The organism is Candidatus Nitrospira salsa (genome assembly GCF_965152625.1).
Window position 1 is genome coordinate 459,156 of the sequence record NZ_CBCUCO010000002.1, and the last position, 57,671, is coordinate 516,826.

The following is a 57,671-nucleotide window of genomic DNA, read 5'->3' on the forward strand; positions in this document are numbered from 1 at the left end:
GCCAGTAGCTTATCAGATCAACGTGCCTTAAAAATGGCAAGACACTCGGCTTTGCGTGGGCGTAAAGGACAACTGCAGGAGCAAATTTCTCAACTCGAAGAACAGATCGAGGGGTTTAAAGTTCAACGAAATGCCAAATCTGAAAATATCCAATTAATTGATGAGCGATTGATTGTGCTTGAACCTCTTCTTCCTGAAGGCTTAGTCACGGCTTCTGACGTTACCGCTCTCAAGCGTGATCGTGCCGAACTATCCGGAGATCGAGGCGAACTTATTGCGCAAATTGCTCAGGCTCATGAGACGGTGAGTGAACGGCGGCTTCAAATTCTTCAACTGGAAGAAGAGTCTCGTTCGAAAATCTTGGAAGATTTACAGAATGTGCGTGCTAGAATTTCTCAGCTGCAAGAGGAAAAAGTTGCGGCGCTTGACAAACTTCAGCGTGTAGAAATACGTGCGCCACGAACCGGATATATTCATCAGATGCAGGTGCATACAGTCGGGGGAGTTGTGAGTGCAGGGGAGACGTTGATGCTCATTGTTCCTCGTGAAGATAACTTAATCGTTGAGGCAAAATTGAAGACGACCGATGTTGATCAAGTGATCGGGGGACAGACAGCTCTCGTCCGGTTTCCTGGTTTTCATCAACGGACCACTCCGGAATTATACGCAAAGATATCAAACATTTCTGCTGATTTGACTCATGATGAATTCACTGGCACTAGTTTCTATCATGCGCGATTGATTATTCAAGAAGAAGAGTTAATGAAACTAAATGGGAAGACGTTGCTGCCTGGTATGCCCGTCGAAGCTTTTATTCAAACCAATGAACGCACGGTTCTCTCCTATCTCGTGAAGCCATTGGAAGATCATTTGGTTTACGCCTTCAAGGAATGACGTGAGTGGCGTGGGTGACTGTGCTGATTGTCTCAATGGTGTCGTGGTGGTTTGTTTGTCATCAACCTGAGTTCCTGCCCCCCCTACTGTCTATCCTCCCCGTGTCGTTTTAAGAAATCTTTTCAGTTGCCGACAAAGAGAGAGTGAAGCGATCTCGACGCATGCCCTTGAAAGGGTTCTACCTCATTGTCTTTGGCATGGTGATGAGTGCAAGTCAACTGTGTTGGGCGACATCGCATGAGCGGCAGGTGTCAGACCAACTTCCCATCTTACGACTGAGTTTGCATGACGCGATGGCGGTCGCCGTCGAGCAAAACCCTACGGTGCGATTATCAAAAGAACGGACGACGGAAGCACAGAGTGTGGCTGATACTCGACTCGGCGAACTCCTTCCAAACCTTTCAGGGCGTATGAGTGGTGCGCGCCGGAGACTCTTTTTCGGTTCGTTTGGACGGGATCCAGTGGTGGCTGACCCTGATCGACTCTATGAAACTCGAGCCGTGCTGACACAAAATGTGTTTAGTCTAAGCCTCATTCAAAAGTGGCGAGCCGCGAAAATTGGTGTTCAAGTGGCGGGAATGGATGCGGACGTGACCAAACGCGATACGATGGCGACAGTCGGACTTGTCTATTTAGAAACACTTCGGGCTCAAGAAGCCGTACAGGCGCGGGAAGCCGACGTGGCCCTCAGTCGAGAACTTCTTCGTTTAACCTCCAAGCGGCGAGCAGCTGGTATGGCGACGAGTTTAGATGTGAATCGGGCGCATGTACGATTTAAGGATGCCAGACAACGTTGGTTGGTCGCACAAAATGAACGTGATCGCGCCACGCTTAATTTAATTCGCGCGATTGGTCTTTCATTTGATGTCGATCTCGTCTTGACTGATCGTCTCCGTATAGCCTCGGTTCCTGAGCAATCTATAGACCAGGCGTTAATAATTGCCGAAAACAATCGTGTCGAACTCAAGGCGCAAAAACAAAAGGAACGACTTGCGGCTCTCACGTTGAGCACCGTGCAAAGCGAACGGGTTCCATCGCTTCAAGCGTCGGGAGATGTCGGGTTGATCGGAAACAAACTCAACAATATGCTCACGAACAATAATGTGCAACTCATGATGACCATTCCTATTTTTGATGGAGGACAACGGGAAGGTCGGGTTTCTGAAAATCGGAGCCGCATCCGTCAAGAAATTATTCGGACACAGGACATTCGTTATCAAATCTCACTGGAGGTTCGTGACGCCATTCTTTCTTTGCGGTCCGCCAAGCAACAAGTGCAAGAAGCGGAAGAAGGCTTGACGTTGGCTCTGACGGAAGTCAAATTGGCGCGTAAACGATTTGCCGTCGGTGTCGCCACGAATATTGAAGTCACCGATGCACAGACCTTCGTCGCAAAGGCTCGCGATAATAGAATTGAAAGCTTGTTTAATTTCAATGCCGCCCGAATAAACCTCGCTCGCGCTCAAGGACGTTTACAAGATATTCGTTAGATCCTTCGCTCAATAAAAATATTTTCCCAGTGTAACGATTTTTCTGCAGTTATGTGTTGGGTAATGCGGGAATTGGGTTGACCTGAGAATTTTTCTCTATCCTGATGGTCAAAAGTGTAATTTTCATTGAATATGGTCTGTGCCCTACTCTGCAGAGATGTTATGCTAGAATCGCTAGGATTCATCAAATGAATTAATCACTTACTAAAGAGGAACGTATGACTATGACTCGCGTGAGTTTAGGAATCTGTTTGGGTGTATTGTTATTTGTGGGAACCGGTCTAGGAGCGGAGCAAGATGAAGTGGGGAAGTTCGTCAAGGCTCGAATTGAAATTGGCGAAATGATGACGAGCTATTTTTCAGGTGGGCAAAGTTATGGAGGAGGGGAGCGGCCGTCTCCTGAAAAGATGAAGGAAATCGGTGCGGATATTAATGAGAAACTCAGTACACTCTTGGCTACGCATGACCTGACGGTGGAAGACTATCGTCAACGCAGTCCAGAGATCTTTGCAGATGAGGTGGCCGTACAGGAGTATCTCAGTGCAAACCCAGACTTGAAAAAGCGGTATGAGGCGCTCCCATTTGACCGCATGGGGCGCGGTGGCAGCGGACGGGGATACTGACACTGAACCGTTGACTCAAGCGGTCTTCAAAAAAAATGATTGGGACTGAAGGAGAGAAATTATCATGACTCCGTTCGTTGATCGGATGATGCGCGCCGCGAAGCTTGACGTGCATCTTTATGAAGAAGTTGAAGCCGACAAGAGGGCTATGGGCCAAGCCATGGGTGTCGTGGTCCTCTCCAGCTTGGCTGGTGGTATTGGGTTTATGCAGCAAGGTGGTCTGATGGGGCTTGCGGTTGGTACGCTTGGATCATTATTTGGATGGTATGTCTGGGCGTTTTTAACATATATCATTGGGACAAAACTGTTACCCGAACCTCAAACTCAGGCTGATCATGGCCAATTGTTACGGACGGTCGGCTTTTCAAGCGCCCCTGGCTGTATTCGCGTGCTGGCGATTCTACCAGGCGTGGGTACGCTGGTGAATTTCATTGCGAGCGGATGGATGTTGGTGGCAATGGTTATTGCTGTTCGTCAGGCCTTGGATTATCAGAGCACCTATCGCGCGATTGGCGTATGTGTGATTGGATGGATTGTGCAGGCTGTGGTCGTTGGCATGCTGCTTGTGTTGATTGGTGATGGTTCTGAACCCGTGCTGGAAAATTAACGTGGATTTTTACACGAATGGAGTTTCGAGGCTGGTTCGACCCAATGTGCCTTGACGGTAATCATTGAGGAGAATTCTCGAGGCTTTTTCTCTATCTAATTCGCCTCCCTTTCCTTTCCGCAAGCACCCGCGTTTGAGGGCGATGGCGTCAAGCACGTCTGCAGCCTCTAGTTCTTTTGTGGCAAACCCGTAGCGAGTGGTGAGTAACGCTGGATAGCGTGCAAGAAGAATCGTTGCGAGGAACTCGGCAATCTCTTCGTCGACGACAACCTTCGCGCTAATCGCGTAGATAGTGGCAAGCAGCAGTCCCACATTCGGGTCTTCGATTTTCGGCCATAGCAGTCCTGGCGAGTCAATGATCGTCATGCTTTGATTGAGCGCATGACGTTGTTGAACTTTGGTCACAGCTGGCTGATCGCCGACCTTTGCGAGCCGGCGTTTGAGTAGCATGTTCATCAGAGTAGATTTCCCCACATTGGGAATTCCTGTAATGAACATGCGTAGGGGTTTTGTTGGGCTGTTGCGATGTGGAGCAAGCGGCTGACACAATTTTGGGACCTTGGCCGCCTGACCTGAGTGCGTGCAAGAAATGGCAACCGTCGCAACTCCTGGCTCTTGGCTAAACTGCTCCAGCCAGGATTGTGTGACAGTTGGGTCAGCAAGATCAGCTTTGTTCAGTACCTTTAAGCATGGACGTTGGCAAGTCAGTCGTAATTCGGTGATGATTGGATTGCTGCTGGCTTCTGGCATGCGTGCATCCAGAACTTCGACGACAACATCGCTTGCTGCCATGGTCTTCGCTGTTTCTCGACGTGCGACGGTCATGTGACCTGGATACCATTGTATAGACATGGTGACGTATTAAAAATACAAAAAGTGCGATTAATATCGGGGCATTAGTGAACCATACTATGAACCGGAGCTTGTTTGCTATATCGTCGCAGCATGCTGTAGTCTGACGAGCCTGTGATCGATGAGCGTCAGCTTTGCATGTCTTTACGAGATACATGCCCTTTCCAGCTTCCACGCCAACTATTGGCGTCCAAGTCTTTTGGCTGATAAGTGAGCAAGTCTGGGGGACACGACCATTATAAAGGAGAGAGAGATGCCAAAGGCAAAACGAGAAAAGAACTGTTATGTGTGTGGAGATGCGGGGTTTGTGCGGATGAGTTTTATGGTCTGCGCCCTGTGCTCTCGTCATTTTTGCAGTCGTCATGGTGAACCAAAGATGGACGAATGTACCCTATGCCTTGACGGTGCAGAAGAAGTGTAAGAATCGAAAGATGTGATGAATACTGACTGGTTGTTTGATGGAGCATAAGTTTGCATTCTGATCTAATCGGCTGTGGGCGAGTCTGTTTCAATATTCGTCCAGATGAATTTGGGGGCAGCACTACCCCCCCCTGCAGCGTAACGGGAGGCGTGATATGGATCTGCATGGAAAGCTTAGGCAGCAAATGAGGTGGTTTCGGCTTGGAGTGCTGCTCACGAGTTCTACGATCTGGTTTGGATGTGCTTCGACCGAAATCCCTGTTGCCTGTGATCAGCCGCGCTCATCATTATCAGGTCTTCCCGATCGGGGTCTCTCTGCTCATCGTGGAGGTGTGCTGGGTTGTCCAGAGAACACTCTCGGAGCGTTTCAACGGGCTATTTGCCTTGGTGTTCACCAAATTGAACTGGATGTTCGGGCGACAGCAGATGCTGAACTTGTTGTGGCTCATGACGATCGTGTGTCGGCTCAAGATGGTCGGACCTTGAAAATATCTCAGTCTACGCTTACGGATGTCCAAGCCCTACGTCTTGCGCCATGTACGGGAGAGAAGGTATGTCAACAACGTATCCCAATGCTTGAAGATGTTCTTGCCATCATGCCCAAAAATATCTGGATTAATCTTGATATCAAGAAAAATAATCCTCTCATTGCCAGACTTGTTGCAGAGACGGTCGCTCAGGCAGACCGCTTTGAACAAGTGATATTTGGAGTGCGTGATGAGGCGGCGCCTGCTGTGCGTCGTGTCGAAAAAGTTGTGGGGAAAAATGGCTGGATTAACAATATGAGTCGGAAAATTCTCCGTAGTCAGTATGTTGATACCACCCTTGCCTCGTGTGATGAGTTTATTCAGTTGACGTCGTTTAGAGGCAAACCGAGTCGTGAGATTATTGACCGTTTAAAGCAAGCAGACGTCCGTGTGAATTACTCATGGATTGATGAAGAGGAAGAAGAAGCGCTCGGCCAAAAGCTGGGGGGTTTGTTTGACCGTGGAGTCAATTTTGTTTTAGTTGATCATGCGGAACCGGCCATGAACGCCGCACAGGCCCTGGGCATTTCTCCAGTTGTCCCCAAATGGAAAGGCCGTCCGCCCTTTTCCTGCTCTGATCCTCTGCCGTCGTGTGCAGGAGACCCCTAAGTTCCTGAGAAATGCGTTTAGCAATGCCTAGGAAGGAGGTCCGACCGGGGAGGGCTCTTCGGCTGAGGCTTCTGGAACAACTTCTTCTTTGATGATCTGGACGCTTTTGATGGATTTTTCGTCGGCATCGCGTACGATCAGGTGGCAGTTATTGGTGAAGACGCGTTCGCCAATGCCTGGAATATGACCGAGTTCATCTAAGATTAACCCGCTAATAGTGTTTTGTTCTTCATCCAGCTCAACCTTCAGAAACTCATTAATTTTTCGTACTTCGGTTCGGCCGTCCACTAAAATCTGATTTTTGCCGGTACGTTTAATCAGTTCTTCGGTCAGGTCACCTTCATCGAGTATTTCACCCACGACTTCTTCAAGTAAGTCTTCAGCGGTCACAAGCCCCAGGACGCCGCCAAATTCATTAACGACAATGGCAATGTGCCGTTTTTCCTGTTGGAATTGTTTGAGGAGGTCATCAGCGGGTTTACTTGCTGGAATAAAGAGTGCTGGCTTTGCAATATCTTTAATCAGACTCGTCGTCTGATTTTGTGCGAGATCCTTCAATGCATGACTTCGATATAAAATGCCTGTGATATTATCGAGGTCGTCGTCATAGACAGGAATACGAGAAAATTTTGACTTAAAAAGTTCTTCTCGCGCTTCTTCTAATGTTTCATTGCCGTCGAGACCAAACATATAGATGCGTGGCGTCATAACATCTTCAGCCGTGAGATCCGTAAACTCGAAGACGTTTTTGATCATCTTCACTTCTTCAGTTTCCAGCACCCCAGCTTTATCTCCCGCATCGAGCATTATTTTGAGTTCTTCTTCAGTCGCAAAATGGAGCGTGAGCGAGCGTCCTCCCGTCATTTTCATGATGAAGGGTTCTAGAAGAAATAGGGCTGGAGCAAAGGCTTTTTCGAACCAATAAACTGGATAGGCCATGATTTGCACGGCGGTTTCCGCATGCTTTTGACAGAGTGACTTTGGAACAATTTCCCCGAAGATTAAGACAAATAAAATCAATATCCCAGTGGCAATAGCCACGGCCTCTATGCCAAATAATCGCTGGGCAATTAATGTCGTAAGGGTGGTGGCTGAAATATTGACCAGATTGTTACCAATGAGAATTGTTGATAGAAGGCGTTGAGGGTTTGAGCGTAAACGAAGGGCTAATTTGGCCGATTTTTTCCCATTCTCGGCGAGAGTATGTAGACGTGTCTCAGTTATCGAGAAAAAGGCAATCTCAGCTCCGGAGAAAAATGCAGAAAGCCCAAGGCAGACTAAAACCGCAAGGATATCCATAATCTCATCAAGGACGAATCAATAAGGCAGACGGGTGCTGGGTGGATATACCCACCGTTCTGGAAAATTTTGTGATATGGGGAATAGTAGCCAGGAAAAGTGATGTGGAATTAATAAGAATGCTCAGTCCATTCGACAGAGCATAAAATCTAGGGCCATCGTCATCCATCGATAAATATTACGCTACCATAGGATTAAGGTTGCAGGCAATAAACAAAAATGTAAGTCTTTAGCCTCATATTTGTTGTAAAGCGTATTCCAGGTTATCAGAAAAATCAAGAGCTTTTTTAGGTAGTCAAAGACCTGTATCTGACGGAATCTGATGGGAAATCTATAATTAATGTTGTACTTTAATTTTTACATACTTCTTAATCGAGTTGTGCCCGATCTTCGAATCGATAGGATTGACGATTCAGCACCGGAAAAACTGAAAAAATAGGTGTACTGTGAGGAATCACCGCACTAGGTGCTCCAGGCGGCAACTGCAAATGTAGGTTGACAAAATTAAAGCTCAAGCCTTCCTGCCATGGCTGGGAAAATGATTCAGCATACGTCTCGACCTTGTCTGAGGCGTAACTTCTTGTCATCAAACCAGCTCCACCCTGAAACCCATATTCGTGGAGATCTGGTGCGCCTTGTATCAATAATGACACGACGGACGCATCAAACCAGACTTTGAAGTTGCATGCGATTTGTATAAACGGGCCAAGACTGCCGGTATGTTCGAGTACTGAGACAGGATAAGCAAACTCTGGAGGAATGTTTGGATCTTCTGATCTCGCATGAGATTGAAATTCTGGATCATTCACGCGTGAAACTGAAACGAACAGAAGGTGTGGATCGTGTAAGTCAATATCCAGAACTTGTCCATCATGATAACTGCACAGTTTTCCCATCTCATAACGTAAGGGAAATGAATATCCCGTTTTGGCATAGAAGATTCGGACTCCTGCTTCTAAGGGATCGCTTGGGTCACGGCTGATTTTAAGGTCGAAGGGCAACATCATGTGAAACGCATTTGACCGAACAGACATAAATGGCGCACAAGCCCCTGGAAACTCTGTCTGAACAGCTTGGTTGTCCGGCTCAAACTTTTTCGGTGCCCCTCCAAAATGTTGAGCGGTTTTGGCTTCTTTGGAAAGACGATATTTTTGTTGATAATAAGATGAAGCTCGTTTCTGAGCGATATCAAGAAAATACTGAGGAGCATCGGTTTCTACAATGAGACGCTGGCGTTGGCCTTGGGCCTTCGGCGTTTTCATGGCTTCAGTATAAATATTCAAGTCAGCTTGAGTTTTTTGAATGTCGTGTTCCAACTCCATGGCTAACCCAGGATCGTTATATCGTGTTTGCGGAAGAAGTCTGCTGGCTCGCTGAAGCATCTCCACCTTGAGAGGGTAGCGTTTGGGTTCAGCGGCTAACACCTGAGCCGTGGCCATGATCAGATTGAATTGTTCTTCAGGTTCCAGCCGAAGTTCTGACAAATCTTGCTCTTTAATAAATGTGAGCGCAAGTGGTCCAAAGGCCTCTTCTCGTCGAAGATTAAGCGTCAATAAATAATGTAAATACGATCTCGCTTCGTCTTGAGTCATTGTGGCAACCTTTCTCAAATGACATCATCTAACAATTAGAACGTGTACGATTCAATAATCTTGATACGTATCTCAGTCTGTAAAATTTTGAGTCCTTGTGATACGATACAAATATGTCGGTCATCTTGTATCTTCTGTGAGTCGCATTATGGCAGAACCCGCTGGAAGACCCCAAGTCATCATGAAGTTTACATGTATATTTTTTGTTATCGCCTCACTCCATGTGTATGGAGATTTGTATCCCGTCCATGCCGCTGAAAATCCTCCAACGGCCCCGAAGCAAGGTCTCTCGGATGCCCTTGGTCACAATCTTGCCGCGGCCATGAAAGACAAACAGGAATTTGAACGATACATACGAAAGCAATTGCAACTTTTAGAAGGGAAAGTGCAAACGTTGCGAGAAAAAAGTACGGATTTTCAAGAATTGACGAAGTCGCAATTGAATGAAAAGTTGGAAACACTCAAAGATAAAAAAGTTGATCTCCTTTCAAAGGTTGAGAAGTTACGCAATAGCGGTGAGCATACATGGCAAGATGTCCGCGAAAGTATTCTCAGGACCCTGAAGGATCTCAATCAATCTCTTCCTCAGTCACCACCTTCGAAATAAAAGCACATTACCCACGCTTCCAAGTTCGTTTTCATTCCTGGTCTTATAAGACGTGGGTCATTCGTTGAATATCAAGCCATTTTTGCATCTGTGAAAAATAGACTGATCATCCTTGTCGTGCTCTACATCTTTGACTATCAAACATAGTACACTCTCTCGTATGTCACCCGACGTTTTTCAGTTTCAAGCACAACGTGTTCTGGAATGGGACAAACTTCTGCTCGCTCTGGCATCGCACGCTCAATCTACAGTGGGAGCTGAATATTGCGAACGGTTACCCCTCGAAACATCCCTCGACACTGCCATCATTCGGCAACAAGAGACGACAGAGATGCGCCTCATTCTGGAAAGTTCGACGCCTTTTCCCATCTTAGCCTTTGAAAATATACAAGAAATCTTTGAGCGAGCGTCTAAGGGTGCCCAGCTTGAAGGTCTTGAACTGTTTCATATTTCCGTCATGTTAGGTTTGTGCCAGGAAGTTGTCGAAACGCTTGATGTTTTTGAGGAATCATGCCCCATCATTCACGCCCTGGTCCAAGAGCTTGAGCCTCTTGTGTGGGTCTATAACGCGATTGTTCAATGTGTGGATCATGAAGGACATATCCGAGAGACGGCGAGTCCTGAATTGCATCAGCTCTTGCAGAACCTTCATCAGTATCGACAACGGATACGACAACGTCTTGAGCGCTTACTGTCTTCTCATGAACATGAAGAGTTACTTCAGGGGAAGTATTTTGCTGAACGTGAAAATCGATATGTCATTCCTGTAAAAGCCGAGATGCAACATCAGATTCCCGGCATTGTTCATGATATTTCCGGTAGTGGTGCGACGGTCTTTTTAGAGCCGCGTGAGTTCATTGATCTCAATAATTCCATCAAAATTGCCGATCTTCAGGTTAAGCAAGAGATCGCGCGTATCCTGCAAGATCTTTCTGGCATGGTGGCGACTCATGTCTCCTCTCTTTCACACAACTTTGAAATTTTGCAACGCCTGGATAGCCTGGGTGCCAAAGCCCGTCTGAGCATCAAGATGAGCGCAAATCCGGTGACATTGAATGTTCGACAACATATCGCCTTAAAGCAGGCCCGTCATCCGTTGCTTATCCTCAATAAAGAGCGTGTCGTCCCCAATGATATTCATCTGACAGACGATAACAACATCTATATTATTTCCGGTCCTAATACGGGAGGAAAAACTGTCACCCTCAAACTTCTTGGTCTGTATGCGTTGATGGTTCGTACTGGACTTCATCTTCCATGTCTCGATAGTTCTGAGATGGGAATCTTTCAACGAGTGTATGCAGATATTGGAGATGCACAGGATTTACAGCGGGATTTATCGAGCTTTTCAGCACATATTACCAACATGATCGCCCTCTTGAAGGAAACCCAACCATCTTCGCAGGGTGAAATGCCAGCCTCACTCGTGCTACTTGATGAAATTGGGAATGCCACAGATCCACTTGAAGGAGCAGCAATTGCCGAAGCCCTTCTCTGCTGTCTCCATGAACGAGGATTGAGAGTCGTCGTCACGACTCATTATCATTCCTTAAAGACACTTCCGTTACGAAAAGTCGGCTTTGTCAATGCGAGTCACGAATTTGACCTGAAGACATTCGCACCCACGTATCGACTTCTTGAAGGTTTGCCAGGCGGGTCTTCGGCAATTGAAATTGCCGGACAGCTAGGATTGGATTCTCGCATTTTGGCCCATGCGTCAGAGTTGGTACAGGGCCAAGAGCAAGATCTTGAGGGGGTGTTTCAACAGTTGCAAGACACAAAACTGAGATTGGATCAAGAACTGACTCAGGCCACAACTTTACGAGTCGAAGCTGAAAAATACCATCAAGAAATGCGTGACACCAAAGATCGGTTACGTCAGTCTGAGCGACAAGAACGTCAAAAGATTCGAAAAAACCTTCAGACAGAATTCTCCCAAGTCAAACGAAAGATTAATGAGGTAATTGAAAACTTCAAAAAAGATCAAACCTTAACCACTGCAAGATCCACTCATCAGAGCATCAGTACCCTCCAACGAGAAAGCCAAATGTTACTCACGGCGGAGGAATCCATTCCTCTTCATCTTGTTGCTGTCGGGGATGTCGTTGAAATCAAAAATCTTGGGACAACCGGGATTCTCTTAGAGCGTGCTGAGGAGAAGTCACGAGTGAAGGTTCGTGTGGGAGGGAAAGTGATTTCTGTCGATGCCAGTCTCTTGCACGGTGTCGATCATTCACACACATCACCTCAACAGCCAACCTCACTGAAGTCAGTACGAGGACCACATCGGCAAGCGGAGAGTCTTCCTCAAGCCTCCCCCCAGCAACGTACTGCTCATATCGTCACGCCTTCTTTTAAGGTGGACCTCCGAGGCAAGGCCGTTGATGAAGCGGTAGAAGCAACGGAATCGGCCTTCGATCAAGCCATGATACAGGGGATTTCTTCTGTTCTTGTTGTCCATGGACATGGAACCGGAAAATTGAAAGCTTCGTTGAGAGACTATTTTGCTGAGTCAGCATATGTCGCGACATTTCGAACGGGTGATCGTGCAGAGGGGGGAGACGGGGTGACGGTCGTTGAATTACGGTAGTCCGACTCCTATGGCCTTTGAGATGTACGAGAATCATTCCCTTGGGCAATGTGAAGGTTGCGTGCGAACCCTTCATGTTTTGCGCGCCGAATAGGACTTCCTTGAAACCTCTCATTGAACTCATCTTTTGTGATGGCCTGCAAGGACGAAAGATTAGGGCTGATGGTGACTGAGGAAGGAAGAAATGCTGATTCGTTGGTCTCCACTTGATTGTGGTTAAAGGGGCAGATATCTAAGCAATCATCACATCCAAAGATTCGATTGCCGATTTGTTTTTTGAGTTTCGCCGGAAGTTGATCTTCGTTTCCACGATATTCAATGGTGAGATACGAAATACATGTTTCCGCATTGACAACATATGGTTCAACAATGGCTCCAGTCGGGCAGGCATTGATACAAAGCATGCAGGAACCACATAAGTCAGTTCCTGGAGAATCCGCTTCTAAATTCAGGGTAGTCAGTATTTCTCCAAGAAGCAGCCAAGATCCATATTCAGATGAGACGAGGTTTGAATGCTTGCCTATCCATCCGAGGCCCGCTTCTTGTGCCCATGCTTTTTCCATAATCGGCCCGGTATCCACATACCATTTTGTTTGTGCCGCAGGGGCAAGGGTCTGAATGAACGCTTCAAGTTGTTTCAGCCGTTTCTTGAACACATTATGATAATCTTTTCCCCAGGCATATCGTGCGATTCGACCATTACCCTCGCATTCATCGGCTTGAACGTCGGTATAGTAATTGAGACCGACTGAGATAATGGATCGACATCCTGGCAACACCATACTGGGGTGACTTCGACGTTCAGGCAAATGGCCCATCCATTCCATTGAAGCCTGAAAACCGTATTCAAGCCAATTAATAAGACGATCATAGAGCTGTGAGGTGACAGAAGAGTGATGCTTTTCAATCGGTGAAGGATGTTGATCTGTTGATGGAAGGGACTGTGAAACTTGAACAATGCCGACTGCATCAAACCCTAACCGAGACGCCTCTTGTTTGATGGATTCCGTCAGGGACATCAAGGCACTTTCATTGCACCGAAAAGTAAAAAGTTCATCGGTCCATTATTGCATTGTTGGAGGAGGATGTGTACTGCCACAATTCAACATTACGCTAAAGCGTGCAGAGCATTGATCGCTCGTGCAGGTATCACAAGTTCCCACAATCGTCGTTTCCCAATCTGTTTTTTGTTCATCGAACCGGCAATTGATTGTGCCCCCTTTTGAGATGTCAGCCCAGGATTGGTCGAATCCTGGACGTTTCGCAACGGTGCAACTTGAAGGAATCGGAACCTGACAACGACTACTGGCTTGGTCTTTGAGCATGCCAATATTACAATTGGTTTCCGTTCGTGTTTGCCCGGATGCCTCGCGTAATGAGCTTGCCTGGAATATGAGGAAACCCATACTGATACACACGATAATTAGTAACGCTCTCGGTCTTATAAAGATCACTTGATAATCCTTCTTCTAGTGAATCATGTCTTCGTGAATTTGTTCATACATTGGCGTTTTACACACACTATTATTACTGAAATCCAATGGGTTAGTGAGGAGAAGGTGAAAGATTCACTTGTGTTCGCTTTGGTTGGATCGTCACGTCTTCAAATTGTTCTTGCACATGAGCTTCCCAGTTCTTTTGCGCTTCGTCATCCGTCCCATGGTTAGTGTCGAGGTCATATTGGACATTAATCCGCTGTGCGACAGATTTCACAAGCTCTAACATCTTTTGAGGATTGTCTTCTGGTTGTAAAGATTGATTGGCTTGCCGGACCAATAAGCAGCTGATTAAAAAGTGTAACTGTTCGTGTGCAAGCAATCGTTCTGATGCGATCCATTCGGCCGGATTTGACGGATCTGCCGACTTCGGTTTGACCCAAGAATATTGTTGATCAAATTTTGCGATGAGATGCGGTGGCGTATCATTTAAAAGAAATCGAATCGCTGTTTGAGCAGAGGGAGTCGCAGAGGGAGGATCTTTTCTAGAGAAATCATCCCAAGTTGGGAGACGGTCGGGTATGCAAGCTGGTGATATGAATTGAGTTTCGGTAACCCATCGCAAATTTGAGGTGCATCCGGCAAGGCTGAAACTGAGCACGCCGATACCCATCAGAAACCATTTGAAGGCTATTTGCTTAATACGATCATGGTGCAAATTATACCGTGAGTATGACACGATAACGCAATGGTAACTCGGTCGTGGAAGTTTGAGCATGGTGTAGTCACTGAGGAGCCGATGGGGAATTTTATATTCCGTAGATACCAGTCGTAAAGCCTGAATATGAGTTTCTTGTAAGGAGGAAAGTGTCGAATGACATTGTCAATTCTAGCTCACGTAGGTTTCTAGGTCATAGCGTCTTTCAGGGGTTAGAAGCCGGTTCCAAGACGGAAGAGGAAAATGTGGAAATTTTCTTTGAGATGATAAAATCTCTCAAAGGCATATCCCACGGTGCCATAAAATGGAAATGGCACCCTCGTTCGAGTAAAGATGAAATCGCCTTTTAATTGCAGACCCATGCGATAGTTGGCAAATTCTCTCAACCCTTCGATTGAGGAATCGTGACGGATGGGGACTTCAAGATTGAGCAAAGCTGGTTGGATGGCCTTTCTTCTATCAGGGAGCCACTGAACTTGTGGATTTTCCACGAGCCGATAGACTACAGTGAGCTGGTTTCTCCATTGGGTATGGTCTTGAGAGGAGTCGAATTTCACATCACTCTCATAGTAAGAACTGCGGAAGGTCAGGTCAAATGGATTGAGGGCCGGTGAGAATTCGATGCGTCGGAGTGTCAGCCCGCCGAAAAACTCCTGCCTTTTTACTTCGTTCCCAGAAGCAATAAGCGTAATTTCTTCTATAAATCCACCAAACGTTTCTCCTTCATAAATGTAACGCCCGAAGAGAATGTCCGGGACGTCGAATGCATAGGCGGCTTGCGTGACAATCGCACGTTGGTTGTCATTGTCAGGGAACGTTTGACTGGGATCGACGTCCTGGAACACAAAGTATCCGTTGAGCGTCAGTCTATTTGGCCCAAAAAGGCGTGACTGATAGACCATGCTTCCTTTATACGAATTGATATCATCCCAATTGAAGCCCGGATCCCAATTTTGATGTGTGAATTGAAATTCACCAACGATTTTCCCTTCCCCGATGAGGCGTGATAAACCGGCAATGGCGTCATATCGTTGTACGTCTTCTTTTCGTGCATGAAAGGTCAATGCTGGCGTGGTGCGACGTGACCATTGTGCCGCGGCCTTGACAAACAGATCAAATCCATAGGGGAGTTGAAAGTCGTCGGAAATACCCGCTCCAATTTCATGGCCGACATCGTTGACGAAATGTGTTGGATCGTTGAAATCAGGAATCTTTGAGTCATTAAACCGAAGGTAGCGATACGTGAGGTCAAATGCGCGGAGTTGTCCAGGCTGAAATCGCAAGCGATTGGAAGTCACCAACCCCAATTTTTGGCGGGCGAGAGCATCGAGTTCACCGTTGGAAAGCATTCTACGCAGAACACTTTGCGCAAAGAGCGCTTCACCATTTAAGTCTCGACTATCGACCCATTGATAATCAAATGCAACTGTATCGTTCCGAGCTTCGGTGATGGTACTGAAGAAGACAGAAGGGTCGTTGCCACCGAAAGATAAACCTATTCCGTTGGCTTGGTTAAGGTAAAAGAGAGACTTTTTTAAATCATCGCTGGTTTTTGCATCGTTTCTTGCCCCCCATCGTTCCTGTGCTTTTAGGTTGGCAATTTTTTCTTGAGCTCGGCGATAGTGCTCTCTGGCATCCATGGCCAATCCTCCATGACGGACGCCACGTAACCACTGCAAATATTCTCCATAGATGAGTTCGAGAGCAGGTTCTTCCGGGTGTAGTTGAATGGCCTGTTCATAGTATGATGTTGCTCGAGGATCTCCAGTTCTCTTCATCAGTTCGGCGATGATACAGAGTCGATAAGGGTACTCGGGAGAATCTTCTGCCGGTGGGGTAACGAGACGGCTTTCGATTTCGGCTTGGTATTCGGTAGCAGGAATTTTTCCTGCAAACCACCCACACGCATAGGGGTCAATGCGCTCTGCAGCTAAGGCAAGGGTTGGGGACGAGCAGAGTAGACAGAGTATGGTGAGTAAGCTGTTCGTTTTCCAGATCGAAAGGCTCGGTTTCTTGCTCGACCAAATCGACTTGTCGAATTCAAGGTGCATCAGGTTGTTAGCCAAAATGTTCTCCTCCTTCACTTAAATCGGTCCTCACATTCGTCGATGTCATGAAAGTATGAGAAATAGTAAGAGAGAGTGTGCCAAGTACTCGATGAAGAATGATAGTTTTTTAACAAAGTTAGGAAAATGGTGGAACAGCTTTTCAATTTCCTAACAGAACACTGTGGAGTCGGAGATCTTTCAGTTGAAGATATTGGGCACAAACGTCAGATAACTTGTCATAACTTGCATTTTCAGCGCAAAACGACCGAGTTTACCTCACGGTAATCGAAATAATCAAATTGACAATAAGTCTGTATCGTCGCATCGGGCTTGTCAGATTTTTCTCGGTGGCGAGAAGGTTATCTCCAGTCAGGTTCTGAGTAATCGCCGGCCACACCAATGGCAGTTTTATGTCGTAATGTACTGTTCTTGCAAGGTTTTTTGACAAGCTTGCGCGGTTGTAATCCTATTGTTTTGCCCCGTATACTATTTTAAGCATTTTGAACACTTTTAATAGGAATTGCGCATATTCGACATGTGAGGTGCAGACGGTGGAACAAGGAATTTTTTGTGTGCAGACGAGTCTCTTTTCATCTCGTGGTGTGGGTCTTCATTCTGACGGTTGTCGGCACAAACAGTTGTGCGCCGAGTGAGAAGTTGCAAGGTCAAGGATCGGACAATGTTACAAGCCAGCAGTATGGATGGTGGGTTGGACATTTCGGGAAAGAGGCTGCGGTGGATATTGGTTTTCGAGGGGAAGGGACTAATATAGAAGTGGTAAGAAGCTATATCTCAAATGCGCGTATTGACAGTCCAATTGGCATGCGGTGGACGCACAATTATTTGATGCATATACGAAATGCTTCTGATAACCAATTAAAGCTTTTTGACGCCAATGGTTCATCGACGCTATTTACCCTTGCAGAACGAGGCACTTTTATTTCAAAAGAAGAAACGCCTCGTGTCATAAAGCAAAACGGTGATGGGACTCACACGCTCCATGATGAAACCGGAGTGATATATGGATTTAATCAAAAAGGCCGTTTAGTTCACATTCAGGGACATCAATATGGAAATGCTCTATCGGTTGCGTATGGGGCTGACGGATATTTGGAGTCTATCAGTGACGCGGAGGGAAAAGTTATCACGTTTTATTATGATCCCGAAACTCATCGCCTGACATCCATCAGGGATGGGCAAGGCCGTTCTGCCACATATAAACATGACGACATCGGTAATTTAATCTCAGTAAGCAATGCTGAGGGTATTATCAGTGCGTATAGTTATGATCGACAAAGTCATCTTGTTGGGGTCACTTTTCCGTAATATGACAAAACTGACAAGACCGTATTTTCCTTTGTGAATAAAGAAGGCAAGCCTTGCGCTTGGCTCAGATTTAAGGAGATCTTGTTCAGGGTGCTAAAAAGTCAGAAGGTCTACGATGAAAATTTTTCAAATGACAGTTTCGGTTTTGATAATCTTTGTATTGTTTTGCGGTCATTTTGTTTTAGCGCAAGATCGCCTGTCGCCTGCAAGTGTGAGGGATGATCTTCAAGAGGATGGTTTTCCATGTGCGCTAAGTGGTGGCTGTGAAGAAGATATTATCAGTGCAGATCCGACGTTTATTCAGAATCCGACCGAAGGTCGTGCGGTTCGAACGTCCAGCCCCCTCTCTCAAGAGGTGAATGGGTTGGTTGGCGAAATCCTAATTCCAGGTCATGCTGCACTCGTTCGAGCCAATGTTCCGATTTTTGGTCGAGCCTATGGCGAAAACTTTAAAGAGTATCGTGTGGAGTATGGTCAAGGCGAAGACCCGACGGATTGGACCGTTATTGAAACGTCAACAATCCCTCAAACACAACATATTTCTCCCAAGCAACTCTATTTGTCGGCTGATCTCTCTATCGAGGGCAATCTTGCCACCTGGGATACAGGGCTTAAGAATTATGTCTATCTTCCTACACACCCCAAAGATCACCCGATTAATTTTAAAGGGACGTATACCGTTCGATTGGTGGTGTCATCGTTGGACGGCCAGACAGTTGAAGATCGAGTCTTACTTCACGTGGCAAATGTCATTCCTAATGCCTGGGGTGGACGCGTGGTAAGTCCAGACGAACATGTGAAGTTGTTTGTGCCAGAGCAGGCCATGACTGCACCCTTTAGGCTAATTCTCATACAATCTGCAGTTCATGCCCCTAGCACGACGGCAGAAGACAGGCAGCCCATTGGGAAGGTTTATGAGGTCAAAGAACCGAGTGAGCGGTTTACAAAGGATGTGATCTTGGAGATGAAGATTCCAAAAGTCCGCAAGAGTGGCGGTATGACCCGAATGGCTATTTACGGGTACGACAACACCATGAACGAGTGGATTCACCTTCCAACCTTTCAGAGAGCGAGTGGTGGTGGAAGACTGCAGACCCGTGTGAAGAAGTTGCATGCTTTCTATGTTGTTATGTTGACTAATCGCGTGGGAGAGGGGGCACATACCATTCTTGTTGAGTCATCAGGCTCCCCCCTCCTCAAAGTGAACAACGTACAAAACCCTGGACATTATCTTGTCAAAGAGAATTTCGAAAACGGTATGGGTCAATGGTCGAATCGCGATGGTGAGGTTGGAGCCACGGTCAGTCTCGATGAGTCATCAACTTTTGATGGCACTCAAGCTCTCAAAATTGTGAATAATAATTTCGGAGGAAACTTTGCAGTCAATGTGAGCACAACACCATTTGATGTTCGTGAATTCCCGGTTATTGAGTTTGATTATCGAATGGAGCCAGAGGTGAAAACCAACTTCTTCGCTAAAGTCTCCGGGCGCTGGTATATGGTGGGGCTAACTGATGATCCAATGGAACTTAAACGCAAGCGAGTAAATATCGCCGATATTGGGAGTGTTCACGGAATTTTGGCTGATGATAAATGGCATACAGCTCAATTGAATTTGTATGACATGTTACGAACAAAAACGGGAAATGTCATTGTCGAAGAATTGATCATGGCTGATTGGGATGTGCCTGGCTATATGAAACTTCAATTTGGTCACAATCCTTCAGGAGCTACTTACTACATAGATAATTTTATGATTAGTCGAGAGCTTGAAACGGGGTTGCGTACGAGTGATGCGACGATTGTCGTCGACACGTTTAATCAGAAAAAAGAACGAAACCACCTTGGAGGTCCATTCTCAGGATTTCAAAGTTCTTCTGGAGACGATGGCGGTAATATTCGAATAGACTTTGATCCCGATGATGCATCCGGTCGTGGACATTCATTAGCCCTTTCCTATGATGTTTCGAGACCGAAATCTTTCAGTGGGTATGTGACTACATTCCCCAACCTTGATCTCCGAGGTTTTCATGCATTGAGTTTTTCGACAAAGAGTCTTGAAAAGAGTCAAGATCTATTTATCGGGCTCCGTGATTCCCTCGGGAATGAACAAAAAATACTTTTGAGCACTTATCTATCCCGGACTCTCAAGACGCACTGGGAAACCGTGATGATCCCATTAACGATATTTGGTTCTGAGCTACATTTGAAAAAAATCGAACATTTGAGTTTTTCATTTGCTCATGACAGACAATCGGAAGGAAAAATCCTCCTGGATGACATACAGTTTCATCGTCATGTTCAGACTTTCCATGTTGATAATTTTGAGGAATGGCATGGGAAAAACCTGTTGGGCGGCCAACATCGAACCTTTGCAAAAGGTGTTGCCGCAGTGAACGGTTCGTATACCCGGGGGTCTCCCAATGGTTTATATCGACTTTCGTATGGTGGCAACATCGGAACAATCAATGCCTATGCCAGCGATCTCTTGACGTATGCAGGTTGGGAAACTCACCTCGGCGGCATCGACTGTTCGCGTTGTACTCAGGTCACGTTTCGCATACGAGGTGGGCAGGGAGGTGAGAAGCCTAATATCTATCTTGATGATGGCAACTTTCGATGGAGTGTCGATCTTGAACACTATCAAGAGGTTACCACTGAATGGCAATGGGTAACGATCCCTCTTAAGGATTTCGCGGATTATGGCGTTGATTTAACCCACCTTGAAGAATTCCAAGTCGTGTTCGAGTGGGAACAAATGTCCAGCACGTTGTACTTAGATGACGTGTGGTTTGGAGAAAAAACAAAAACGAAGTCGTAATTTGCTTTCGATGTTTTGATGAAATGTTCATGTTGGTTGTTTTTTTGAGCCACGCTTTTGGCGTTTAGCTAGGTAACTAATAATGAATGGGTACGATGACTGAAAAATGTGCATGCTAAAGCGTTGAGTCGCAAGGACTGCCTGAAGCTATCTGCCAGAGATACTTTCAATACTCACTCTTTTCTCGTTTTATGTACCTATACAATATGTTTTTCGAATGCTGCTCTTGATATGAATTGGAAAATAACTATGCACCAGTTATGGTCTCAATTCAGCATAAAGTTCCTCTGGAGGATTCTTGGATTTGTCTCATTATGTTTTATTCTTTTATTTGGGAGTGAAGTCATCGCTTCTTCCAATGAAGAGAAAATCATTCAAGCTTTTCGACCTCCAGGCATTGCCTATCAACCTCGCGGCTTCTTTCCAGGATCAGAATTCGGAAAAGCGGCCGTTCCCCAAATTACGCAGGAGCTTAAACAGCTCCATGAATTGGGGTTTCAAAGCCTCGTGACCTATGGAGCACGTGGTGCAATGGGCTCGATTCCCAAGATTGCGAGAGCACAAGGTTTTTCAGGCATGGTGATTATGGGGATTTGGGATATCTATTCAAATGAAGAGTGGCGTAATGCCGTGGCCCAGCGAGAATTCGTGGATGGATATTGTTTAGGAAATGAAGGTCTCTTGTTCCTGCGCTATACCGTTGGAGAACTAGAAGAAAAAATGTCAGAGCTACGGCAGGAGACAGGAAAACCAGTTACTACGGGGGAACCCATTGATAGCTATCTTGAGGGACCGTACCGGGAATGGTTGTGGAAACATTCCGACTGGATTTTTCCGAATACCCACCCTTTTTGGGGAGGGAAAACTCATTTTCAAGAAGCTGTTCACTGGGTGTTAGCACGCGTTGATTATCTAGAGGCCACAACGGGAAGAAAGATCATTCTCAAAGAAACGGGGCTCCCGACTTTAACTTCTCACCCGGAAGGTGAAGATATGCAGAAAGCATTTTTTAGTGAATTAAATTCTACGGGGATCAAATTTGTGTACTTTGAAGCGTTTGATCAACCATGGAAACATGAATTGGAACAGCAACCTGAAGCCGAAGGGCATTGGGGTTTGTATGATGCTCAGGGACAACCCAAAAAAGCCATCGAGTCCGTCGCTCGCCGAGAATATCGATGAAAATGAAAGCATTCAAAATGGGAGGAGTGATCGGTCTTCTAATGTTCTCCTTCACTTCTTTTGCCATGGCCACCATGGGAGGTATGTCCAATATTGGACCGATTTTCACACAAGGGGATTCATCGACAGCCACTCGTGAATTCCTTGAGTTAGAAAAATCAGGAAGACTCTGGATTGCACGACCATCTAAGTTCGGGGTGGTCGCGATGGTTACACTATATGCCCCAGGTCTCGAAGAAGGGCATATCATTCTTCGTGAACTCACGACATCAGAAGGACACATGACATTACTCCTGACTGCGCCTGATATGGTCAGGATTCATGTCCAACGTGTCACAGTCTATACGAGGGGATTGTCCGAAACTGTCACTTTATTGGAACAGGTCAATGGGAAATGGCAAAAACGTCTTCCACAGTCCTTGATGATCGATGCGGTGATTGACGGGAGTCTGTCACCTCAATCACTTAGGGTGTTTTCGGTCGAAACCTTGGGGTTTTACTGGTTACTTGAACCGGCTTCCATTGCGTCGCCGGCGATGTCTACATCAGTTAAAACCTCTGCCCAAACGCTCATTGGCGGACAAATCACGTGGGGCTTCATGCCATCAATGTTTGGCATTATGTTGCTTATTTTTTTCGGGACGTTATCACGCTACATCCACAAAATATCAAAACTCAGAGAGTTCTAGTATGGTTTGGTCGGCAACCTTTCTTTTTACCGTACAAGTAGCGTGTCTGTTGGTGTTTTTTATTTTTGCCTTTTTTAATTATTTGTATGCGTTCGCCAGCTTACGTCAGCCCTCTATCCCTCGGGTTTCCCATAGTGGCGACGAAGTGGCTGTCGTCGTAGTGGCTTATAATGAACAGTTTGTTCTCGAGCGGACGTTGAAAGGGTGCGAGCAATTAACATATCCGAATCGATTCACCGTCCTGGCTGATGATTCGACTGATCCAAAAATTATCGATCAGATACGTCAATTTGCGATTGCACGTGGCTGTACGCGGTTCGTCAATCACTCTTTCTCTCAAGTGGTTTCTATTCCTTCCGGTGAAAGCCGACATGAACCGATTGAAATATGGGAATCCAAAGACTTTGTCCTGTTCCATCGGCCTTCGAAGGATGGCTTCAAAGCCGGGAGCCTTCGAAAACTCCAAGATTATCTTTCACACCGTGGCACAAAGTACATGTACTTATTGGATGCCGACTGGAAACCTCAATCCGATGCGTTGGAAAGAACCCTTGAAGTCTTGGAAGCGAAAGATGACATTGCATTCGTTCAATCCAAGAGGGCGGCATTTCCATATGGCATGAATCTTTTTCAGAAATATGTGGCGCTGTCTGAAGAGAGCTGTTACTACATAGATTTTGAAGGACGTCAAGTCCTGGGTCATCCGGCGTTATTTTCCGGATGTTGTACGATGTTTCGTTTATCTGCTGTGGAGCACGTTGGTGGATTCACGCCTGGACATTTGACGGAAGACATTGATTTGACGAACCGTTTTTGGCTAGCTGGACTCAAGGGCGTGTACTTGGACAGTGTTGTCAATTACGGAGAAGTCCCTTTTACCCTCGATCATTTTCGACGACAACAAGAACGCTGGTGCACAGGCACGGCAAGGGTGTTTCGAGAATATTTTTGGGATATTATCTGGTCCAAAAGGCTTTCCGTAATCGAAAAAATCTCCGCTCTCCGCCAGAATGCGTATTACACAACTCCGATATTAACAGGGGCGGCTATTCTTCTCGGCATGCTCACGGTGTGGTGGCTCGCAGTAGGGTGGAATTCCTATGAAGTCGAGTATTATCTCTACCTGTTAAACTCGGTGCAAATTCCGTTTACGGTTGCCATCTGCATTTGTCTACTCTCGAACCTGATTCAGCCGTTTGTGATGATTGTCTTTAAAAAACGATCATATCGAGACCTTTTTCATTTTCCCATGATGCTGTGGTATGGCTGGAGCGTGATGCTGACCTATATCGTGGCAAACCTAAAAGGACTGTTCTTGATAAAATTAGACTGGTTTCGAACCCCTAAATATCTTCGCCATCGAGTCGGTCCGCTTACAAGTAGTCCACTTCCAGTGAGGGCTGTCAATCTCTTTGTTTGCGCGACATTTATTGCCTTTTACTGTATGGAAGGGCTGGTGTTTGGCTGGTTTGACCCATGGGGGCTATTGTTGGTGCCAGCCTTTCTCATTGCCTCCATAAAATGAACACGTTGAGTGAAACGAGAGAGCGTACTTGAACAATATATCTTTGGGGATTGATGAAAATATGAGATTCACGAAGGTGTTTCCAGCTCATATATTTTCGAATCATGTCATTCGATAAACATGAGGTATTAATAAGGTTGCCTTGGATGATCCAAAGAACGAAGTTGCGTTTGCATTATTTTGGGATAGTTGTCGCGATTATTGTGTTGTCGTGTCTGATACCTGAGGGTCTGTTAGCTCAATCACGAATGCAAGTTGATATTATTGAGCCTTCAAGCGATGGACAGGAAGTTGGGATACGAACCAACATCAAAGGCACGGCTATTATGCCAGAGGATAATTTTCTTTGGATTTTAGTCCATCGAATTAGAGACTTTGAAGATCTTTGGTGGCCACAGGGTGAAGTGATGGTCAACGCCAAAAGTTCAACATGGATCAAGAATGTACGTTTTGGGGAAGAACGGGATATTGGATATCAATTTGAAATTGCCGTGATTACAGTCGCAAAGACTGAGCATGAATTATTGAACAGGTTTATATTTTTGGTAAAACAAACTGGTCAATCCAATCCGATCAAGATGCCTTCGACCACCTCGCCACCGAAATACAGAATTGTTAAAAAAGTCAGACATTGAAGATCCTTGGTACTGTCCTACAAGAATATGTTGCCTTAATTGCTAGGAACTCTGAAGGGCGGATTGCGGATGCGTTGCTCCCTCTAGATAGGCAATTGCCTCATCCACAAAGCCGAAGCCAAACTCCGGGATTAGATTCTCTACATTCTCAATGATAATCAGATTGTAGCTTGAGAAGAGCTCCTCCAAACTTATCTCGGCTTTGGATTCGATTATCTCTCCAGTATACGAACGCAACGTCTGGAAGTAGTCATAAATCAACACCTCATGACACATACCATATTGCTTCAACGCATAGGCTAATTGATAGGAGAAACTGTCTCCAATGATCAACACACGTGGCCGTTGATCCAGCTCTACATCAGGCGGCTTCACCAATGGGTACATCTCATTTGTGAGCATGGCGTTTGTCGTATAGATGTTCATTAACTTTGCCAGATCCGTATCTTCTCGTTCTGGAGGTCGTGTTTCAAATCCCGTAATCTCAGGTAAGGGTAATGGTTTCTGAAGTATCGGATTTATTAGTTTCCGAAGATCTTTCAAGACCAAAAATGCAGCATAATCATTCCAATGCATCCCACTTTTTGGAAAAAACGGATGCTCTGTTTCTTTCTTGAGTCGTTGAAGTATTGCATGTCCGTCACTGACCAAGACGTTCTTTGCCTTGAATAACGGTACGACTCGTTGGTAATCAGTAAAAACTGATTCTTTCACATTCATGCGCTTCTTTTGATCGGTCGGATCCATGTATTCAGGATAAATTTGCGGTTTGCTCGGGGCGATCACCAGTGCTACAGGAATATTTCGCTTCTCCATCATTAGTTGCTGTAGTTTGGCGAGTTTATAGACGGCCTTCTCCAACTCCTCGTCGGTCCGCCAACCAGGCCATTGATAGGCTCTGACCGAGGCCCCCTCATAGAGCCAATGTTCTTTTCCCACCAATACCTTAGTTCCTTCCTTCGTATACCCGCTTTGTCCAAACATACTATAATGAATTTGATTGGCTACCCTCACCATTACCGAACGAAATCCGATATGCGTGTTCACCCAGACTTCATATTTTTTTTGATATTCGCCTGATAACCAGTGCTGCCAAGTGAGACTGGTCGTTGGTGCGTGTGGCACCGCGACGCCCTCCAATGGATGATCTGTCACATAGGGTCGGTACGTTTGCACGAACACTGCCATCAATATAACCCCAATAGCCGCAATCCAAATGATTCGAATATGGTCTTTTCTGTGTGCTGCCTTGATCATCAGAATTTGAAATAGATAAATGGATGATACCCCATCTTGGCGATGTCGATAATAGCCAGAAATAATAAGGTTGTCGCCACTGCCCCTTTGTAATAGGGTGCCCATGCGCTGCTTTTCTTCCACTGTCGCCATTTCATGAGCCACCGATTTTCGTCTGGCAGAAGAGTGAAAACTGCCGCCAACATCATGATGACCATGGTTCGAGTATCGATGATTTCCGACAAGAAATAGCCTAATTGACGTTCCGCATTGACCGGAAACTCATAGACTTGCCCCCAGCTTCCAAAATCAAAGAGACAACCGATATATAGCAGCGAGAGGTCCAGAGTTTCCATACGGAAGAACACCCAACCAAGTGTGATGAAAAAAAACGTCACCACTTGCCAAATCCAGTTGGGAACCTTGTCCCATTTCCACGGTTGGAAGATTTTTTCCAGCGTGAGAAAGAACCCATGAAACGCTCCCCAAATAATAAAATTCCAACTTGCTCCATGCCAAAATCCCGACAACAAAAACACGATCCATAAATTTCTAAATTGGTAAAACGGTTTCACTCGATTTCCACCCAATGGAATATATAAATACTCCTTCATCCAGTTCGAGAGGGAGATATGCCAGCGACGCCAAAACTCTGTAAAGCTCCGACTCACATAGGGACGATTGAAATTCTCGAGAAAATCGAACCCCATCATTTTTCCCAAGCCAATGGCCATGTCTGAATAGCCTGAAAAATCAAAATAGATCTGCATGCTATAGGCAAAAAGACCGATCCAGGCATAATGCATTGGCAGGTGATGCAACCAGTAGGCGAATATGGTATCGGCAAGTTGTCCCATCGTATCTGCAATTAAGACTTTTTTCCCAAGACCAATACTAAACCGATACAGACCTTCCGCGAATTTTCGGCTTGAATGGACGCGTTTGACCAATTGATCTGCCACATCATGGTAACGAATAATCGGACCGGCGATGAGCTGCGGGAACAAGGCGACATACAGTGCAAATGACACAAAATTTTTCGCTGGGTATACAGCGCCTCGATAGACGTCGATCATGTAGCTCAACTTTTGAAACGTGAAAAATGAGACGCCAATCGGTAACATAATCTCTTCCCAGGACAATGGTTCACGTCCCAACCATCCCTGTGTCAAATTCAGTTGCTCCATAAAGAAATTTGAGTACTTCGCATACAGCAATGTGCCAATATTGACTACAAGCGATGCCGTCAGCACGCATTTCCGTTTGAATTGTTCTTCCTCCCTATGCCGAACCAGATACAGACTCAATAGATAGTCGATTAGCGAAGACCCCAACAACACCACGGCAAAAATCGGCTCCCCCCACGCGTAAAATAGGTAACTTCCCATCAGTGCCACAAAGTTTTTTGCTGGTCGAGGCGTCAGGTAATAGCCCAGCAGAAACACCGGTAAGAAGATAAATACGAATATCGAAGAACTAAAGATCATAGGATTGTTGTTCGGTCACGAAAAAGACCAACCTTAAGGCTTGCTTTCGACACAGATAATGATATTGAAGATCGTTCCCAGAGTGAGAGGGCACGCGAAATACTGCTTTTCTTCAACATATACGTACAACGCGTATGCGTGGGTCTGTGCACTGAGGGGAAGAGTAATTGTGTTTCTTTCTCGTGATGAAATTTCACATGGAGATTCTATGTCTCGGACTCGAGCATAACGATAGCATTAAATTCATACATGTCTGAAACGCGAGCAAAGCAAAGCGTCAATGACCGGAAAACTGGTATTCGTATCCATCAGTAGTCGAGGTTTAGGATCCGATTATGGTGATCCACGATTTTGAGCCTACTTGACCGAACTCGTTTGGGCTATGAAGCCGAACAGCTCTGGTTTCTTGCGTAGGCTGGGGGATAACTGGGGTCATGTTTTCTCAATTTCACCTTCTTTCCAGTGCCAAATCCTGTTGTACCGATAACTTGACTGGCCCTCCTAGGCCCATTGTCATCACCCAGTGAATCGGAATTGCCGAAGGCAAAGTGATCCTTAAAAGGATACCAGAAAAAGCAGGAGGGATGAGCAAGTCTAAAATGGACCTGAGCGAGAAATGCTCATTCCGGTTCAGGTATGCATCCTGACAGTGTTCCCATCACACTTATTCAAACCGTTTGTCTGCTTACTGTCAGAATCATGGTCATCGAATATTGCGTTTGTGAATTTACTCACTCTTACATAGTTATTCATGTCAAATTCATTAGTTTGATACCGCCTCTTGCTTATTGTTCTGTATGCTGAGAACGATCAGTTGAATTTTTGTTCGATCAATTCTCATGTTATCGAATTAAGGGAATAGCAGGCGTATATTCGTCTGTCCACAAGGAAAGGCATCTAAGAGGGGGCAGCTACGTAAGTCTGTTTCATTTTTCGTCGAAATTTTCCGAAACAGTTGACAGACATTCTGACTGTTTATCGGGGAAGGAGGCGAGGCATGAACCGAAGGCTGCGAGCGGTCATATTGGCCATCTTTATCATTTCGAGTACGTTCCCGTGCTTGATCAACTCGGCAATGGCCACTCAAACGTCTTTCAAAGAAGGGTCCTCATTTTTTTCATATTTGACAGATACGAAAAGGCCTCCACTGCTCATTGATTATTCGCCATCTGACTTCGATCCACGTCGTGGAGAAAATTTTCATTTGCCTTCGCCAACGTCGATTGAGAAAGATTTGCGGGCACTTCGGCAAGTATTTGATGGATTGATCGTATACAGTTTCCATCCAGATGTGACGCCAGTAATCCTTGAAAAGGCTAAGCAATTGCAGTTTCGGGCTGTGGTGTTGGGAATCTGGAGTGCGCGTTCAAGAACCGAAATTCAGGGGGTTATTCGGCTCATTCATGAATATGCCGATACGATAGCGCTTGCCGTGTGTCTCGGCAATGAAGGCCTGCATTTTCATCGCTATACGACGAATGACCTGATTAAAGCGAATGAATTTATTAGAACTTCCCTAGACCCTGGCCTAGAGATCCCAATCACGACGAGTGAACCGATGCGTGGTTATCGAAATCCTGCTCTGTCTACTTTCGGAGATTTCTTAGCGCCCAACATCCACCCGGTATGGGAAAAACCGGCATTGCCTCCCAAAGATGCGGTATTCTGGACACGTACTCAAGCCATTTCTTTAATGGAGAAAGCTCAAAAGCCTGTACTCGTAAAAGAAACGGGATTTCCTCATTCAGGGGAGAGACATTTTACGCCAGAAGCCCAGCAAAAGTTTTGGGACATGTATCTGAATGAAAAGCGGTTGTTGTATTCGAAAGCGAGCCCTCATGCCTGGGTTTCCTTTGCCACATCTTTTGAAGCTTTTTCATTGCCCTGGAAAGCTGAGGAGAGTGGTGAGCCAGTCGAGGCTGGATGGGGGTTGATGAACAGGGATCGCATTCCGTTTCCGGCCTTCTATACATGGAGTCGTGCACGGTCATCGATTCGAGATGAGAGAGAACTTTCGTATCAGAGAGTTGATGTGAAACAATAAAAAAGGTCCGGGAAAACTTCCCGGACCTTTTTTTAGCATTCAAGCAACTGAATTGGTGGTTATTACATCATTCCGCCCATACCACCCATGCCGCCCATACCACCCATGCCGTGGTCATGGCCGCCGCCCATTGGTGCGTCACCTTTTGGCTCAGGGAGATCTGTGACCATGACTTCGGTCGTAAGCATCAAGCCTGCGACACTGGCAGCATTTTGTAGCGCACAACGTGAAACCTTTGTTGGATCAATCACGCCGGCTTCTACCATGTCTACATAATCACCTGAGGCGGCATTAAATCCGCGTGTCGTGGTTTCGCCTTTGACTTTCTCGACAATCATGGAACCTTCTTCACCGGCGTTGATGGCGATCTGCCGAAGCGGCTCTTCTAATGCCCGCCTCACAATGTTGACGCCAACTTGTTGATCATGAGTAGAAAGCTTCAGTGAATCGAGAGATGAGATGCAACGAAGAAGAGCAACACCCCCTCCAGGAACAATGCCTTCTTCGACTGCGGCTTTGGTGGCGTGAAGCGCATCTTCCACGCGTGCTTTCTTTTCTTTCATTTCAGTTTCAGTGGCGGCTCCAACATTGATGACGGCGACACCGCCAACCATCTTCGCCAGGCGCTCTTGAAGCTTTTCCTTGTCATAGTCAGACGTGGTTTCTTGAACTTGTGTTTTAATCTGCTTGACTCGCGCTTCGATGCGTTTCGGATCACCAGCACCCTCGACGATGGTCGTGTTGTCTTTGTCAATCGTGACTCGTTTGGCACGACCAAGATCCGTGAGTTTCACATTCTCAAGCTTCAATCCCACTTCTTCAGAAATGACCTGTCCGCCAGTCAATGTGGCAATATCTTCCAGCATGGCCTTTCGACGATCACCAAATCCTGGGGCCTTCACGGCCGAAACATTCAACGTACCGCGAAGCTTATTGACCACCAATGTTGCTAAAGCTTCCCCATCAACATCTTCCGCAATGATGACTAAGGGTTTGCCCATTTTAGCGACCTGCTCAAGAATGGGAAGCAAGTCTTTCATGGCACTGACTTTTTTCTCATTGATCAGCAAGAAGGCGTCTTCCAATGAGGCTTCCATACGTTCGGCATTGGTCACGAAGTAGGGAGAAATGTACCCGCGATCAAATTGCATGCCCTCGACGACATCAAGTGCAGTGGTCATGGACTTGGCTTCTTCGACCGTGATGACACCGTCTTTCCCAACCTTGTCCATGGCTTCGGCAATAAGGTCACCAATCGTATGGTCATTGTTAGCGGAAATAGAACCGATCTGTGCTATTTCTTTTTTGTTTTGACACGGCTTGCTGATTTTGCTCAGCTCACCGATGACCACTTCAACAGCTTGATCGATTCCGCGCTTCAGGTCCATTGGATTCGCACCGGCGGTGATATTTTTCACCCCTTCACGGAAAATAGCTTGAGCGAGAACCGTAGCCGTTGTGGTTCCATCACCAGCCACATCGCTTGTTTTGCTTGCCACTTCTTTTACAAGTTGAGCACCCATATTTTCATAGGGGTTTTGTAATTCAATTTCTTTTGCCACGGTCACACCGTCTTTTGTGATCGTGGGCGCGCCAAACTTTTTATCGAGAATGGCGTTTCGTCCTTTGGGTCCGAGAGTGGCTTTCACGGCATTGGCTAATTGATTGACGCCGCTAAGAATCGACGCCCGTGCTTGCTCACTGTACTGGAGCTGCTTTGACATATGGTCCTCCTTACCTCATCATGTATGCGTGGTTCGCATACATGCCTGGTGTCTTAAAGTTACAAATTAAATAGATTTTAATGATTAGTTGGTTTCAAACACGCCCAAAATGTCTTCCTCTTTTAAGATGAGGCAGTCATCATTTTCAATTTTGATTTTGGTTCCAGAGTACTTGTCAAATAATACTTGGTCACCAACTTTAATATTCTCGACGTCAGGGCCAGCAGCTTCAATCGTCCCACGTTGAGGTTTTTCACGGGCAGAATCAGGGACATAAATCCCTCCAGCCGTACGCTCTAATTCTTCGGTGTATGTGACAAATACACGGTCGCCCAGAGGCCGAAACCCCTTCGCACTGCTTCCAGATTTTTCTTCTTTCTTCTCTTTCGTTGATGCTGCCATGTGGAAACTCCTCCTTTGTTTAAGCACAAAATTGCAATGTATTTTGACTAAATATAGGCTCTTGCGAGCACACCGATTATTTTAGCCACATCAATAGGACTTAGATAAGACCATTCTGGGGGAAGTCAAGAGGTTCGGTGAAGATATTTTTTGTCAGTATGCACAGAGATCGTGGAACACGATCTTTCCAGCATGAGGACAAGCTAACGCTACAGCTGTATTTGGTCGAAGTCTTTGAGCTTTTCCTTCATAAATGCTCGTAAACGTTTAATTATTTTAGCTTCTACTTGCCGAGACCGCTCCTTGGTAATTGAATACTTTTGCCCCAACTCTTCAAGTGTCAGAGGATTTTCAGAGAGAAGTCGATTCCTGAGAATATCCTCTTCTCGTTCACTCAACGTTTTGGCAAACTCTCCCAATTTTTTTCGGAAGAGAACGCGTAACTGATTATCTCCCACTTGCTCGTCGATATCCGGCTGTGAGGAGGGAAATAAATCGTAAAAGGTTCCTTCGCTGTCATCTGTCAATGGTTGATCCAGCGAGAGTTCCCAGCTTCCTAAGCGCTGGTCCATCTCAATGACATCACGTTCCCGCACCTGTAAGCGATCGGCTATCAATTTGGGGTCAGGCACAAATCCTTGTTGCTCAAGTTTAGCTTTTTCTTTCTTGAGATTGAAAAAGAGTTTTCGCTGTTCCTGTGTTGTCCCAATTTTGACGAGGCGGAAGTTATTTAAGAGGTATCTCAGGACGTAGGCGCGAACCCACCAGGCGGCATACGCATAAAATCTGACATTTTTCGTGGGGTCAAATTTCTTCATGGCTTGCAGTAGGCCAACATTGCCTTCTTGGATGAGGTCCATCTTATCCATCCCGACATTGCCATATTCAGTGGCGATGGCCACCGATATGCGTAAATTGGCTAAGATGAGCTTCACGGCAGCATCTTCTTTGCCCTTGACCTGATACTCATGAAAAAGGCGTAATTCTTCCTCTTTCGTTAAGAATGGATAACGTCGGACTTCTGCCAGATATCGGTCGAGTGTCGTCGTTGGGACGAGCGCTGTTGATACGGTTTCCCAGGAAGCGTGTGTCGTCTCGTCAATAAACGGATCTTCTGAGGTCTGGTGTTCGGCATCTTCATCTGGCGAGAGAATTTCGACATTTTCAACTTCAACATCCACCGGCCAGTCAGCTTCATCAGATGACTTTGGCTTTGTATCTTGCATGTCAAGGTCGTCAAAATTCATGGTCGATGATGGTGTTTCTCAAATTATTTAAAGGGTGTCTATCGTAGAAATTTCGTTGTGTCTAGCTGTACTTACGCAATGCGTCTTTCTAGGACCTTGAATGGTAATGAATTTCCAAAGAACCTCACAAGAATTATTCAAACGCTACCAGGCAGCATGTCATGACGTAAATCCCCTTTCAATTATAACTGATGAAAATTGAAATGCTGAGAAAGCCTCAACTATAGTTCGTTTGTCACGAAGGCGTATTTTACGATTCAGTTTGCGACATTGCGATTTCGTTCATATCGTTACATATACCATCAAAATTCAATGAATTTTTTATGATTCGACAGAGTATTTATGCGTTGAAAAGTGGGTATTGGCCTTCTTTGGTTGGCGCATGGCTTCATTTCGAAGTCAGTTTTATGGTTTGGGTGTTAATGGGGGCACTGGGAATTGCCATTTCTGAAGAGTTTGCTCTCTCTGCGACACAAAAAGGCTTTCTTGTGGCGACTCCTCTACTCGGAGGAGGGCTGCTCCGTATCGTCATTGGCCCCATGGTTGATCGCTACGGACCGAAATTCATTGGTCTGCTAGTCTTGGCCTTTGAGTGTATTGCACTCATTTTCGTCTGGCTTTTGGCCTCGAATTACCTAGAGTTACTCTGCATTGGTCTACTTTTAGGCTTTGCCGGAGCAAGTTTTGCCGTGGCCTTGCCTCTTGCGAGTCAGGCGTACCCGCCAGCTCATCAAGGGCTGGCCATGGGTGTGGCAGCGGTTGGAAACAGCGGAGTCCTCTTGGCCACATTACTGGCTCCACGCTTGGCTTATGTCGTTGGGTGGCGAAACACCTTCGGGTTCATGGTCATTCCGGTGGTTGTGACGGCGATCATCTTTTGGTTGACGGTTGCCTCGTCAGCGCAACCCCGGGTACAGAAGGACTCGATTTCTATTAGAAGATTATTGCACAATGCATTAAATCAAAAATTAATGTATTGGTTGTGTTTTTTGTATGGAGTCACATTTGGCGGTTTTATTGGTCTCGCAAGTTTTCTCCCGATATTTTTTCATGATCAATATCATATGGACATGATCGCGGCAGGAACCATGACGGCGTTCTGCGGGTTGGCGGGTAGTGTGGCACGGCCAATTGGCGGTCACATGGCTGATCGGTTTGGAGGTACCGCATTACTTCAAGGCATATTACCGGCTGTGGCTGTGCTCTGTCTTGGTTTGGGACAATTCCTTTCTCCCACTTGGGGATTTTTCATGGCCATTAGTGCCCTTTTGCTTCTTGGTTTTGGAAATGGCGTGGTTTTCCAGGTAGCGGCAACTCAATTCAGGCATATTATGGGTACGGCATCTGGCCTGATTGGAGCTGCTGGAGCCTTGGGAGGTTTTCTCCTGCCATCTTGGTTTGGCATACTGAAGGATCTGACCGGTTCATTTTCCGCAGGGTTTTGGGTATTGGCTTGCCTGGCGGGGCTTGCCGGGCTGAGTGTTCTGGTTGTCCATCGCTCAGGTCGTTACTCAATCGAAGAGTCTGGTTAAGACATGCGTTTATGCTAGAATGCAAAAACAATTCTCCAGACCCGTGTATCATACTCATTTTTCGTATAGCCATATTATGACAACAGATCCATTTAATACCGTTGAGGAAGCGCTAGATGATATCAAGGCAGGAAAGTGCGTCATTTTGGTCGATGATGAAGATCGTGAAAATGAAGGTGATCTGGTTATGGCCGCGGAAAAGGTCACCGCAGATGACATTAATTTCATGGCAAAATATGGAAGGGGCTTGATTTGCCTTGCGTTGACCCCGGAACGAGTCGATGAACTCAAACTTCCACCGCAGGCGATTGAAAATACAGCTCCGTTTGGTACGGCCTTTACCGTTTCGATTGATGCAGGCCGAGACATTACGACGGGTATCTCTGCGGCAGATCGTGCCATGACCATTCAAATGGCGGTGAATCAAGACTGTCAGCCATCTGACTTTGCAAGGCCTGGCCATATTTTCCCACTTAAAGCCCATCAAGGGGGCGTGCTCAAGCGGGCGGGGCAAACCGAGGGATCAGTGGACTTAGCCAAGCTCGCAGGGTTGTATCCGGCCGGAGTCATTTGTGAAATTATGAATGATGACGGAACGATGGCTCGTGTGCCGGAACTTATGGCTTTTGCCAAGCATCATCAACTCAAAATTATTACGATTAAAGACCTGATCCAGCATCGACTTCATCGTGAGACCTTTGTGAGGTCTGTGGAAAGTGCCAACATGCCGACGATATTCGGTCAATTTCGAGCGGTAGTATTTGAAAACGAACTTGATAGCGGAACGCATATCGCTCTGACTAAGGGGACGATTGATGAGTCCCCAACGCTTGTTCGGGTTCATTCGGGATGTTTGACATCTGATGTTTTTGGGTCTTTGCGGTGTGACTGTCGCGACCAATTACATCACGCTATGGAGATGATTGAGCAAGAGGGGAAAGGCGTACTCCTGTACTTGAATCAAGAAGGCCGGGGGATTGGACTGATGAATAAGATTCGAGCGTATCATCTTCAAGATGAAGGAAGTGATACCGTTGAGGCCAATCTTAAGTTAGGGTTTAAAGCTGATCTTCGTGATTACGGAATTGGTGCACAGATTTTGGTCAGTCTTGGATTACGAAAAATCAAACTGATTACGAATAATCCCAGGAAAATTGTGGGCATAGACGGTTATGGATTAACTGTTGTTGAACGAATTCCTATTGAAATGACCCCTCAGGAATCCAACGTGCACTATCTCCGGACTAAAAAGGCCAAGCTTGGCCATATTTTGAATAACGTCTAGCTCATCAAATGCCTTCAATCTTCGACGTATTCCTCAATTCTAAAGACACGAGTTCTGTATTGTTCGGACAGTTTTGTCAATCATTCCGCGCCGCGATTGCACGATGGAAGCACTAGAAGGCGAGCTTCGAGCCAAAGATTACCGTTTTGGCATTGTCGTCAGCAAATTTAATGAATTTGTGACTAGCCGCTTGTTGTCGAGTACCATCGAGACGCTGAAGCAGTACGGGGCGGTGGAAGATGATCTACGAGTTGTTCGTGTCCCGGGAGCATTTGAAATTCCCATCATTGCCCGACAATTGGCTGTCTCCAAACACTATCATGCCGTAATTTGTTTGGGTGCGGTGATTCAAGGCGACACCCCACATTTTGATTATATCTGCACAGAAACAGCACGTGGCATTGCTCAAATCAGTCTTGACACACAGGTGCCAGTCATTTTTGGGGTTCTCACCGTGAACACGGTAGAGCAGGCGTTGGAACGTTCAGGTTCATCGGAGCGAAACCGGGGTGCAGAGGCTGCGCGTTCTGCTATCGAGATGGCCTCATTAATGGCGCACCCTATCTTGCAGCCGACGTCCCATGGTCCTTTGTCGAGTAACCCAGGAGAGAAGATTGACCCGTTGGAATGTTGGTAGCGATTCATTCGCCAATATAATTCTTGACGATTGAGATGTACGCACTGTGCCTTATTTCTCGATTTCGACACTGAATCTTTCCATAATATTTGCAGTCAGTTACCCAGGACCGTGAATCTTGAGATGAATAAAGATAGGTAATATTGGAAACCTGAAAAGGGTGTCATCTGTCTGATTTTTGTCGTGATATGAGCCAAAAGACCAATTGATCGTCTTCTTCAACTTCGTTAAAGTTGGAGTCTCTCGCTCACAAATTTATTTTCTCTGATGAATCCTTCAACACTTTTAACTGTGTCGACTGCGAAAAAAACAACTCATCATCGTTCTCGTCGAGCTGCGCGGCAACTTGCCCTGCAATTTTTATTTCAGAATGAGTTTCAAGAAAGCTCGTCCCATTCTTTAGGTAAATTCTGGGAGGATCATGAGGCAACCCCCGAGGTGCAACTTTTCGCCACACAGGTCGTTGAGGGGGTCTTTGCTCATCAGAAGGAACTCGATAAGCTGATCAACGACTATGCTGTGGAGTGGTCGCTGAGTCGAATGCCGGTTGTTGATCGAAATATTTTACGGTGTGCCCTTTTCGAGCTGTTCTGGCTTCCAGAGGTTCCCGCAAAAGTGACAATCAATGAAGCTCTTGAATTGGCCAAACGATTTGCAGACGAGGAAAGTAAGCGCTTTCTGAACGGCATCTTAGATCAAATAATCCAAAATGACCCTCAGCTAGCGGAGAAGCGGCTTGAGATCATTTCACAACGAGAATCCCAGACTTCTCAGCCTAAATCTGATCCTTCCGTGGACGTAGGATCGTGGAACACCTAACGCAATGATCGATCGATATTCACGCCCCGAAATGGCTGAAATGTGGAGTCAAACTCGTAAATATGAGTCGTGGCTTCGTGTTGAATTAGCCGTCTGTGAAGTGATGGAACAGCAGGGGGCCGTGCCACGAGGAGTGGCAGCTCGTGTTCGTCGTAAAGTAAAAATTGATCCAGCACGGATCGAAGCGATTGAGCAAGTCGTAAAGCACGATGTCATAGCCTTTCTCGAAGCTGTAACAGAGCAAGCAGGAAAAGAAGCTCGACATCTTCATGCCGGCCTGACTTCTTCTGACGTTCTTGATACCTCACTGGCTTTACAAATGTGTGGAGCGACTGATTTGATATTGGAGGATATTGCGAATCTCTTGGAAACGATTCAGACGCGTGCGTTCGAACATCAAGACACCATGATGGTGGGGCGGTCTCACGGCATTCATGGCGAACCAATATCGTTTGGTTGGAAATTAGCGATTTGGTACCAAGAATTCCTTCGGCAACAAGAACGAATACGTATCGTACGAAATGATATTGCGGTGGGGAAACTCTCTGGAGCAATGGGGACTTTTGCGCACCTGCCTCCTTCGGTCGAAAAGGCCGTCTGTGCAAAGCTGAATCTGAAGGCTGCACCCATCTCCAGTCAAATCGTTCAACGTGACCGCCATGCCGCCTATCTGTCTGCTTTGGCATTACTCGCCGCCAGCGTTGAAAAAGTTGCTACGGAAATTCGTCATCTTCAACGAACCGAGGTTCTGGAAGCTGAGGAATATTTTGAGTCTGGTCAGAAAGGCTCGTCGGCGATGCCGCATAAACGTAATCCGGTCGGCTCAGAAAACCTTTGCGGACTCGCAAGAGTGATCCGTGGTCATAGTCTTGCCGCTATGGAAAATGTGGCACTCTGGCATGAGCGAGATATCAGTCACTCTTCTGTCGAACGTATTATTGTTCCAGACAGTACCATTTTGATTGATTACATGTTAGTTCGGCTTACCAAAATTCTGAAACATCTTCAAATCTATCCAAAACGTATGTTGAGCAATTTAAACATGACTGGTGGTCTCGTCTATTCCCAGCGACTGTTGTTGGCGCTGGTCAACAAGGGAGCAACCCGAACAGAATCGTATGAGACGATTCAGCGGCATGCGATGACCTCTTGGGAAAAACAGGGAGACTTTCACGCACTGATTCAACGCGATCCTTTTGTTGCGAAACATCTTTCACGAAAAGAGATTGATGCGTGCTTTGAGCCAAGATCGTATGTTCGACATCAAAAACAAATCTTTGCACGAGTCTTTGGCCACAAAGCCACCAGTACACAATCCCGTCGATCAGTGACGACCCCATCTGCAAGGCATCGGACGACCACAACACGATCACGCTTAAAAAAAGGGTAAAGACCATGGAATCTGGAACGCTGCTCTACGAAGGAAAAGCCAAGAAAGTTTTTGCCACACCAGACCCGAATCAAGTTGTTCAGTACTTTAAGGATGATGCAACGGCATTCAATGCTGAAAAACGTGGCACCATTTTCAATAAAGGCATCGTCAATAATAAGATCTCAGTTCGATTGTTTCGATTGCTCGAAGACGCTGGAATCACGACGCATTTCATTGAACAGCTGAGCGACCGAGAAATGCGCACTCAACATTTAAAAATTATTCAGATTGAAGTCGTGGTACGAAATCGTGCTACGGGAAGTCTCGTCAAGCGGTTAGGGTTTGAGGAGGGAATGGTGCTTGATCCTCCTCTCGTTGAATTTTTCTATAAGAATGATCCTCTTGGCGATCCGTTAATTACTGAAGATCATATTCGGTTATTGCAATTAGCCACTGACATGCAAGTGGCGCAATTACGCCAGTCGGCACTACGAATAAACGAAATCCTTACACCATTTTTTAAAGACAAGGGAATGATGCTGGTGGACTTTAAGCTTGAATTTGGAGACTCGAATGGTCAATTAATCCTGGCTGACGAGATTTCTCCAGATACCTGTCGGTTTTGGGATATTCAAACAGGGGAACGAATGGATAAAGATCGATTTCGTAAAGATCTCGGTCGAATCGAAGAAACCTATCAAGAGGTCTTGAAACGTGTGTGTGCCTAAACACGAGGGTGGCAAAGGATGAAAGCCAAAATTTATGTGACACTCAAGTCCGGCATTCATGATCCACAGGGTCATGCCGTTCAGCAATCACTCGAAACATTAGGATTTCACTCCGTGGATACCGTTCGCATGGGCAAGTTACTCGAAATCGACCTCAAGGAATCTGATCAAAGAAAAGCTGAAGTTGCCGTGAAATCGATGTGTGAAAAACTGTTGTCAAATCCGGTTATCGAAGAATATCGCTTTGAACTCTCACAGGCATAATGATGGGTTCACGATCACGTCCATTCCTCATATCGAAGTCTATATATCTTCCGACTGCAACGTCATCATGAAGAGCGGGTTGTTGAATTGAACGTCGGTATCATCACCTTTCCCGGCTCGAATTGTGATCGGGATTGTTATCATGTTGTCAGTGAGGTCTTGGGATATCAAGCGAATTTAATCTGGCATCGAGAGACCTCTCTTTCGAAAGTCGATGTGGTCATTCTTCCGGGAGGCTTTTCTTACGGTGACTATCTGCGTACCGGCGCGATCGCTCGATTTTCACCAATCATGGAATCAATTAACCAGTTCGCGAGCAAGGGGGGCATCGTCCTTGGGATTTGTAACGGGTTTCAAATCTTACTTGAAGCCGGACTGCTTCCCGGCGCTATGCTTCGAAACACCCATCTGTCTTTTATTTGCCAGGATATCTATATCAAAGTAGAAAATGCTGAAACGACATTCACTAACGAGTATGCCTCCGAGCAAGTGTTGAAAATCCCGATTGCCCATGCGGAGGGGAATTACTATGCTGATCCCCTGACGCTTTCGGCATTACATGACCATGCCCAAATTGTCTTTCGTTATTGTGATGCACAAGGCAATGTCTCCGCTGAGGCCAACCCGAATGGATCACTTGAGAACATTGCGGGAATCCGAAATGAAGCGGGAAATGTATTAGGGATGATGCCGCATCCCGAACGATGCGCGGAAGATGTGTTTGGTAATACGGATGGGGTGGCGCTCTTTTCCTCTCTCCGTCATGCACTGAACCAAATGGTTGGATAACTCAATAACCAGAGGACCAATTGGAAATTTTTCCAGGGATTTCAATGGAAACGGAAATTTGTTCCGGCAAACCGTGTCTCATTGATACATCGGTTGATGTCGCCACTCTTGTTGGAGCCTTGGGATCAGGTCAAAGTTTTGAAGCTGTGCAAGAAACGTTTCACGTGACCTACGAGCAAGTGTTGACCGCGTTACGGTATGCTTCATATGTGACTGACCATTTACCACTTCGGATGCCTTCTCAACAGGCTGAGTCCTAAGATGTCTTCAACACAATATCCAATCAATAAAGAGCTCATTGAGCAACATGGTTTGTCTGAGGACGAATACCAGCAAATTGTCCAGCATTTGGGGCGTGAACCAAACCTGACCGAACTGGGTGTGTTTTCGGTTATGTGGAGTGAGCATTGTAGTTATAAAAGCTCCCGAGTGCACTTGAAGCGTTTGCCGACCGAAGGGGAGCGAGTAGTTCAAGGACCGGGAGAAAATGCCGGAGCCGTTGATATCGGTGACGGGTTAGCCGCCGTCTTTAAAATCGAATCCCACAACCACCCTTCATTTATCGAACCCTTTCAAGGTGCGGCAACGGGGGTTGGCGGAATTCTTCGTGATATTTTCACGATGGGGGCACGGCCCATTGCCTTACTGAATTCACTGAGATTTGGTGAATTAGATCTGCCCAAGAACCGTCATTTACTGAAAGGCGTAGTGTCTGGAATTTCCTGGTACGGGAACTGTATCGGTGTTCCGACAGTTGGGGGAGAAATTACCTTCAACGATATCTATTCAAAAAACCCGCTGGTGAACGTCTTTTGTCTTGGTATTGTTGAAAAAGACCGTCTTCTGAGAGGGTTGGCGCAAGGTGTGGGAAACCCTGTGTTGTATATAGGAGCCAAAACGGGGAGAGATGGCATTCATGGCGCGACGATGGCCTCAGATAGTTTTGATGATCAGTCTGAAGCCAAACGACCGAATGTACAAGTCGGTGATCCGTTTCTTGAGAAACTACTTTTGGAAGTTTGCCTAGAATTTTTGGAAAAAGATTTACTGATTGGCATTCAAGATATGGGAGCCGCCGGGTTGACGAGTTCATCTTGTGAAATGGCCTCCCGTTCAGGAACGGGTATTGAACTTGATGTGACTCAGGTTCCATGTCGGGAACGCAATATGACAGCTTACGAAATGCTGCTCTCTGAATCTCAAGAGCGAATGCTTTTGGTGGCCAAACCGGGAAAAGAACAAGAGGTGATTGCGATTTGTCATAAATGGGGTATCGATGCCGCAGTCATCGGAAGCGTGACGGATGATGGGATGCTTCGCATTAAAGAAGGCGAAACACTTGTTGCAGAAATTCCTGCTAAGGCCTTAGCGGAAGAAGGGCCTCGATATGAACGACCGGTCCAACCACCTCAATATCAGGAGTTGTTGCAGTCCCTTGTGATTGATAACTTATCCGATGTCAAAAACCCCTCTGATGTGCTTCTTGAGTTATTGCAGTCTCCAACCATTGCCAGTAAACGTTGGGTGGCTCGTCAGTACGATCATATGGTTGGTACCAACACCATTGTCTGCCCTGGGTCAGATGCCGCGGTGGTCAGAATCAAAGGCACGAATAAAGCTCTAGCGCTGACGACAGATGGGAATAGTCGGTATTGTTTGTTAAATCCCTACATGGGTGGAACATTGGCGGTTGCCGAAGCGGCGCGAAACTTGGCCTGCTCCGGCGCTGAACCGATTGGTGTGACTGACTGCTTAAACTTTGGTAATCCAGAGCGGCCAGACATTATGTGGCAATTTATTATGGCGCTTGAGGGAATCAGTGATGCGTGTCGCCACTTCAATCTTCCAGTGGTGAGTGGAAATGTGAGTTTTTATAATGAAACAAATGGTCTCTCCATTTACCCGACACCGGTGTTAGGTATGGTCGGTCTTATTGAACCTGCTTCCTGCACGACGACGCAATGGTTCAAGCATGAAGGTGATCAAATTGTGCTCTTGGGTGAAACGAAAGAGGATTTAGGGGGCACGGAATATTTGAAGACTGTTCATGCCCGTGAGCAGGGAAGTCCACCATGGATAGACCTTGATCAGGAGCGTGCGCTACATCAGACTCTCCTTAAGGCTATTCGTGATGGTCTCATCCAATCAGCGCATGATTGTTCGGAAGGTGGTTTAGCCGTGACACTCAGTGAGTGTTGCGTTTCACATCCCTCTCAACCACTTGGGGCTTCCATTCAGCTTGATCAGGCACGGTTACGACTCGATGCGTTGCTCTTTGGGGAAAGCCCCTCACGTGCCGTTGTCACCACCTCGTTAACTCATGTCGGAGCTCTATTAGAGGTTGCAAAAGAACAGGGTGTTTCTGCCGTCGTGATCGGAGAGGTCGGTGGTCATCATCTGAATATTTCAGTTGTCTCAGAAGTATCACACAAGGTGTGTACACTCAATCTTCCCCTCGACTCTCTGGCCGATGCATGGGGAAATTCTTTTGAACAACAAGTCAATTCACAAGTGAAGCCATAAGTATCTGTTATGTCCCTTATCTCTCAAGAATCGATTCGTGCCTCTTCTGACAAGTTTCGTGAGGAATGTGCCGTGTTTGGCGTATACGGTCATCAAGAAGCGGCGAACCTCACCTATCTTGGTCTGTATGCCCTTCAGCACCGTGGTCAAGAAGGGTCAGGTATTGTGTCTGGGGATGGTGAGCGTTTCTTTCAACGAAAAGGCATGGGGCTCGTTGCTGATATTTATTCAAAGAAAACACTCAAGGGCTTATTAGGCAACCGTGCCATTGGGCATAATCGTTATTCGACCGCAGGAGATAGCGATCTAAAAAATGTTCAACCACTGACGGTGAATTTTGCCTTTGGTAATCTTGCGCTCGCACATAATGGGAATCTCATTAATGCGTCTGTGCTTCGCGGGGAGCTGGAAGCGTATGGAGCCATTTTTCAATCCGAATCCGACAGCGAAGTTATCGTTCACCTGATTGCCCATTCCCAAGGCGATACATTATTGGATCGTGTGATTGATGCGCTGAGTCTGGTCCGGGGCGCCTATTCTCTCCTGTTACTGGCCGATGATTATTTGATTGCGACACGAGATCCCTATGGATTTCGCCCTCTTTGTCTTGGACGTTACAAAGGGAGTTGGGTTGTGGCGTCAGAAACGTGCGCCTTTGACTTGATGGGGGCAGAATTTATCAGAGAAATCGAACCTGGAGAATTGGTTGTCATTAATAAATCCGGGATGACTTCTTATCATCCGTTTGCAGAAAAACCCCCTGCACAATGTGTTTTTGAATATGTCTACTTTGCTCGTCCGGACTCCAAAATTTTTGGATCAAATGCCGTCTATTCCATTCGGAAAGCCTTAGGCCGTCAATTAGCTAAGGAATGTCCGGTTGACGCTGATGTGGTGATACCCGTACCGGACTCTGGAGTGCCTGCGGCATTGGGGTACTCTGAGGGGGCCGTGATTCCGTTTGAGCTTGGCTTGACGCGTAACCATTATGTGGGAAGAACATTTATCGAACCAGAGCAAAGCATTCGGCACTTTGGTGTCAAATTGAAACTGAATGCTGTCCCGGATATTTTAAAAGGCAAACGTGTGATTGTTGTTGATGATTCAATTGTGCGAGGGACGACAAGCCGAAAAATCGTGAAAATGATTCGACAAGCCGGGGCAAGTGAAGTGCACATGCGTATTAGTTCCCCGCCAGTCGTCGCGCCATGTTTTTATGGTATTGATACGCCCACCCAGAAAGAACTCATTGGTGCCCGACAAAGCCTTGAGAATATTCGCAAGTACATTACGGCTGATAGTTTAGGCTATTTGAGTCTCGAAGGCATGCTGAACGTCGCTCCAGGACAAGCGAGCCATTATTGCAGCGCCTGTTTCACTGACCAATACCCGATTTCCTTCACTCGTGCAGAGCAACTTCAGCTTGGTCTATTCGAGCCTGTGCCATCGTCCAGTCAATAACATCCTCCCGGTTGCCCCCTTGTTGCTGCATAAAAAAATACTGTGGTAACATCCTTTATGATTCATTGACCGTGTTCTTTTTATAGAAATGACCGGCGTTGTGCTGAGAAAGGAGAGCATGATGAAACGATCTCTCGCAATAGGCTGTTGGTCAGTGGCCATTCTTCTTGCCACGAGTGTCATAAGTTTTTCTGCAGGGTTCTTTAAAATTGGTGAACCTGCCCCTGACTTTACCCTCACATCCTTAGAAGATCGTTCCATGTCGCTTGACTCGCTTCGTGGAAAGGTGGTGGTCTTGGGACTTTTTCATATTTGTGAACCCTGCTTGATTCAAGGGACGAACCTTCAAAAAGTGTATGAAGCCACAAAAGGGAAAAATGTGGCCGTGGTTGGCGTCAATTCCTCTGGTGACTCAAAAAGTCATGTGCAAGAATTCCTCAAAACCTTTCCGACGTCTGTGACGTATCCGTATTTATTGGATCCAGAACAAGTGACGGATAAGCTGTTCGGTGGAGGAAAGTTTATTCCGAATGTGTACATTATTGACCAACAGGGCGTGATACGATGGCAGCGTGTTGGCAATTTTAATATGGCAGGTCAGGACATCATTCTTCAGGAAGTTGAAAAATTATTACAAGCTGATTCGTCAAGTTCATCAGACCTCTAATCATGGCCTGTTCTCTAGACGATCAATTCGTTCATACTAAGGAAGGAACGCTAATCGCTTATGGATGAACTTGAAGCCGGGAAGCAAAAGTTTCTTGATGTGGTACAGAGTATCGACTCGACCGTTGAAGTCGTGATTCCTACAACTCCCTCGAATAGTCTTTTTCTCATTTCGCTCACCAAGGGCGCGAACCGTAAGTTCATTACGGTTCCTGAAGATGATGTGCTGGATTTGCCAAGCGAAGAGGATATCTTGGCCAAAACAACGACGATGTTGAAAGAAGCGATTGGAGCATTATGAAGCAAGTTCTGCCTCGAATTTGGCAATGGTCTTGGTTTTCAGAGGAAAAGCAGATTGATTTCAATGGATATTTACTCGAAGTTGGTGAGCATCGGATACTCGTCGATCCGCCGCCACTGACTTCGATTGAGATGGCGCAACTCCGTCAAGGCGAACAAATTGATTATATTATTTTGACCAATCGTGACCACGAACGAGAGGCGCAGACGTTGAAGACGGAGTTGAATTGCCAAGTGATTATTCCAGAAAGCGACGCGGCTGAAATGTCTGTTCAAGCCGATAAGACATTCAAGGACGGGGAGTTACTGCCAGGAGGTATTTGGGTGATTCATTTAGCCGATCAAAAATCACCAGGCGAAAGTGCTTTGTATCTTGAACAAGGAAAAGGCCTTCTCATCGTTGGTGATGCGCTGATTGGAAAACCCTCCGGTGCCCTCTCTCTGTTGCCTTCTGAAAAATATGCCGATATCGCTAAGGCGCGCGAGGGATTACGTCGTTTACTGAAGTATACATTTGATAGTCTTCTTGTTGGCGACGGCGCGCCGATACTGACAAATGCCAAGGCTGCCGTTGAAGAGGCCCTGCAGCCGTCTTGATCCGGTGATTCCTGCCATGTATGAATCTCAATCCACACAATTAAATCGTCTTGGGAATCAGCACTTTTCGCGTGGCTTCTATACCGATGCGTATTATTGCTATGCTCGCGCGTTGGAAGCTGATCGGCAGAGTGGGGATCAACGTGCCTTGGCCATGACATTGGGGAATCTCGGAAATATCTGTGCGGTGAGTGGCCGGAGGCAACAGGCGCAAACCCATTATCATGAAGTCCTGGAAATCCAAAAAATTCTTGGCGATGACCGCGGGATCAGTACGACTCTGGCCAATTTAGGAAATTTGTCGGCAGATGCTGGGGAATGGGATCGAGCACAAGCGTATTATTTAGAAGCGTTAGACTTGATGAATGATCATGCGGATTATGCTGGCAAGGCCGTGTTGCTTTCAGATCTTGGGCTCATTGCAAGGGAAACCAATCAATTTGAACTGGCTTTACAATACTACCAAGAATCTCTTACGCTTATGCGCCGTGTGGACAATCAAGAAGGACAAGCTGATGTCTTTCGCATGATGGCTCGACTCTATCTTGCGCAACAGCGGTATGACGAAGCCATTGCCTGTACCCAAACAAGTCTTGCCATGGCCGAACGTCTTCACGATGAGTTACGGATGGGAGGGGCGTGGTATATCCTGGCAAGTTGTCACGAAGCACAAGGATTATGGCATGAAGCCATTCAGTATTTAGAACGTGTCGTGAAAGTTGATCAGAAATATCATCTTCCTAAACTTCAAGAGAACACCACGCGACTCAACAATCTTCATAAACGTGTCACGACAATAGAATCACAGCACTCATTATGACCCAATCTCACAACGAAGTCTCATCTTGGCCTCAGGTTCGATCCTATTTGCTCAAACACATACCTGGATGGTCTTACGATCAGCCTGACGAACCGTTAACCTTGCAACTTGACGATGACGATTGGCTGCTAGAGGTGACGCCAGAGGGTGTGCTGATTATTCAAGCCGGGTACACACTCGAAGACATGCAGAGTATTCTGTCAGATGGAACGGCAGAAGATCTGGGTTCTGACGAATTAGCCAAACAAGCAAAGTTTTATTTACAACAAATGGTTTCTAAGCATCGTAAACGCTTGACCAGTGAGGGTTTTACCGAACGAACAGAAATGAACGATGAATATGTAGCTATGATGTTCGAACGTTCCATTGACTTTAATGATCTCCCCGCGATGACCGCATCAATCCAACTGTATCGCTCAAAATTTTCAGGTACACGTTCCTAATGTTATTCTTCCAGCCCAAGGGACGTTTTTTCACTTTCTGACGATATTCCCTTCACCTTGCCAGTAGTCATACAGTTATCGCGAATCCAAATAAGTTCCAGTGGTGCCTAGGCCACGAACGCTCAAACTCAACGCACCACTTGATGGTTCAATCTTTACTGAGAATCGCTAGAGTCACTTAATATTGTGGTATAGATGGCCTAGGACACGAACGCGTAACACGCCAGTGCTCTTTGTCAGTCCAACTCTTACTGAGACGCACTCGGCATACGAACCATGAGGGTTACAGGTGTCCTAGTAGCGACGATCGTTGTGTTATCCTGCGTAACTTTAATAGGTCACTGACGTTCAACACGGTTCTGCTCCTGAGGTGTCGACTTGAGGTCGCCAAGCCAGCGCGATGACTCACTTCAAACATTAGAAGGTTATACCCGCTTGGATTATAGCGAATACAAATACGTTCCAGCTCAACCATGAGGACTTTCAACGCGATATCCCATGTGTCAAGAGTACGAAAAGTCATTGAATCGGCTATAACTGACAATGATTGACGTTTTATCTCACGTATAGGATTTCAACATTGTACAAGTTGGGCTTTATCGTTTCGGTATAATTGAAACGGCTATACCCACGCATACATAAGGAGGATTCGGTGTCATGTCTACGACTCAGCGCATAGGTAACTTTGAAGACTTTCGTGAAGTTTTTTTTGGATTTCGATTGCCCCGTATTGTTTTGACAGCATTAGAGATTGAACTTTTCTCCGTCATGGGTAAGCAGCTCTGGACGATCAAAGCTTTAGCAAAGACTCTTAAGGTGAGTGAACGTGGGCTTGACATTCTCTGCCGGAATTTGGCGAGTGCCGGGTTGCTTCAGAAGCAAGCCACACGCTATCAATGCGGCAATGTGGCACAACGTTTTTTGAATCGTCATAGTCAACACTATCGTGGAGCCTATCTAAAGCTGATGTGTCGACAATGGGAGGATTGGTCTCATCTGACTCAGTCGGTGAAGACTGGACAGCCAGTTGTTGAAAAGGAGCCAGAGACTGTTGAATATCGTCGAGCGTTTAGTTGGGCGATGCATGAACGTTCACGAGATGCAGCTCGTCAGGTTGCTAGGCAAGTCAATTTCAAACAGGCGCATTCATTTTTAGATGTGGGTGGTGGCCCGGGCACCTATGCCTTGGAGTTCTTGGCAAAAAACCCAAAGTTATCGGCTACAGTATGGGATAGACCTGCCGCACTCGCGGTGGCAAAAGAAATTGCTGCCCCACTTCGACAGGGAAAACGACTGGCCTATCAGCCTGGAGATTTTCTGACAGATTCGATTCAAGGGAAGTTTGACATTATTTGGCTGTCGAATGTCATTCATATCTATTCAGCGGAGATGAACACCAGACTTTTTCGTCGTCTCCGATCTCATCTCAACCCCGAAGGTCGAATCTATATTCAAGATACCTTCTTGCTCGACAAGCATGGTCTTCGACCAGCAGAAACGAATCTCTTCGCTGTGACGATGTTGTTGTTCACTGAAACTGGCAATACATTTAGTGCGGTTGACGTTCAAAGTTGGCTCAAAAAAACTGGCTATACTCGTCCTGGAACCGTGAGGCTGAGAAAGGGAACTGGAGATTGGGACGGTATCCTGATCCAGGCATCTCGGTAGGAAATTCGATTCTACGATTCAGTGTCTCGCGCTTTTATTTTTTCAAGAGTGTCAGGCCCTATAGCCGATTTAATTAACTCTCAATGTTTGACGCGGGTAATGACGCTGGCTTGGCGACCTCAAGTCGACACCTCAGGAGCAGAACCGTGTTGAACGTCAGTTACCTATTGAAGTTACGTAGGATCACACAACAATCGTCGCTACGAGGACACCTGTAACCCTCATGGTTCGTATGCCGAGTGCGTCTCAGTAAGAGTTGGACTGACAAAGAGCACTGGCGTGTTACGCGTTCGTTTCCTAGGTCATCTATACCACAATATTAAGTGACTCTAGCGATTCTCAGTAAAGATTGAACCATCAAGTGATGCGTTGAGTTTGAGCGTTCGTGGCCTGGGCACCACTGGAACTTATTTGGATTCGCTTTAGTCAGGACGACAGTTCTGACAGGTCTCCCGGATTGCCAACAAGCTGAGCCGGGCGAGAAGGAGCCGGTAAATTTACGAAAAAGGTTGCCCCTTTTCCCAATTCACTCTTTACTTCAACATGTCCATGATGTTCTTGAATAATTTGATGAGAAATCGCCAACCCTAACCCTGTTCCTTCATGTTCCTCACTATGGTGTTTGGTTGTGAAAAATGGGTCAAAAATATGTTCAAGGTCATTTTGCGCAATCCCTGCCCCAGTGTCACGTACTTCAATTTGAACCCAGAGTTCTCCATCTTCTTGCGGGACGGTGTAGCTGCGAACCGTGAGGGTTCCTCCATGGGAGGACATGGATTCCGAGGCATTTAAAAATAAATTCAAGAGAACTTGTTTGATTTGCTGGCGATCAACATAGACGGTCGGTAAGTCATGCGCGAGATCAGTCTCAATGACGATAACCTCGTGAGATGCACGAACCCGTAAGGCATATAAACAGGACTCCACAATCTCATTGATATCTTCATGTTTTAAAAATGGTTCGGCTGGTCGTGCATAATCTAAGATTTCCTTGGTTAATCGTTCGATCCGTAAGACATCCTCTTTCACGACTTGCCCAAACCGCGTGACGAAGGATTCATCGGTGGCTCGTTCAGGAACTAAATCCACAAAGGCCTTAATCGATGTGAGGGGATTTCGAATCTCATGGGCTAAGCCGCCGGCCATGGTTTCTAAAGAACGCAGTCGATCTGTTCGTCTGACAAGGGCTTGGGAACGTTTGAGTTCTTCATAGAGTAGGGCATTGTCCAGGGCAATGGCGGCTTCGTGTGACAATGTCGTGAGGAGATCAATGTCCAGTGAGGTAAAGGCGGATGATGACATCTTGGACCCCAGGGCAAAAAACCCTAGCAATCGACCTTTGTTGATCAACGGAACGCAGACATCAATGGTGAGGGCATCAAGATTGGCTTTCAGGATTTGTAATGATGACGGTTCCAAGACATCGTCTAATTCTTCTCGTATGACCATAGCTTGTGTGCTAGAAAGGTGTTTCGGTAATCGGTCATCGAGCGTCAGTCTGGGCAATTGTTCCATATCTGTGTTGACGCCAAATTGTGAAATCGGAATAAATCCACCTCGTTCGGTCTCAATTAAATATAAGACGACTCGTCGAATACCCATGACCTGGCCCAGCATGTGAACAATTTCTCGAGCAAGGGGTTTGAGTTTTAAGTTCGTCACGAGTGACTTAGAAAATGTCGAGAGGGCTTGGTACATATCATGGCGCTCTCGAAACAGTGTTTTGGCCACTGCCGTTTGCATGCCTTCCATCAATCGGTAGGCAAGGGCGACCATGATCGATGCGACCAGCAAGATCAGAACCGTGAATTGAATATTCACCTTCCCAAAATAGAGGTGTTGAATGTAGAGCAAAATAGCTAAGGTGGGAATGGACAGTGCGACCATTAAAAACAGAAACGTCAGACTTCGTTCGACTGCAATGGAGAAATCCAACATACGGTACCGGACGAGTACATAGGCTGCGGCGACCACATAGAGACTGACGAGGATGGTGCCGTAGGGCAGGATGGGGATGTCGTACCACAGTGGAAAGTTGGTTGCTCCACCAATATACCCAATTAATGAACACAATAATAAATACAAGTGCTGAGTTCGACGGAAACCAGATGTATTGCGATACTCAGTTGCGAATAAATATGCGGCGTAGCCGATCGAAAACACGAACCAGAGAAGATAAAATGGAAAGGTGATACCAGGTTGGGGCCAATTGGCGATGCCATGTTGAGGGATAACTCCCTCGACAAAATGTGGAGTGAGATTACTGAGAAGAAAGAACGCGGTGAGAGCATACCCACTCCACAGCAATAGACGATGATTTTTTTGAGAACCGAGAAGCGTGACGACATGTTGAATATGGGTGATCGGAATGAGAATGGCTCCGGCCATTAAGATTCGAATGAGAACTAAAGCTGTCTCCGGATCATCTTCGAGATGCCAGGCGCAATAAAAGTAACTCCATAAGGATAGACTCAGACAATACAGTCCATACGTTTGATGTTTCGCATTATGTGGTGCTCGCGAAAAAATAAAGAGCCCGAGCCCTGAGCTAATCAACCCATTGATTAATCCACTAAATGCATAAAAATTCATGCTTCATCCTTATTAACCGACGGCATACTGGTAGGATTCCATGGCTCTGCGGCCTAAACATACGCCTGAACTCGTATTGTGTCGAACTGGTGAAACCCAAGTAGATGTAAAAAAAGGCCAGATGAAAAACGTGAGGCAGAATGAAATCTAAGAATATATAAAAGAATCTCTTAGATTACCACCACTTGAAGGACCTGGCAAATAGCGAGAAGGCATGCGAAAAATCATGAACCTGGAAAGCATGGGATGAAATGTCTTAGCTGAAAAGTCTAAAGCTTTGCTGGAGGAGGCTGGCTTCGCTATTTTGGTCAATTATAGCGAATTCAATTGATTTCTAATGTATGCGGAAAGGTCGCCTAGAGGACGGTTGTTGCGCACCTCGCAGGGTTGAAGTAGTTGCATGGGTGAGACTTGTTGACCCACTCTCGAGGAAATTCTAAATTATTTTAGGCAGCTTTTAAGATGCTGATTGCCGGAGAGTCGATTTGCTCCTTTTGAGCAAAGTTTTTTTTCACGGAAACAATATAGGCTTGATTCGCAAACGTACTGAAAACTTTCGTTTCGCTCCCTTCGCTGGTCGCGCGAATAAGTTGTTCAAGTTCATCGGCATCTGGAAAGTGAAAGAGCCCTTCTCCCTCTGCTTCACGAATTTTCCCAGAATTGTTTAATAATTGTCTGGCTTCTTCAATTTCCTCCGAACTTGATGTCTCTTGAACGAAATTGGTGAAAATTCGCGAAAGATCTGAATTGGGTTTTAAATTCGTCAGGACAAGTGACCCGCCTGGAGTCAGAACTCTTATCAATTCGCGTATGGTATTGGCTGGACTCTCAAGATATCCCAGGACAAGGTTAGAGACCACTTTATCAAAGGTTTCATCTTGAAATGGAAGTGGTTTGTTGAGATCGACGCAGTGAAACGCTGACGAGGTTCCGTCTGTATCTTGTTGATTGGATTCCTCGTCCTGCGATGTATGTGTCAGGTAAGTTGTTTGATAATTTTTTCTGGCATGCTGGAGTGCCGTCGGGACAAAATCAATTCCGACATATTCGAAGGGGCTGTGGTTTTTGGCTGTTCCCCGATTGATAGGAGTTTGCTTTTTTCTGAGTAAATGTAAGCCGAAATTACCATTTCCACAGCCTGCGTCTAAGACTTTTTCTCCAGATTTCACTGGACCCAATAACTGGACAATATGGTCAAGCAGTTGTTGGTAATCTGAGAAATTAACAATGTAATGAAAGTGTTCAAGGTAATCTTTCCAAAATCCTGACAACTCCACGGGTGGTTGCCCGGTTTTCTTCTGTTCACGTTCTATCTTATTTTGACGGCCAATGGCTTTCCGTGTGGGTTCCTGAAGAGAGGAGACTTGGGGGATGAGTGCGACTTCTTTCTGTGCTAATTGGACAAGTTCTCGATAGACCGCTTTGGCTTGTTTCGGACTTTCAAGTACGCGGTGCAATCCTCCAGGAATGACCATCCATTCGCGAAGTCGTTCATCAAATGCCTCTGCCACTGTCTGCGTAGTATGTGCTTCTACCCACGCATCGTGTTCAGCGCTGACCATCACGACGGGAACTTGAATACGTGCAATGTCGTGATACGTTGTCTCCAAATCTGAATACTGACCGGTCACTGCATCTTCAAGCCAATGATCCAGTTCAACATTAAAGCCCAGTACATTGGTGACTCCCTTGTCACATCCGTTTGTGTAGGCCGCAATTAAATCTTCCTGATGCACGGCTTGCAATGTTTTTCGAACATCAACGATTGGTGTAATCAAAAATAAAAAATCCACGGAAACATCATCGGCCACCGCTTTGATGGCGACTCTTCCACTGAGACTGGTCGCGACAATCCCTTTTTTACTCGAGGGCCATCGATCTTCGATATACTCGACGACAGCACCAAGATCTTCACGCATTGTAGTCAAGGTTGTGTCGAGATGCTCTCCATCGCTAATACCAACATGCTTCGTATGATCATATCGCAGTACGTGAAATCCATTTGAAGCGAAATAGTAGGCAAGCATAATATATTCGCGTTTCGTTTCCCCATACCCTGGCGAAAGGATGACGACAGGACTCTGGGCTGGAAGAGGGGTGCAAGGCGTATCGATATGTGCACGAATGATTTTCCCTTTTGTATTAAGAATGTCCACTGGTGTACTCACAATTGGAATACTCAGTGCTTTGACATTCGTGAGGACAGGAGTGGGGGATGGAGCTAGTTTGGAGTTCATTTTCCATAAGCCGTCACCGGCATCGAGAGGAATCAAGATTCCACGAAGATGGGTCGTGGCACTGTGTAATGATGCATCCCGCAAGAGAAGTTTTAATCGCTGCCAGCGTAAGTCATCAAGAGAATCATATGAGACATCGAGTTGCACTCGTGACCAGCGGCCTTCAACGGTATCGCCAATGGGGGAAATTTTTTCAACGACTCCAAGAATTTCTATGTCGAACTGTTGGGAATGGAAATGAAGTTGAAGTGACTGTGTGCGGGCAACGAGGGGGCATCCCTCAATAACGATACGAAGACTGGAGCGCGTCATGGTTTCCATGTTGCCTTCCCAGGAAGCTCCGTTACTCTCAAGTGCAACATGGGTATTGTGATAGCAATTGGACGACGGTCGTTCATGTGTCGTTTGAATGATTGTTGGCAACGTGTCCTGACCCGTTCGACTAGAATTTATTGGAGAGATCGTGGAATACATTTCGGCACCTCGTTGTTAAATGTTTTCTACTTACTTATTTATACTTGCTGCTTAGGCAAAGCCGATCCACAAGGCAGAGTGATCTGCCAACAAGCTTGAGGAGGTATGAAATATTAAGAGGAGGGGGAAGGAACGTGTATTGTTAACTCGTAACTTTTAATTCGATCGCTGCTTCAACATGTATGATTCAGTAACAAATGTTAAGAAATTTCGTTTCACAGCGAGCTTATACAGCAACCTCTGTGCCAACAAGAAACCTTAGAACATTTGCATAGAGACTTTTCAAAATACTTGGTTATTTCTAGGAATAAATTGCCCATCGTCACGTTTCTTCCTAGTGCGTGTGTCTTAACGACGTTGCTGATCTGTCGAGATCATGACAACGTGAAGTCTGACGCGTGGTGGTATTTGACATATTTCTCTCGTTATCCATTGACTCGTCGTGAGGGGATCCCTAGAATTTGAAAAACTTCATCAGGAGGCTTCATGATGAACAATGCTCGCCAGCCCATCCGCAATGTTGCCCTCATCTCCGCACCAGGTTCAGGCAAAACGATTTTAAGTGAAGCGCTCGCCTTTACAGCTAAGGCGATTGACTCAATGGGAACTACAGATAAGGGGAATACGGTTTCGGATTTTGAACTCGAAGAAATTCATCGTCGTCATTCAGTGAGTTCTTCCCTCCTTCAATTTGACTGGAAAGGCACCCAGATTAATTTGATCGATACTCCAGGGTCTCTCGACTTTTTAAGTGACCTTCGATCGTGCTTGGCTGCTGTGGATGGTGTCGTGCTGGTGGTTGATGCCGAAGATGGCGTCAAAAGTGAATTGGAAAAAGTCTGGGATTATGTTCGAGAAAGAGGCGTGCCCTGTCTACTCTTTATCAATGGCCTGGATAAAGAACACGCTGACTTCTTCGCGGCCCTTCAAGGCTGTTGTCAAGCCCTGGAAATTAATGGAGTTCCTCTGACGTTACCGGCGGATGGCGATGTGACGCAGGCAGGCGTGATTCATCTCATCGATCGGGTTAGGATTTCATCAAATCCTAACTCCCCTAAAACTCAACATCAGGAAATCTCTTCAGGCGATATTCCTCAAGTCGATGAAGCACGACGGCAATTGATTGAAAAAGTCGCTGAGAGGAATGATCAGTTGGTTGAGAAATATTTGGCGGACGGCAGTTTGACAGAGGAAGAAATTGTTGAGGGATTAACGTTTGGCGTACTGGAGGGAGGCATCGTTCCGGTTTTGTGTGGCGCAGCGCTTCATAATGTCGGGACGTCTTTGGTGTTGGATGCCATTCATACATATTTACCATCGCCAGATGATTGGTCGCACACACATCCGATCAGCGGGAAAGATCCACATACCGGTGAGATGCTGATTCGCGAGGGGCATGTATCTGAACCATTTTCCGGTACAGTGTTTAAGACCACGATTGATCCGTTTATGGGACGTCTCACGTATGTGCGTGTTCATTCTGGTGCCTTGCAAGCCGACTCTGGATTCTTCAATGCGACGCAGGGCACGAAGGAAAAGGGCGGGCATCTCTTTTTTGCTTTAGGGAAGAAATTTTCCCAGACACAAAAAATTATTGCTGGAGACATTGCGGCCATTGGAAAACTCAAAGACACCCAGACCAGTGATACCTTGTGTGAAGAAAAGCATCAAATCCAGTATTCATCGCTTCAGCTGACACGGCCGGTGATGTCATTTGCCCTTGAACCTAAGAGCACGCATGATATTGATAAAGTGAGTGTCGGACTTCATAAGCTTGTCGAAGAAGATCCATCATTGGAATTTCTCCGAAATGAAGAAACCAAAGAAATGTTGATCAGCGGTGTGGGTCAGACTCATATCGACGTAACCCTCGAGAAACTAAAACGAAAGTATGGAGTCGAAGTGAATCTCCATACACCGAAAATTCCCTATAAAGAAACCATTCAACGCACGGCTCAAGCGCAAGGGAAATATAAGAAACAGACTGGGGGGCATGGCCAATATGGCGATTGCTGGCTTCAACTTGCCCCACTTCCGCATGGTTCAGGATTTGAATTTCACAATAAAATCGTTGGAGGAGCCATCCCGCGGAATTTCATTCCTGCAGTTGAAAAGGGCATTATTGAGGCGATGAAGCATGGGACTGTTGCCGACTTTCCCGTCGTTGATATCCGAGTGACCGTCTATGATGGTTCACACCATCCCGTCGATTCATCAGAAATGGCGTTCAAAGTGGCAGCGTCTATGGGATTTAAAAAGGCAATGGAATTGGCGCAGCCGTTGCTGTTAGAGCCGATCATGACCATCGAAGTGAACGTTCCCGATGACATGGTGGGAACCATCATCGGAGATTTGAATGGAAGACGGGGAAGGATTCAGGGGATGTCAACGAAAGGACATCATCAAATCGTGAATGCCCTAGTCCCTCTTGCTGAAATTCTCCAGTATGCGTCAGCCTTAACGTCAATGACAGCGGGAAAAGGTAGTTATATTATGGAATTTTTTGGATATGAGGAAGTGCCGAGAGAGCACACATTGAAGATTGTTGGTGAGCATAAAAAAGAAATGGCAGCCGCTCCATCCTGACTGAGATCGTACAGATTGCGGTCTATTATCCTCCAAGTGTTTTTAACACGACAAAGAAGGCTCGTTCCTTTCGAATAACCCGCAATAAAATAGTTTCACCTGGCGTAACTTTTTCGAGAGACTCTGAAAATTGACGAACTGATCGTACAGGTTTTCGGTTCACTTCAGTAATGAGATCTCCTTCCTTTACGCCTTCTGAGTGAGCTAGGCTTCCTTTCTCGACTCGAGAAACAAGGATTCCTGCCTTTTCTTGTAATTCAAACTTTTCCGCTAATGCTGCGGTTAGGGCTTGGACGTCGATGCCCAAGGTCACATCGGTTTTTTGTAGGGGGAGGGAGGCTGTCACCGGTTTTTTCTCACGTTCTCCCATGGCCACGACGAGTGTGGTTGGTGCGCCATCACGAATGAGCTCGACCGTTGCTGATTCGCCAGGCCCAACTTGCGCAACCAAGCGAGACAATTGATTAGGTGTATTTACGTGAGTTCCCCCAATCGTGGTGATGATATCGCCAGGAAGAATGCCTGCGCGATGCGCAGGCTCATCTGTAAAGACTTCATTTACCAGCACTCCCTGACCTTTGGTGGCGTGAAACTTTTTGGCCAGTTCTGCCGTCATGGGTTGAATTCCTACGCCAAGCCATCCACGTACAACACGCCCATGTGTCTGTAGTTGCTTCACGATGCGTGCGACCATATCTGAAGGAATAGAAAATCCAATACCTTGCGCCATGTGAATGATGGCGGTATTGATGCCTATCACTTCGCCACGTAAGTTAAACAACGGTCCACCTGAATTTCCTGGATTAATCGCTGCGTCCGTTTGGAGGAAGTTCTCATATTTTGAAAGATTGAGCCGTTCGCGGCCAATGCCGCTGATGACGCCAAGTGTCACTGTCCGGTCTAATCCTAAAGGGTTTCCGACAGCTAATACCCATTGGCCAACCTTCAACCTTGACGAATTTCCAAATACGGCATTCGCCAGTTTTCGTTCAACGTTCACCTTCAGGAGGGCAATGTCGGTATCCTTATCACGCCCAATTACTTGAGCAAACACTTTAGATTTGTCAGACAATCGGACTTCGGCTTCGGAAGTATCGTCTCCAAGCACATGATTATTGGTAACGATAAGTCCATCGTCGCTAATTATGACGCCTGATCCTGTGCCAGATGCACGCGGTGTTGAGAGGCCACGTGACATTCCTATCTTACGTACTGGTGAAATGTTGACGACAGTTGGTGTCACGCGTT

The 57,671-nt window shown here is 46.2% G+C and carries 48 protein-coding genes (2 of these 48 cut by a window edge); 33 read left to right on the forward strand and 15 right to left on the reverse strand.

Annotation, left to right across the window (positions count from 1 at the left end):
• The 4 genes from ACWQXP_RS03920 to ACWQXP_RS03935 all read left to right on the forward strand — a co-directional run.
• On the forward strand, positions 1-894 hold the 3' portion of the coding sequence (locus ACWQXP_RS03920; RefSeq protein ID WP_454061536.1) for an HlyD family type I secretion periplasmic adaptor subunit. 414 nt of this gene lie to the left of the window's left edge; the window shows 894 of its 1,308 coding nt (coding positions 415-1,308); its start codon lies beyond the left edge, outside the window; its stop codon occupies positions 892-894.
• Positions 895-1,037: 143 nt separating this feature from the next.
• On the forward strand, positions 1,038-2,384 hold the full coding sequence (locus ACWQXP_RS03925; RefSeq protein ID WP_454061537.1) for a TolC family protein: 1,347 nt from the start codon (positions 1,038-1,040) through the stop codon (positions 2,382-2,384).
• Positions 2,385-2,602: 218 nt separating this feature from the next.
• Positions 2,603-3,007 (forward strand): hypothetical protein, encoded by a 405-nt coding sequence (locus ACWQXP_RS03930; RefSeq protein ID WP_454061538.1) that lies wholly within the window; start codon positions 2,603-2,605, stop codon positions 3,005-3,007.
• Positions 3,008-3,071: 64 nt separating this feature from the next.
• On the forward strand, positions 3,072-3,614 hold the full coding sequence (locus ACWQXP_RS03935; protein WP_454061539.1) for a YIP1 family protein: 543 nt from the start codon (positions 3,072-3,074) through the stop codon (positions 3,612-3,614).
• Between the two features lie 9 nt (positions 3,615-3,623).
• Here ACWQXP_RS03935 and ylqF read toward each other — a convergent pair whose 3' ends face one another.
• A complete protein-coding gene (gene ylqF, locus ACWQXP_RS03940) occupies positions 3,624-4,466 on the reverse strand; it encodes a ribosome biogenesis GTPase YlqF (protein WP_454061540.1) in 843 nt (280 codons plus the stop codon).
• A 253-nt stretch (positions 4,467-4,719) separates the two neighbouring features.
• Here ylqF and ACWQXP_RS03945 point away from each other — a divergent pair, with 253 nt between their 5' ends.
• Positions 4,720-4,887, forward strand: a complete 168-nt coding sequence (locus ACWQXP_RS03945) for a hypothetical protein (RefSeq protein WP_454061541.1) — start codon at positions 4,720-4,722, stop codon at positions 4,885-4,887.
• A gap of 154 nt (positions 4,888-5,041) precedes the next feature.
• The gene (locus tag ACWQXP_RS03950) at positions 5,042-6,022 is read left to right on the forward strand and encodes a glycerophosphodiester phosphodiesterase (RefSeq protein ID WP_454061542.1); all 981 of its coding nucleotides are present in this window, start codon (positions 5,042-5,044) and stop codon (positions 6,020-6,022) included.
• A 27-nt stretch (positions 6,023-6,049) separates the two neighbouring features.
• Here ACWQXP_RS03950 and ACWQXP_RS03955 read toward each other — a convergent pair whose 3' ends face one another.
• Both ACWQXP_RS03955 and ACWQXP_RS03960 read right to left on the reverse strand, forming a co-directional pair.
• Positions 6,050-7,321: a hemolysin family protein gene (locus ACWQXP_RS03955; RefSeq protein ID WP_454061543.1), complete on the reverse strand. Its 1,272-nt coding sequence runs from the start codon at positions 7,319-7,321 to the stop codon at positions 6,050-6,052.
• A gap of 368 nt (positions 7,322-7,689) precedes the next feature.
• Complete coding sequence (locus tag ACWQXP_RS03960) at positions 7,690-8,913, reverse strand: hypothetical protein (protein WP_454061544.1); 1,224 nt, start codon at positions 8,911-8,913, stop codon at positions 7,690-7,692.
• A gap of 148 nt (positions 8,914-9,061) precedes the next feature.
• On the opposite strand from ACWQXP_RS03960, the gene ACWQXP_RS03965 reads away from it, so the two are divergent.
• Together ACWQXP_RS03965 and ACWQXP_RS03970 are read left to right on the forward strand one after the other, a co-directional pair.
• Positions 9,062-9,520 carry a hypothetical protein gene (locus ACWQXP_RS03965; protein ID WP_454061545.1) on the forward strand — a complete coding sequence of 153 codons (459 nt, stop codon included), beginning with the start codon at positions 9,062-9,064 and terminating at the stop codon, positions 9,518-9,520.
• A gap of 160 nt (positions 9,521-9,680) precedes the next feature.
• Complete coding sequence (locus ACWQXP_RS03970; protein WP_454061546.1) at positions 9,681-12,110, forward strand: endonuclease MutS2; 2,430 nt, start codon at positions 9,681-9,683, stop codon at positions 12,108-12,110.
• An 8-nt stretch (positions 12,111-12,118) separates the two neighbouring features.
• On the opposite strand, the gene queG is transcribed toward ACWQXP_RS03970, so the two are convergent.
• The 4 genes from queG to ACWQXP_RS03990 all read right to left on the reverse strand — a co-directional run bounded on the left by queG (position 12,119) and on the right by ACWQXP_RS03990 (position 16,330).
• Positions 12,119-13,129: a tRNA epoxyqueuosine(34) reductase QueG gene (gene queG, locus ACWQXP_RS03975; protein ID WP_454061547.1), complete on the reverse strand. Its 1,011-nt coding sequence runs from the start codon at positions 13,127-13,129 to the stop codon at positions 12,119-12,121.
• A gap of 45 nt (positions 13,130-13,174) precedes the next feature.
• Positions 13,175-13,516, reverse strand: coding sequence for a hypothetical protein (locus ACWQXP_RS03980; RefSeq protein ID WP_454061548.1), 342 nt, complete (start codon positions 13,514-13,516; stop codon positions 13,175-13,177).
• A gap of 139 nt (positions 13,517-13,655) precedes the next feature.
• Positions 13,656-14,324, reverse strand: a complete 669-nt coding sequence (locus ACWQXP_RS03985) for a hypothetical protein (protein WP_454061549.1) — start codon at positions 14,322-14,324, stop codon at positions 13,656-13,658.
• Between the two features lie 152 nt (positions 14,325-14,476).
• Complete coding sequence (locus ACWQXP_RS03990) at positions 14,477-16,330, reverse strand: tetratricopeptide repeat protein (RefSeq protein ID WP_454061550.1); 1,854 nt, start codon at positions 16,328-16,330, stop codon at positions 14,477-14,479.
• 552 nt (positions 16,331-16,882) lie between these two features.
• On the opposite strand from ACWQXP_RS03990, the gene ACWQXP_RS03995 reads away from it, so the two are divergent.
• From ACWQXP_RS03995 to ACWQXP_RS04020, 6 genes are all read left to right on the forward strand, one after another.
• Positions 16,883-17,638, forward strand: coding sequence for a DUF6531 domain-containing protein (locus tag ACWQXP_RS03995; RefSeq protein WP_454061551.1), 756 nt, complete (start codon positions 16,883-16,885; stop codon positions 17,636-17,638).
• A gap of 115 nt (positions 17,639-17,753) precedes the next feature.
• Entirely contained in the window at positions 17,754-20,459 is a 2,706-nt protein-coding gene (locus ACWQXP_RS04000) for a hypothetical protein (RefSeq protein ID WP_454061552.1), read from the forward strand.
• Positions 20,460-20,708: 249 nt separating this feature from the next.
• A complete protein-coding gene (locus ACWQXP_RS04005) occupies positions 20,709-21,641 on the forward strand; it encodes a hypothetical protein (protein ID WP_454061553.1) in 933 nt (310 codons plus the stop codon).
• Positions 21,638-22,330 (forward strand): hypothetical protein, encoded by a 693-nt coding sequence (locus ACWQXP_RS04010; RefSeq protein WP_454061554.1) that lies wholly within the window; start codon positions 21,638-21,640, stop codon positions 22,328-22,330. Before ACWQXP_RS04005 ends, ACWQXP_RS04010 begins: the two co-directional genes overlap by 4 nt.
• 1 nt (position 22,331) lies before the next feature.
• Positions 22,332-23,855, forward strand: coding sequence for a glycosyltransferase family 2 protein (locus ACWQXP_RS04015; RefSeq protein ID WP_454061555.1), 1,524 nt, complete (start codon positions 22,332-22,334; stop codon positions 23,853-23,855).
• A 146-nt stretch (positions 23,856-24,001) separates the two neighbouring features.
• Positions 24,002-24,490, forward strand: a complete 489-nt coding sequence (locus ACWQXP_RS04020; RefSeq protein WP_454061556.1) for a hypothetical protein — start codon at positions 24,002-24,004, stop codon at positions 24,488-24,490.
• Positions 24,491-24,532: 42 nt separating this feature from the next.
• On the opposite strand, the gene ACWQXP_RS04025 is transcribed toward ACWQXP_RS04020, so the two are convergent.
• Positions 24,533-25,852: an alginate O-acetyltransferase AlgX-related protein gene (locus ACWQXP_RS04025; protein ID WP_454061557.1), complete on the reverse strand. Its 1,320-nt coding sequence runs from the start codon at positions 25,850-25,852 to the stop codon at positions 24,533-24,535.
• Positions 25,747-27,213, reverse strand: coding sequence for an MBOAT family O-acyltransferase (locus tag ACWQXP_RS04030; protein ID WP_454061558.1), 1,467 nt, complete (start codon positions 27,211-27,213; stop codon positions 25,747-25,749). Before ACWQXP_RS04030 ends, ACWQXP_RS04025 begins: the two co-directional genes overlap by 106 nt.
• Before the next feature lie 997 nt (positions 27,214-28,210).
• Here ACWQXP_RS04030 and ACWQXP_RS04035 point away from each other — a divergent pair.
• Positions 28,211-29,257 (forward strand): exo-beta-1,3-glucanase, encoded by a 1,047-nt coding sequence (locus ACWQXP_RS04035; protein WP_454061559.1) that lies wholly within the window; start codon positions 28,211-28,213, stop codon positions 29,255-29,257.
• A gap of 62 nt (positions 29,258-29,319) precedes the next feature.
• Here the strand turns inward: ACWQXP_RS04035 and groL are convergent, their stop codons facing one another.
• The 3 genes from groL to ACWQXP_RS04050 form a co-directional block, all read right to left on the reverse strand.
• Positions 29,320-30,981, reverse strand: coding sequence for a chaperonin GroEL (groL, locus tag ACWQXP_RS04040; protein ID WP_454061560.1), 1,662 nt, complete (start codon positions 30,979-30,981; stop codon positions 29,320-29,322).
• Between the two features lie 84 nt (positions 30,982-31,065).
• Entirely contained in the window at positions 31,066-31,383 is a 318-nt protein-coding gene (locus ACWQXP_RS04045; RefSeq protein WP_454061561.1) for a GroES family chaperonin, read from the reverse strand.
• A gap of 209 nt (positions 31,384-31,592) precedes the next feature.
• On the reverse strand, positions 31,593-32,609 hold the full coding sequence (locus ACWQXP_RS04050; RefSeq protein WP_454061562.1) for a sigma-70 family RNA polymerase sigma factor: 1,017 nt from the start codon (positions 32,607-32,609) through the stop codon (positions 31,593-31,595).
• A 344-nt stretch (positions 32,610-32,953) separates the two neighbouring features.
• Between ACWQXP_RS04050 and ACWQXP_RS04055 the strand changes: the two genes are divergently transcribed.
• The 17 genes from ACWQXP_RS04055 to ACWQXP_RS04135 all read left to right on the forward strand — a co-directional run bounded on the left by ACWQXP_RS04055 (position 32,954) and on the right by ACWQXP_RS04135 (position 48,534).
• A complete protein-coding gene (locus ACWQXP_RS04055) occupies positions 32,954-34,162 on the forward strand; it encodes an MFS transporter (RefSeq protein ID WP_454061563.1) in 1,209 nt (402 codons plus the stop codon).
• Positions 34,163-34,238: 76 nt separating this feature from the next.
• Positions 34,239-35,447 (forward strand): bifunctional 3,4-dihydroxy-2-butanone-4-phosphate synthase/GTP cyclohydrolase II, encoded by a 1,209-nt coding sequence (locus ACWQXP_RS04060; RefSeq protein ID WP_454061564.1) that lies wholly within the window; start codon positions 34,239-34,241, stop codon positions 35,445-35,447.
• A gap of 103 nt (positions 35,448-35,550) precedes the next feature.
• On the forward strand, positions 35,551-36,084 hold the full coding sequence (ribH, locus tag ACWQXP_RS04065; RefSeq protein ID WP_454061565.1) for a 6,7-dimethyl-8-ribityllumazine synthase: 534 nt from the start codon (positions 35,551-35,553) through the stop codon (positions 36,082-36,084).
• Positions 36,085-36,375: 291 nt separating this feature from the next.
• Positions 36,376-36,903 carry a transcription antitermination factor NusB gene (gene nusB / locus ACWQXP_RS04070; RefSeq protein WP_454061566.1) on the forward strand — a complete coding sequence of 176 codons (528 nt, stop codon included), beginning with the start codon at positions 36,376-36,378 and terminating at the stop codon, positions 36,901-36,903.
• A 4-nt stretch (positions 36,904-36,907) separates the two neighbouring features.
• Positions 36,908-38,293 (forward strand): adenylosuccinate lyase, encoded by a 1,386-nt coding sequence (gene purB, locus ACWQXP_RS04075; protein ID WP_454061567.1) that lies wholly within the window; start codon positions 36,908-36,910, stop codon positions 38,291-38,293.
• Between the two features lie 5 nt (positions 38,294-38,298).
• Positions 38,299-39,003: a phosphoribosylaminoimidazolesuccinocarboxamide synthase gene (purC, locus tag ACWQXP_RS04080; protein WP_454061568.1), complete on the forward strand. Its 705-nt coding sequence runs from the start codon at positions 38,299-38,301 to the stop codon at positions 39,001-39,003.
• 18 nt (positions 39,004-39,021) lie between these two features.
• Complete coding sequence (gene purS / locus ACWQXP_RS04085; RefSeq protein WP_454061569.1) at positions 39,022-39,267, forward strand: phosphoribosylformylglycinamidine synthase subunit PurS; 246 nt, start codon at positions 39,022-39,024, stop codon at positions 39,265-39,267.
• Between the two features lie 87 nt (positions 39,268-39,354).
• Entirely contained in the window at positions 39,355-40,056 is a 702-nt protein-coding gene (gene purQ / locus ACWQXP_RS04090; RefSeq protein WP_454061570.1) for a phosphoribosylformylglycinamidine synthase subunit PurQ, read from the forward strand.
• A gap of 44 nt (positions 40,057-40,100) precedes the next feature.
• The gene (locus tag ACWQXP_RS04095; RefSeq protein ID WP_454061571.1) at positions 40,101-40,316 is read left to right on the forward strand and encodes a DUF433 domain-containing protein; all 216 of its coding nucleotides are present in this window, start codon (positions 40,101-40,103) and stop codon (positions 40,314-40,316) included.
• A 1-nt stretch (position 40,317) separates the two neighbouring features.
• Complete coding sequence (gene purL, locus ACWQXP_RS04100; protein WP_454061572.1) at positions 40,318-42,579, forward strand: phosphoribosylformylglycinamidine synthase subunit PurL; 2,262 nt, start codon at positions 40,318-40,320, stop codon at positions 42,577-42,579.
• 9 nt (positions 42,580-42,588) lie between these two features.
• Positions 42,589-44,040: an amidophosphoribosyltransferase gene (gene purF, locus ACWQXP_RS04105; RefSeq protein WP_454061573.1), complete on the forward strand. Its 1,452-nt coding sequence runs from the start codon at positions 42,589-42,591 to the stop codon at positions 44,038-44,040.
• A gap of 118 nt (positions 44,041-44,158) precedes the next feature.
• Entirely contained in the window at positions 44,159-44,707 is a 549-nt protein-coding gene (locus ACWQXP_RS04110; RefSeq protein ID WP_454061574.1) for a peroxiredoxin family protein, read from the forward strand.
• Positions 44,708-44,767: 60 nt separating this feature from the next.
• Positions 44,768-45,007: a hypothetical protein gene (locus tag ACWQXP_RS04115; protein WP_454061575.1), complete on the forward strand. Its 240-nt coding sequence runs from the start codon at positions 44,768-44,770 to the stop codon at positions 45,005-45,007.
• Complete coding sequence (locus ACWQXP_RS04120) at positions 45,004-45,603, forward strand: hypothetical protein (protein ID WP_454061576.1); 600 nt, start codon at positions 45,004-45,006, stop codon at positions 45,601-45,603. The genes ACWQXP_RS04115 and ACWQXP_RS04120 overlap by 4 nt, the downstream gene beginning before the upstream one ends.
• A gap of 16 nt (positions 45,604-45,619) precedes the next feature.
• Positions 45,620-46,423 carry a tetratricopeptide repeat protein gene (locus tag ACWQXP_RS04125; RefSeq protein WP_454061577.1) on the forward strand — a complete coding sequence of 268 codons (804 nt, stop codon included), beginning with the start codon at positions 45,620-45,622 and terminating at the stop codon, positions 46,421-46,423.
• The gene (locus ACWQXP_RS04130) at positions 46,420-46,866 is read left to right on the forward strand and encodes a hypothetical protein (RefSeq protein WP_454061578.1); all 447 of its coding nucleotides are present in this window, start codon (positions 46,420-46,422) and stop codon (positions 46,864-46,866) included. Before ACWQXP_RS04125 ends, ACWQXP_RS04130 begins: the two co-directional genes overlap by 4 nt.
• 657 nt (positions 46,867-47,523) lie before the next feature.
• Positions 47,524-48,534 (forward strand): methyltransferase, encoded by a 1,011-nt coding sequence (locus tag ACWQXP_RS04135; protein WP_454061579.1) that lies wholly within the window; start codon positions 47,524-47,526, stop codon positions 48,532-48,534.
• A gap of 426 nt (positions 48,535-48,960) precedes the next feature.
• Here ACWQXP_RS04135 and ACWQXP_RS04140 read toward each other — a convergent pair whose 3' ends face one another.
• Both ACWQXP_RS04140 and ACWQXP_RS04145 read right to left on the reverse strand, forming a co-directional pair.
• Positions 48,961-51,126 carry an ATP-binding protein gene (locus ACWQXP_RS04140; RefSeq protein ID WP_454061580.1) on the reverse strand — a complete coding sequence of 722 codons (2,166 nt, stop codon included), beginning with the start codon at positions 51,124-51,126 and terminating at the stop codon, positions 48,961-48,963.
• A 446-nt stretch (positions 51,127-51,572) separates the two neighbouring features.
• Entirely contained in the window at positions 51,573-53,837 is a 2,265-nt protein-coding gene (locus tag ACWQXP_RS04145; RefSeq protein WP_454061581.1) for a methyltransferase domain-containing protein, read from the reverse strand.
• Positions 53,838-54,323: 486 nt separating this feature from the next.
• On the opposite strand from ACWQXP_RS04145, the gene fusA reads away from it, so the two are divergent.
• Positions 54,324-56,423 carry an elongation factor G gene (gene fusA, locus ACWQXP_RS04150; RefSeq protein ID WP_454061582.1) on the forward strand — a complete coding sequence of 700 codons (2,100 nt, stop codon included), beginning with the start codon at positions 54,324-54,326 and terminating at the stop codon, positions 56,421-56,423.
• 25 nt (positions 56,424-56,448) lie between these two features.
• Here the strand turns inward: fusA and ACWQXP_RS04155 are convergent, their stop codons facing one another.
• Positions 56,449-57,671, reverse strand: partial view of a trypsin-like peptidase domain-containing protein gene (locus tag ACWQXP_RS04155; protein ID WP_454061583.1) — the 3' portion only. Its footprint extends 151 nt past the window's final position; only the last 1,223 of its 1,374 coding nucleotides appear in the window; its start codon lies beyond the right edge, outside the window; it ends in the stop codon at positions 56,449-56,451.

Coding starts and splice junctions, on each gene's coding strand:
- ACWQXP_RS03930 (WP_454061538.1), top strand. CDS start 2,603: ATGACTATGACTCGCGTGAGTTTAGGAATCTGTTTGGGTGTATTGTTA.
- ACWQXP_RS03935 (WP_454061539.1), top strand. CDS start 3,072: ATGACTCCGTTCGTTGATCGGATGATGCGCGCCGCGAAGCTTGACGTG.
- ylqF (WP_454061540.1), bottom strand. CDS start 4,466: ATGTCTATACAATGGTATCCAGGTCACATGACCGTCGCACGTCGAGAA.
- ACWQXP_RS03945 (WP_454061541.1), top strand. CDS start 4,720: ATGCCAAAGGCAAAACGAGAAAAGAACTGTTATGTGTGTGGAGATGCG.
- ACWQXP_RS03950 (WP_454061542.1), top strand. CDS start 5,042: ATGGATCTGCATGGAAAGCTTAGGCAGCAAATGAGGTGGTTTCGGCTT.
- ACWQXP_RS03955 (WP_454061543.1), bottom strand. CDS start 7,321: ATGGATATCCTTGCGGTTTTAGTCTGCCTTGGGCTTTCTGCATTTTTC.
- ACWQXP_RS03960 (WP_454061544.1), bottom strand. CDS start 8,913: ATGACTCAAGACGAAGCGAGATCGTATTTACATTATTTATTGACGCTT.
- ACWQXP_RS03965 (WP_454061545.1), top strand. CDS start 9,062: ATGGCAGAACCCGCTGGAAGACCCCAAGTCATCATGAAGTTTACATGT.
- ACWQXP_RS03970 (WP_454061546.1), top strand. CDS start 9,681: ATGTCACCCGACGTTTTTCAGTTTCAAGCACAACGTGTTCTGGAATGG.
- queG (WP_454061547.1), bottom strand. CDS start 13,129: ATGTCCCTGACGGAATCCATCAAACAAGAGGCGTCTCGGTTAGGGTTT.
- ACWQXP_RS03980 (WP_454061548.1), bottom strand. CDS start 13,516: ATGGGTTTCCTCATATTCCAGGCAAGCTCATTACGCGAGGCATCCGGG.
- ACWQXP_RS03985 (WP_454061549.1), bottom strand. CDS start 14,324: ATGCTCAAACTTCCACGACCGAGTTACCATTGCGTTATCGTGTCATAC.
- ACWQXP_RS04000 (WP_454061552.1), top strand. CDS start 17,754: ATGAAAATTTTTCAAATGACAGTTTCGGTTTTGATAATCTTTGTATTG.
- ACWQXP_RS04005 (WP_454061553.1), top strand. CDS start 20,709: ATGCACCAGTTATGGTCTCAATTCAGCATAAAGTTCCTCTGGAGGATT.
- ACWQXP_RS04010 (WP_454061554.1), top strand. CDS start 21,638: ATGAAAATGAAAGCATTCAAAATGGGAGGAGTGATCGGTCTTCTAATG.
- ACWQXP_RS04015 (WP_454061555.1), top strand. CDS start 22,332: ATGGTTTGGTCGGCAACCTTTCTTTTTACCGTACAAGTAGCGTGTCTG.
- ACWQXP_RS04020 (WP_454061556.1), top strand. CDS start 24,002: ATGATCCAAAGAACGAAGTTGCGTTTGCATTATTTTGGGATAGTTGTC.
- ACWQXP_RS04025 (WP_454061557.1), bottom strand. CDS start 25,852: ATGGGCACCCTATTACAAAGGGGCAGTGGCGACAACCTTATTATTTCT.
- ACWQXP_RS04030 (WP_454061558.1), bottom strand. CDS start 27,213: ATGATCTTTAGTTCTTCGATATTCGTATTTATCTTCTTACCGGTGTTT.
- ACWQXP_RS04035 (WP_454061559.1), top strand. CDS start 28,211: ATGAACCGAAGGCTGCGAGCGGTCATATTGGCCATCTTTATCATTTCG.
- groL (WP_454061560.1), bottom strand. CDS start 30,981: ATGTCAAAGCAGCTCCAGTACAGTGAGCAAGCACGGGCGTCGATTCTT.
- ACWQXP_RS04045 (WP_454061561.1), bottom strand. CDS start 31,383: ATGGCAGCATCAACGAAAGAGAAGAAAGAAGAAAAATCTGGAAGCAGT.
- ACWQXP_RS04050 (WP_454061562.1), bottom strand. CDS start 32,609: ATGCAAGATACAAAGCCAAAGTCATCTGATGAAGCTGACTGGCCGGTG.
- ACWQXP_RS04055 (WP_454061563.1), top strand. CDS start 32,954: ATGATTCGACAGAGTATTTATGCGTTGAAAAGTGGGTATTGGCCTTCT.
- ACWQXP_RS04060 (WP_454061564.1), top strand. CDS start 34,239: ATGACAACAGATCCATTTAATACCGTTGAGGAAGCGCTAGATGATATC.
- ribH (WP_454061565.1), top strand. CDS start 35,551: ATGGAAGCACTAGAAGGCGAGCTTCGAGCCAAAGATTACCGTTTTGGC.
- purB (WP_454061567.1), top strand. CDS start 36,908: ATGATCGATCGATATTCACGCCCCGAAATGGCTGAAATGTGGAGTCAA.
- purC (WP_454061568.1), top strand. CDS start 38,299: ATGGAATCTGGAACGCTGCTCTACGAAGGAAAAGCCAAGAAAGTTTTT.
- purS (WP_454061569.1), top strand. CDS start 39,022: ATGAAAGCCAAAATTTATGTGACACTCAAGTCCGGCATTCATGATCCA.
- ACWQXP_RS04095 (WP_454061571.1), top strand. CDS start 40,101: ATGGAAACGGAAATTTGTTCCGGCAAACCGTGTCTCATTGATACATCG.
- purL (WP_454061572.1), top strand. CDS start 40,318: ATGTCTTCAACACAATATCCAATCAATAAAGAGCTCATTGAGCAACAT.
- purF (WP_454061573.1), top strand. CDS start 42,589: ATGTCCCTTATCTCTCAAGAATCGATTCGTGCCTCTTCTGACAAGTTT.
- ACWQXP_RS04110 (WP_454061574.1), top strand. CDS start 44,159: ATGATGAAACGATCTCTCGCAATAGGCTGTTGGTCAGTGGCCATTCTT.
- ACWQXP_RS04115 (WP_454061575.1), top strand. CDS start 44,768: ATGGATGAACTTGAAGCCGGGAAGCAAAAGTTTCTTGATGTGGTACAG.
- ACWQXP_RS04120 (WP_454061576.1), top strand. CDS start 45,004: ATGAAGCAAGTTCTGCCTCGAATTTGGCAATGGTCTTGGTTTTCAGAG.
- ACWQXP_RS04125 (WP_454061577.1), top strand. CDS start 45,620: ATGTATGAATCTCAATCCACACAATTAAATCGTCTTGGGAATCAGCAC.
- ACWQXP_RS04130 (WP_454061578.1), top strand. CDS start 46,420: ATGACCCAATCTCACAACGAAGTCTCATCTTGGCCTCAGGTTCGATCC.
- ACWQXP_RS04135 (WP_454061579.1), top strand. CDS start 47,524: ATGTCTACGACTCAGCGCATAGGTAACTTTGAAGACTTTCGTGAAGTT.
- ACWQXP_RS04140 (WP_454061580.1), bottom strand. CDS start 51,126: ATGAATTTTTATGCATTTAGTGGATTAATCAATGGGTTGATTAGCTCA.
- ACWQXP_RS04145 (WP_454061581.1), bottom strand. CDS start 53,837: ATGTATTCCACGATCTCTCCAATAAATTCTAGTCGAACGGGTCAGGAC.
- fusA (WP_454061582.1), top strand. CDS start 54,324: ATGATGAACAATGCTCGCCAGCCCATCCGCAATGTTGCCCTCATCTCC.